Origin of the sequence: Salipiger bermudensis, from assembly GCF_020171625.1 — a bacterium.
Classification (GTDB): domain Bacteria; phylum Pseudomonadota; class Alphaproteobacteria; order Rhodobacterales; family Rhodobacteraceae; genus Salipiger; species Salipiger bermudensis_B.
This window is the reverse complement of sequence record NZ_JAIUZY010000012.1, coordinates 1-55,659: the sequence shown is the minus strand read 5'-3', so window position 1 is coordinate 55,659 and position 55,659 is coordinate 1. Positions and strand designations below refer to the sequence as shown.

The window sequence follows — 55,659 nt, the reverse complement described above, 5'->3', positions numbered from 1 at the left end:
CCCGCCACGCTTGAGATGGCAACGCTGGCCCTGATCCTCGCGACGCTGCTGGGGGTGCCCGCGGGGATCGTCGCGGCGGTGAAACGGGGCTCGCTGACCGACCAGATCATCCGCGTGGTCTGTATCGCGGGCCATTCCGTCCCTGTCTTTGTCCTGGCGCTGCTGGGACTACTGATCTTCTATGTCGGCCTTGACCTTGTGCCCGGTCCGGGACGTCAGGGCTTCATCTATGACGGGATGGTGCCGACGGTCACGGGAATCCTTCTGATCGACAGCTTGCTGGCGGGGGATATGGGGGCGTTCTGGGACGCGGCCCACCATCTGGCGCTGCCGGTGCTGATCCTGGCGTATTTCTCCATGGCCTACATCACCCGCATGACGCGGGCCTTCATGCTGGATGCGCTCAAGGGAGAATTCATCATCTCGGCGCGGGCCAAGGGGCTGTCCGGCTGGAAGGTCGTGATGGGCCATGCCTTTCCCAACGTGGCCGTGCAGTTGATCACCGTTCTGGCGTTGACCTATGCAGGTCTTCTGGAAGGCGCGGTCATCACCGAGACCGTCTTTGCCTGGCCGGGCCTGGGACAATACCTGACGACCGCGCTCATGAACGGCGACATGAACCCCGTCGTGGGCACCACGCTCGTCATCGGTGCGATCTATGTCGGACTGAACCTGCTGGCCGACATTCTCTACCGCGTGTTCGACCCACGCGTGAAATAAAGGCATCAACATGCTTGCAGACTTCCGAGCCTGGGCGCTCGACGATCTGGCGACCTCGCGGCGCCAGGCGGCCTGGGGCCGCCGCTATCGCATCTGGCTGGCCCTGAAGGCGAACCCGCTGGCGATGATCGGCATGATCATCATCGGGCTGTGCGTGATCCTGGCGCTTCTGGCGCCGCTCCTGGCCCCTCATGACCCGGCGATCCAGGACCTGGAGAACCGCCTGGCGCGCCCGACGGCCGAGCACCTTCTGGGCACCGACGAGCTGGGGCGCGATATCCTGTCCCGCCTTCTCTACGGGGGCCGTATCACCTTGGGCATCGTGGTGGCCGTGGTCATCATGGTCGCCCCCGTCGGCCTCGCGGTCGGAACGATTGCCGGCTATTTCGGTGGCTGGGTCGACAAGACGCTGATGCGGATTACGGACGTATTCCTGGCCTTCCCGCGTCTCATCCTCGCGCTGGCCTTCGTCGCCGCGCTCAGCCCCGGCGTGGAATCCGCCATCCTTGCAATCGCGCTGACCGCCTGGCCGCCCTATGCCCGCATCGCGCGGGCCGAGACCCTGACGGTGCGCAATTCCGAGTTCATCGAGGCCGTCGCCATGACCGGGGCGTCCTCCTGGCGGATCATCTTGCGCCACGTCGCTCCGCTCTGCGTTCCGTCTCTGGTCGTGCGGGTGACGCTCGACATGGCGTCGATCATCATCACCGCCGCAAGCCTGGGCTTCCTGGGCATGGGCGCACAGCCGCCCTCGCCGGAATGGGGCGCGATGATCGCAACCGCGAAGCGCTTCATCCTCGATCAATGGTGGGTCGCCCTGTCGCCCTGCATGGCCATTCTTCTGGTCTCGCTTGCGTTCAACTTCCTGGGCGACGGTCTGCGCGACGTGCTCGACCCGAAGCAGGACTGAGGGGTCTTCATGCTGGTAGATATCGAAAACCTGCGCATCGCCTTCGAAAGCAACGGCAAGCGTTTCGAGGCTGTGCGCGGCGTGTCCTTCAAGCTCGAGGCGCGCCAGAAACTGGGCATCGTGGGGGAATCCGGGTCGGGCAAGTCGATCACCGCGCGCGCGCTGATGCGGCTTCTGCCGCCTCAGGCGCAGGTCACCGCGGACCGGATGAGGTTCGACGGGATCGACATCCAGTCGCAGTCCGAACGCGAGATGCGAAAACTGCGCGGGGGGCGGGCCGGCTTCATCCTGCAGGATCCGAAGTATTCGCTGAACCCCGTGAAGACCATCGGCAACCAGATCGCCGAGGCCTGGCGTACCCACAACAAGGGCGGCAAGAAAGAGGCGCGCGAGGCCGCGCTCGACCTTCTTGAGCAGGTGATGATCCGTGACCCGAAGCGGGTGCTCGATGCCTATCCGCACGAGATTTCGGGCGGCATGGGTCAGCGCGCGATGATCGCCATGATGCTTGCGCCGAACCCCACGCTGCTGATCGCGGACGAGCCGACCTCTGCGCTGGATGCCTCGGTCGAGGCCGAGATCCTGCGTCTGATCGACGAGCTGGTCGACACCCGCAACATGGGGCTTTTGCTGATCAGTCACGATCTGCCGCTAGTCTCGCATTTCTGCGACAAGGTCAGCGTGATGTATATGGGCCAGGTCATGGAAGAGCTGGCGGCCGGTGAGCTGGCGCAGGCCAAGCATCCCTATACCCAGGGCCTGCTGAACTGTCTGCCGTCGCTCGATCACCCGCGCACGGATCTGCCGGTGCTGACCCGCGATCCCAGCTGGCTGGAGGAAAAGGCACAATGAGCGACAAGATGATCGACGTCCGCGACCTGCGGGTCTCCTTCGGGGCGAAGGAAGTCGTCAAGGGCGTCTCCCTCGCGGTGCAGCGCGGCGAGAGCTTCGGCGTGGTAGGGGAGTCGGGCTCGGGCAAGTCTACGGTGCTGCGCGCGCTGGCCGGGCTCAATCACCACTGGTCGGGCGAGATCGATTTCGACGGGGTGCCCGTCGGCGCCAAGCGGCCCCGCGCCTTCTTCCGCAAGGTGCAGATGGTTTTCCAGGATCCCTTCGGCAGCCTGCATCCGCGTCAGACGATCGACCGCATCTTGTCCGAGTTCCTTGCGGTTCACGGCATGGATGACATGGACGGACGGCTGAACCGGGCACTGGAGGCAGTGGCGCTGCCGCAATCGGTGCGCTTTCGCTTTCCGCACCAGCTCTCGGGCGGGCAGCGTCAGCGGGTCGCGATCGCACGCGCGCTGATCGCCGAACCCAAGGTGTTGCTGCTGGACGAGCCGACATCGGCGCTTGACGTGTCGGTGCAGGCCGAGGTGCTCAACCTGCTGGCCCACCTGCGCGAGAGCCGCGGGCTCACCTACGTCATGGTCAGCCACAACCTGTCGGTCGTGGCGCATCTTTGCAGCCGGCTTGGGGTGATGCAGCATGGCGAACTGGTCGAGCAGCTCAGTGTCGAGGATCTGCGCGCCCGCCGCGCCACCCATCCGCACACGCGCGAGCTGGTCGAACTGAGCCGATCGCTCGAAACCCCCGTCTAAGGCGGCACGAAGGACGGCGTAGCGTCTTTGGCAAGGCGCCCGGCACGACGAAAGGTAGGATGACATGGCAGACCTGAACTGGGACGCGGCGGCAGACTGCGCTGGCCGCCTGATGCGCGGCCCCGAGACCGGGCCGGGCGGGGCGCTCATCGGATTCGACCTCGAGGGGACGCATGTCACCCACGCCTTCGGGCGGGCGGACCTGGCCTCGGCCGCGCCTTTCACGGTCGATACGATTTGCCGCTATGCCTCTGTCACCAAGCATGTTTTCTGTGCCTTCGTGCTGGCGCATCCCGATGTGATCGGGCTGCAGGACACCTTGGGTCAGCATCTGCCGCAGTTGCAGCCGGCGCTTGGCGAGATCACCGTCGGCCAGGCGCTGTCGATGTCCGGCGGCGTGCCCGACACGCGGGAATGCCTGACGCTGATCGGCCATTCGGTCTTCACCCGGACCGAGGCGGCCGACCTGCTCGCGTTCCATGCGCAGATGAGCCGGCCGAGCTATGCGCCGGGCACCGAGGTGCATTATTCGAACGGCGGCTACCGGCTGGTTGAAGAAGCGATGCGGGCGCACGGCCTCGACTTCGACACCTTTCTGGCCGAGCAGCTGCGCGACGGCTTCGGGCTGTCGCTGCGCGCCAGCGAATACTGGACCGATCCGGTGCCTGGCTTGGCGCCGGGCTATTTCCCGGCCGAAGACGGCTGGAAGGCCGGTTTCCAGGGCATGCATCTTTCGGCAGCCGGGTCGCTGTCGGGCTCGGTGCGGGACCTTGCCCGTTGGGGGCAGATCCTTCTGACCGGGGAAGGGCGCTTTGAGGGGGTGTTGCCTGCCTTGTCCGAACCGGGTGTTCTGAAGGACGGCACGCGCACGGGTTATGGGCTCGGGCTGCGCCATCAGGATCTGGCGGGCCATGCACTGGTGGGGCACGGCGGCTCGCAGCCCGGCTACAAGACCTATCTGCTGCTCGACCCGGAACAGCGTGCCGGGGTGGCCGTGGTCGCCAACCGCGACGATCTCAACACCGCCGACATTGCCCAACAGGTCATGGCGGCCGCGCTGGACATCGCGGCCCTGCCGCGACCGGGCACGGCGCTTGTGCCCGGCCTCTACGTGGCGCCCGAGGGGGCTGACTGGCTGGAGATCGACGGCGCCTCGGCGCGCCGGCTGGACGATGACGTCACTCTCTATGACGTCGGAGGCGGTGAGAGCGACAGTTTCTCCCCGACCTCAAGACTGCGCTTGAGGATGGAGGGGCAGGCGATCCGGGGCACGGTCGGTCACGCGCCGGCCCGTTTCGTCCCCGTTGTGGAAGAGGCGGCGCCACCCCTTCATCTGGACGGGCTGTGGCACACTCCGGCCTTCGGTGCCCATGCCGAGATCCGCGACGGCGCGATCATCTTCGGGGCTGGGCCGACACGGCGGGCGATGCCGCTTCGCCCTCTGGGCGGGGGCCGTTACCTGTTTACCCTGAAAGACGGCCCCTCGACCCGCCGGATCTGTCTGGCGGAGACCGGAGAGGGGCGTTTCGATCTGGCGCTGTCGCGTGCGCGGACCATGGAGTGGCGGCGTCTGTCCGACTGAGCGCCTTGTGCCGGCCGCCACGTGTCAGGCGACAGCCGTGATCGAATAATGTTCTGTTCCATCCCAAACAAGATCCCAGGATGCGCCGGGCCGGACGTTCTGAATGGCGTGCGGCTCGAAGCACACCAGGCATTTCCCGCCGGGCGCCGGAGCGCGGACGGAAGGATAAATCAGTCCCTTGGAACCGCCCCGGCGCAGCTGCTGGGCCAGACATTGGCCCTCGGGGTACCCGATGGCTGGATCCGGATGTAACGCGGTATGACCTGTTTCATCGGAGAGATCGTCGAACACGCCGATGAAGTCTGCCAGCAATTCCACATAGCGGGCGCTGTCATGGAAGCTGCCGACAAAGCTGAGTTCGCGTGTGCGGTGCCAGGCCACTTCGCTAACGGAAACCATCACCTCCCATGCGCAGTACCAGGCACCTCGCTCCTCGGTGTTGAAGCGGTTTCCGCCCGCGCGGGTATAGGTGAAGGCGGCGTTGACGTGACTGTCCCCGTAGATGCGCATATCGCGGCTGCGGCGTTGCCACGCGAGTTCGCGCGGGTCGAGGTGCGGATTGCGCCCGCGCTCGGCCTGAAGACGTCCACTGGTCAGACCCTCGATCTCTGCCAAGATCTCCATCTCGTCATCGGTATCGACGAGTCCGCGCAGCGATGGTGGCTTGTGGTAGGTCGCGGGCAGGAGACGAACGAGACCGCGATCGGAAATCTCGGTCTTTTTCACGCCCCACCACGCAACGCATCAAGATAGGTCCGAACCGCGAGGATCTGAGGCAAGCCCCCGTCAATGGCCGCGTCGACCGGGCGGCTGCCCCCAAACAGCGGCCCGGTGTTTGGCCGGGTGAACCAGCTTCGCGCGAGAGGCTCCGAGAAGTAGAGTTCAAGGGACTTATAGATGCCGATCACCGCACTGAGACGCAGAACTTGGTCCTTGGTAAGCTCTCCGGCGAAATCCGGCTTCTTGGCGCGCTTCCACGTGCTCTCGGACATATCGGCAAGGCCAGCCGCCTCCTTGACGCTGAGACCCCAGGCATCCGCCACGCGAGCATAGGCTTTCAACGCGACGGCGTTGATCTGTGCGGGTTCCCGGATTTTCTCAGCAACGTACATGGTATCCTCCATGACCCTCGATATAGTCCATATGAACCTCTTGTAAAGTTCAAATGGTCTCACCTTGGCGCTGGTGTCATTTCTACGCTCCTGACGGTATGATCCCGGGTGGCCAATGGCGAGCGCGTTCATTCGGGGTCTCGACCGATCCATCTTGCCAAGGCGCCTGCGGGTCGCAGAACCATGCGGTGGTTCCGATCCCGGCCTCAAGCTTGCGCCAGTCGCGGAACTCGATGCCGCGGTCGAAGGTGATCGACTGTCGCGCAGGTTGGGGCAGGGGCTCCATCACCGCCATCAGTCCGCGCATGAGGTGGGTCGTGCTCCTGTCGTTGTTGCGGAACAGCACGGCGAAGCGGGTCTTGCGTTCAGCCAGTGTGTCGACGTTCATCTTGCCCGCGCCGCGCTCGAAGATCATCAGATCGCCCTCCCATTCTCCGAATGGTTTCTCGCGACTCAACGTAGTCAGGTCGCTGATGGATTGACCGCCCTGGCGGAAAGATCCATCCACGCGGCCTGCTCGCATGGCGTGGCTTTCTCTGTTTGCGGCGGCTGGGAAGATGCCGCGCGAGGTCATCGGCCCGGCTCTCGGGCCCATAGACCGAGGCGTAGATTGTCCTCCTCTCGGGATATCGCGTGCCGCGATACCCTGCCGGGCAGTGAGTGACTGATGCGCGCATCCTGGCCCTCGAACCCAAGGCGGCCTGCGATCTGCTCTGGTGACCACCCGCCCTTGAGCCGGTCAACAATAGCCAGCCGAAGGGCTTCAAACCTCAACAGCTTGCGCCGCCGAGCACGCCGATTGGCGGCTTTCTGATGCGCGGCGGCGCCGTAGTAGCCGTCATAGCCCGGCAGGCACTCATCGCTGAACCAGTTCCGCTTGATCTCGCGATAGATGGTGGCTTTCGAGCGCTGCAACACGCGCGCCATCTCCCGGACGGGGACCTTTGCCAGCTTCCAGCGTTCGATCTGGACACGTTCCTTGACGCTCAGTTGCGCGTATACCGCTCCCATGGCAGACTCTCTCCATTAGTTAACCAACTGTTTTCTAATGGGAATCGCACTTGAGGGTAGCGCGCACCAACCTCGTTTCGAAAATCGGAGAATATGAATTATGTATTAAGAAGGGCTGGATGCGCTCTTGCGAGGATACTCGTAGACCGGCTGTTGCGCGATTACGCGCATGGACTTGGTAGAGCCCTGCGACAAACGCATCGACAAACGCAGTATCCACCTTGTGAACCTTTAGGGCTGCCCTGGGGTCTTCAGCAAAAAGCAGGCCAGCGTTCGGCCAGCCTCCTGTAGTCCATCTTGGCGGCCGGAACCTTCTCCAGCATGGCATGGGAAATCGCCGAAAGGAAATGGCTGAAGGCACTGTCGTCGGCGACGGCATGGCTGGCCGCCGACTGCATATCCTCCCAATCCTCTCTCATCATATAGGCCATTGCCAGAAACTGATAGTACCGTGGCGCTGGGGCGAGCGAGCGCGCGATGGCGAACTCGAGGTAGGGCTGCGCTTCCGAAAGCCGTCCCTGAAAGCCAAGCATGACGCCGAGATTGCCGACGGTTTGCGGATCGTTCGGGTTCGTCTCAATGGCGCGCCGCGCATACTCGATCGACTGCTCGAAATCCCGGAGTAGTGCAGGATATGCGACATTGCCTTGAGGGCATCGGTATCCTTCGGACCGAGTGTCAGAGCTCGGGACGCGGCCTCGCGGGCTTGGGCGAATGCCTCTTGCTTGGTCAATTCAGTCTCGTAACCGAAGCGGGACCCGACATTGCGCAGGTAAGCGAGCATGGCCCAGCCGCGCGCAACTCTGGCTCCCTTCGCACAGTTTCTTCCAGACAAGTCCGCGTTTCCCAATCGTTTTCCTCGCGGATGGTGCGCCGATAATTTATCGCGCGTGAAACGCATGCGTAGCTAGGGTCAGGACTTCGGCAACGGGGGCGTCCCATTCAAGGGTTTTCGCGCATTCAAATGTCCCGCTTAACCGCGGACTTGTCCTTTGAGCCGTCGAACCGCTTCCCTATTCGGCGGCCTTCTTTTGAGATCGACCCGGGTACATGCTTCGGTCCGTGGTCGGCGCGGTGGCGGTGACGTCCATGGACGTCACCTTCCGAAATGGCTCGCGTGTACTGACCCAGCGGACTCTGCTCAGGTTAGGCCGCTAATCTGAATGCCTCGGCAGGCGCGCCCCGCCATCTCTGTAAAAGGGGAGCCTGCGGTCCTCGGTTTCTTCGCGCAACGTCTCCTCAAGCCCATCGAACGCAGAGGTCGAGCAGAAGACGAACATCGCTTCGTTTCCGGCGTTCAAAACATGAGCTGTTGACATATCAACTCAAATCGGACAGGCTGCCTGCAGTTGATGAATCAACTCTGGCGCTGAGGAGAGGGCCGGTCAGGAGGACCTTTACCCATTCGCGAAGGTGACGCCGACACGTGCTGTCGCCGCGCGCTGGCGCTCGGCCAGAGCCGCGACACGCGGCACCAGCATCCGCCTCGGAGGAGAGGCGATACGCGTCCGCAGGCGGCGCTTCAACCGGGAGGAAACCATGACTATCCGACACATCCTGACCGCCGTCTCGGCGGTCTGCGGCCTCGGCTTGGCTGCCGCAGCCGCCGATGAGATCAAGGTGGGCGTCATCGCGCCGTTCTCCGGCCCCTTCGCCCAGTACGGCATCCAGTACCAGCAGGCGATCGAGGCGTTCCAGTCGCAGCACGGCACCGTCGCCGGCGAGCACGAGATCAGCTTCATCTACAAGGATGTCGGCGGCGTGAACCCCGACCAATCGCGGGCGCTGGCGCAGGAGCTGCTGATCCGCGACCGGGTCGATTACCTCGCGGGCTTCACCTTCACCCCGAACGCGCTGGCGGTCGGCCCGGTGATCACCCAGTCGGAGACCCCCACGGTGATCTTCAATGCCGCCACCTCGACGATCAACAAGGAGAGCCCGTTCTACCTGCGCACCAGCTACACGCTGCCGCAGGTCTCCGCCCCGGCGGCGGAATGGGCCTACGATCAGGGCATCCGCACCGTCGTCACCACGGTGACCGATTACGGCCCCGGCATCGATGCCGAGACCGCCTTCAAGGCGGCCTTCGAGGCGAAGGGCGGCGAGGTCATCGAGAGCGTTCGGATGCCGCTGTCGACGACCGATTTCACCCCGATCCTGCAGCGCGTGAAGGACGAGGCGCCGGATGCGGTCTTCACCTTCCTGCCCGGCGGGCCGCCAACCTTCTCCTACACCAAGACATACAACGAGAACGGGCTGCGCGAGGCCGGGATCACCTTCCTAGGCACCGCCGAGACCGAGGAGATCAACTTGCAGGGTCTGGGCGAGATGGCGGAGGGGCTGCAGACCGTCTACCACTACTCCCCCGCCCATGACAGCGAAGCCAACCGCGCCTTTCTGACCGCGCTGAGCGAGCTGCATCCCGATGCGATCGCCAACTGGGCCTCGGTCGGCGCCTATGACGGCGTGCACCTGATCTACGAGATGGTCGAGGCGGCAGGCTCCGACGGGCCGAAGGCGGTCGAGGCGGCGCTTGGTCTCGAGTGGGAGAGTCCGCGCGGCCCGCTCGAGATGGATCCCGAGACCCGCACGGTGATCCAGAACGTCTATATCCGCGAGGTCGCGCGCAATGCCGAGACCGGACTGCTGGAGAATGTCGAGCAGGGCGTGATCGCCACCGTCGGCGATCTCGGCTGGACGAAGTGACCGTCAGGACGGGCCGGCAAGCGCTGGCCCGTCCCACCTGAACGCGAGACACATCATGAGCCTTCTTCTCAACATCGCGGTCGACGGCATCGCCTACGGCATGATCCTTTTCATGATCGCCGTCGGCCTGTCGGTGACCATGGGACTGATGCGGGTCGTCAACCTTGCCCATGGCGGATTCGCCCTGATCGGCGGCGCGCTGGCGCATTGGCTGGGCCGCGAGCTGGGCCTACCCTTCGTCGCCGCCGCGGCACTGGCCATCGCCGGCACCGTCGCGCTGGCCATCCCGCTCGAGCGGCTGGTCTACCGCCGGATCTACGGCTTTGGCGAGTTGCAGCAGGTGCTGGCCACGATCGGCCTGACCTTCCTGATGATCGCAACCGTCAACCTCTGGCTCGGCTCCTCACTGCTCGCGATCCCGCTGCCCGAGGCGCTGCAACGCTCGATCGACCTCGGTTTCCGCCAGCTCACGGCGCACCGGGTGACGGTGATCGTGGTGGGCCTCGCGGTGATCCTCGGCCTCTGGGCGCTGCTCGACCGCACCCGCTTCGGCATCCGCCTGCGCGCCGCGGTCGACAACCGCGACACCGCCTCGGCGCTCGGCATCGACACCGGGACGATCTACACGCTGACCTTCGCGCTCGGCGCGGGGCTCGCGGCGCTCGGCGGCATCCTCGGGGCGGAGTTGCTGCCCATCGATGCCTATTACCCGCTGCGCTACATGGTCCTGTTTCTCATCGTCGTCGCCATTGGCGGGCTGGGCTCGATCCTCGGTTCCTTTGCGGCGGCGCTGGCTATCGGGCTCGTCGAGACCGCGAGCCGCTACCTGCTGCCCGACTTCGCCACCATCGTCACCTTTGCGCTGGTGATCCTGTTCCTGGCGCTGCGCCCGCAGGGCCTTTTGGGGAGGGCCTCGTGATGACCCGTCCGTTCATTCCCGCGCTCGTCATGCTGATTGCAGCGGTCGCGGCCTTCTTCCTCTTTCCCTACAACCTCGCCTTCCTGACCCGCATCCTGATCATGATCGTGCTGGTGCTCTCGCTCGACCTGGTGCTGGGCTTTGCGGGCATCGCGACGCTGGGGCAGGCGGCGATGTATGGCGCCGGCGCCTATGCCGCCGGGCTCTTCGCGATCCATGTCTGGGCCGATCCGGTCGCGGGGCTGCTGATCGGCGCGCTCGCAGGGGGGGCGCTGGCGGCGCTGTCGGGCGCGGTGCTGATGCGCACGCAGGGCCTCACGTTGATCATGCTCACCATCGCCGTGGCGCAGATCTGCGCCGAGATCGCCAACCAGGCGCGCGAGGTCACCGGTGGCGCCGACGGGATGCGCGGCATCCGCCCCGGCAAGGTGCTCGGGCTATGGGAGTTCGATTTCATCGGCATCACCGGCTACTGGTACGCGCTCACTATCGCGGGGCTGGTCTTTGCCGCGCTCTTCGTCATCGGGCGCTCGCCCTTCGGGCTGTCGCTGCGCGGCATCCACGAAAGCCCCGCGCGCATGGAGGCGATCGGCGTCTCGGTCTATCGCCGCAGGCTCGCGGCCTACACGCTGGGCGGCGGCATCGCCGGCATCGCCGGTGCGCTCAGCGCCCAGATCACCCAACTCGTCAGCCTCGAGGCGTTTTCCTTCACGCTCTCGGCGGAGGCGCTGATCATGCTGATCCTCGGCGGCACCGGGCGGCTCTACGGCGCGGTGCTGGGCACGGTGATCTTCATGGCGGTGCACCACACCGCCGCCGCCAACGATCCTTTTAACTGGCTCTTCGTCATCGGCGCGCTGGTGCTGGCGGTGGTGTTCTTCCTGCCATCGGGCATCGCGGCGCTGCCCACCAGCCTCAAACGTCTCGCCAAGGGAGGTCGTCATGCAGGGTCTTGAGGTTCGCGGGCTCAGCAAGCATTTCGGCGGGCTGGTGGTGTCGGAGAGCATCGACTTCGACCTGAAGCCCGGGGCGCGCAAGGCGCTGATCGGCCCCAACGGGGCGGGCAAGAGCACCTTTGCAAACCTTGTGACCGGCATCCTCAGCCCCTCGGGCGGCGCCATCCGCTTCGATGGCGAGGACATCGCCGGGCTCGACGAGGCGCAGCGGGTCAAGCGCGGCATCGCCAAGACCTTCCAGATCACCACGCTGTTTCCGCGCCTCACGGTGCGCGAGAACCTGCGCCTGCCGGTGCTGGAGCGCGAGGGGCTGGGGCGGCGCATGTTCGCCCGTGCCGACAGCAACCGCGCCATCGAGGACGAGGTCGCGGCGCTGATCGACCAGTTCGACCTCGGCCCGCTGGCCGACCGCCCGGTGCTCGATCTGGCCTATGGTCAGCAGCGTCTGGTCGAGATGGCGCTGAGCCTGGCGCTGAAGCCGCGGGTGCTGATCCTCGACGAGCCCGCCGCCGGCGTGCCCTCGAGCGAAACCCACCTGATCATCGAAGCGATAGAGCGGCTGCCGCACGATCTCGCGGTGCTGGTGATCGAGCATGACATGGATCTCGTGTTCCGCGTCGCGACCTCGATCGTGGTGCTGGTGCAGGGGCGCATCCTCACCGAGGGCACGCCACAAGAGATCGCCACCAACGCGCAGGTGCGCGAGCTTTACCTGGGAGGGGCGCATGGCTGAGGCGCAGGCTGACACCACGCTGAAACTGAAAGACGTCACCGCAGGCTACGGTCCGACCCATGTCCTGCGCGGCATCGATCTCACCGTCGTGCCGGGTGAGCGGCTGGCGGTGATCGGGCGCAACGGGGCGGGCAAGACGACGCTCCTCAACACCATCATGGGCCTGACCCGGATGCATGGCGGCAGCGTCCAGTACAAGGGCCGCGCCATCGACCGGCTCGCCCCCTACAAGCGCAACGCGCTGGGGCTCGGGCTGGTGCCGCAGACCCGCGATATCTTCCCCTCGCTCACGGTCGAGGAAAACCTGCTGTCATGCCTGCGGGGCGACGCCACGCTCGACGAGGCCTACACCCTCTTCCCGCGCCTCAAGGAGCGCCGCCGCAACGGCGGCACCCAGCTCTCGGGCGGCGAGCAGCAGATGCTCTCCATCGCCCGCACCCTGATGACCCGGCCCGACGTGATCCTGCTCGACGAGCCGCTCGAGGGGCTCGCCCCGGTGATCTGCGAGCAGCTCATGGAGGTGTTCGAACAACTCGCCAGCGATGGCCGCCGCGCCGTGGTGCTGGTCGAGCAACACGCCGAGGCCGCGCTGGCCTTCGCCAACCGCGCCCTGCTTATGGCCAACGGCACCATCGTGCACGAAGGACCCGCCGAGGCGCTGCGACAGGATGCGGAGCTTCTGCACCGCCATGTCGGCGTCGCGCTGGCGGACTGAGCCGAGAAAGGACCTGCCATGACACTCATCGAAGGCCACAAGCCCATCATCCCCGCAGGCGGCGTCGCGGTCTGGGATGTCGATCCCTACCACACCGCGATCCTGCGCGACCCGCTCGACTATTATGCCGAACTGCGCGCACAGGGCGATCTGGCCTATATCCCGCGCTACAGCGTGCTCGCCGTGGGGCGCTACGAGATCACCCGCAAGGTATTCTCCGACCACGAAAACTTCGTCTCCTCGCGGGGCGTGGGCCTGAACGATTTCAAGCTCGAAGACCCGTGGCGCCCGCCCTCGATCATCCTCGAGGTCGACCAGCCCGATCACACCCGCACCCGCAAGGTGATGTCGCGGGCGCTCTCGCCCAAGGTGGTGAAAGGCTTTGCCGAGCTGTTCCACGAGACCGCCGACCGCCTCGTCGACGACTTGCTCGAAAGGGGCACGATCGAGGCGGTCACCGATTTTGCCGAGGCCTTCCCGACCACTGTCTTCCCCAAGGCGGTCGGCATGACCGACGTCAACCCGCGCCACCTCGTGGATTACGGCGCCATGGTGTTCAACGCCGTCGGCCCCGACAATGCGCTGCGCCGCGAGGCGATGCGCCACGCCGGCGAGATCGTGCCCTGGATCAACGCCGCCTGCGCCCGCGACCGGCTGAGCGGGGACGGGCTCGGCGCGATGGTCTACGCCTCCGCCCAAGATGGCACGCTGACCGAGGCCGAGGCCGGGATGCTGGTGCGCTCCTTTCTGTCGGCGGGCGTCGATACAACGGTGACCGGCATCGGCAACGCGCTCTGGTGCCTGTCGCAGAACCCCGGCCAGTGGGAGGCCCTGAAAGCCGACCCGACGCTCATCCGCCCGGCCTTCGAGGAGGTTCTGCGCTACACCTCGCCGGTACACACCTTCGGCCGCACCGCCGGGCGCGACACCGAGATCGCGGGCTTTCCGGTCGAGGAGGGCAGCAAGGTGCTCTGCGTGCTGGGCGCGGCCAACATGGACCCCGAGAAATGGGGCGACCCGGAGGTCTTCCGCGTCGACCGCAAGCCGGTGGGCCATGTGGCCTTCGGCGCTGGCATCCACGGCTGCGTCGGCCAGAACATCGCCCGCGGCGAGCTCGAGGCGGTGCTGGGCGCACTGATCCGCAAGGTCGATCGGATCGAACCCACCGGAGACGCTGTCTGGCGTCCCAACAACGCGATCCGGGCGCTCGACCGGCTGCCCATCACACTCATTCCGAACTGAAGAGGCATCTCATGGTCAAGGTAACCTACGTCGCCCATGACGGCACCCGCACCGAGCTCGAAGGCGATCCCGGCGACAGCGTCATGAGCCTCGCCATCGCCAACGGGCTCGACGGCATCGTCGGCGAGTGCGGCGGCTCGATGATGTGCGCCACCTGCCATTGCTATGTCGATGACGACTGGCAGGCGGCCACGGGCGCGCGCATGGATGGCGAGGAAGATATGCTCGAAAGCGCGGTCTGCGAGGTCACCGGGCGCTCGCGTCTGTCTTGCCAGATCACCCTGAGCGAGGCGCTCGACGGGCTGGTCGTGCACCTGCCGGAGGAGCAGGTGTGAGCGCGGGGCGCGTCGTCATCATCGGCGCGGGACAGGGCGGGCTGCAGGCCGCCATGTCGCTGCGGCAGGAGGGGCATTCCGGCCCGATCACGCTGATCGGCGGCGAGCCGGGGCTGCCCTACCAGCGTCCGGCGCTCTCCAAGGCCTTCCTCAAGACCGGCGAGGCCGACAAGCTGGCGCTGCGGCCGGAGAGCTTCTTTGCCACCAAGGACATCACCCTGCGGACGGGGGAGTGGGTCGACGCCATCGACCGCGAGGCAGGGGTGGTCCGCGTCGGCGCCGAGGCGCTGCCCTTCGATCACCTGATCCTGGCCACCGGCACGCGCAACCTGCGCCCGGCCATCCCGGGCATCGACCGCGCGCTCGATCTTCGCACGCTGGACGATGCCGCCGCGCTGCGCGCCGCGCTCGATCGCCCGCGCAAGGTTGCGGTGATCGGCGGCGGCTTCATCGGGCTCGAGTTCGCGGCGGTGGCGGCGGGACTGGGCCACGAGGTCAGCGTCGCCGAGGCCGCACCGCGGCTGATGGCGCGCGCGGTCTCGCCGGAGATGTCGCGCCGCTTCCGCGAGTTGCACGAGGCGCTCGGCACCGCGCTGCATCTCGCCAATGGCGTGACCGAGGTCACCGAGACCGGGCTGACCCTCGCCGACGGCACCGAGATCGCTGGTGATCTCGTCCTGCTCGCCGCCGGAGTGCGCCCCAACACCGAGCTGGCCGAGGCCGCCGGGCTCGAGATCGCCAACGGCATCGCGGTGGATGCAGAGCTGCGCACGCGCGATCCGCGCATCTTCGCGCTTGGCGATTGCGCCGCCTTCCCCGAGCCCGGCAGCGGACGCCGCATCCGGCTCGAGAGCGTGCAGGCCGCCACCGATCACGCCCGCGCCATCGCCAGGACCATCGGGACCGGCACGGCCACGCCCTACGCCGCGGTGCCGTGGTTCTGGTCGGACCAGTCCAATCTGAAGCTGCAGATCGCGGGGCTTGCCGATCCCACGGATGACAGCGTCACGCTCGAGGATGGCGCGGTGCTGCGCTTCCGCGACGGGCGCCTGACTGCCGTCGAAACCATCAATAACGCCAAGATCCACATGAAGGCACGGCGTTTGCTGGCCGCCGCCCCGGTGCCGACCCGTGACAGCCTGCTGCAAAGGAATTATGACCTGACAGCCGCATGACCGAACCTGGAGCTGCCGCGCCGTGACCGACAAACCGATGGACCGCCTCTTGAGCCCGACCCGAGACCGTGCCGGGATCCGAATCCTCGACATCGACCACTACGCGCCGTTCCTCCTAAACGCCGTAAGCAGCGCCTGGCAGCGACAGACCTCTGCGATCTACCGGCGCGATTTCGACCTCGGCATCGTCGACTGGCGGGTCATGGCGATGCTCAACATCGAGCCCGAGATCACCGCCAACCGCATCTGCGAGGTGATCCGGCTCGACAAGGCGGCGGCCAGCCGATCGCTTAAGCTGCTCGAAGCGCGCGGGCTCGCCAGCTACGCCGCCGCCGGCAGCGATCTGCGCCGGCGCAGCTGGTGGCTGACCGATGAGGGGCAAGAGGTCCATGCCGAGATCCTGGCCATCGCGCTTGAGTGCGAGGCCCGCATGCTGGCCGACATCCCGCCGCAGGATTACGAGACCTTCCTTGCCGTTATGCATAAGATGCTGGGTAATCTCGGCGCCTGACCGGGGCGTTCAACAGCCTCTGGACTGCCGCGCAGGACCCAGGATGAAGAGCGCGTCCGATGCGAAGCGCTGACACCCGCAGGGATCAACACGAGTCCCATTCTTCGGATGTTGTGGTGCGCTGCCGCCCCTGCCCTCGCAGGTCGTGGGAGTGGCGGTTCAAGTGGCGCGCGCACATACGAGCAGCCTAAGGCAGGACGTCAGCAAAGGCAGGGCGAATTGCCAGTTTACTGTGCCGCACTGAGGATGAAATCCGCGCCGCGCTCGGCCAGCATGAAGACCGCCGCCTGGGCATTGCCCGAGACCTGCGTCGGCATCACCGAAGCGTCGATCACCCGCAGCCCCTCGACCCCGCGCAGCCGCATCTGCGGATCGACCACCGCGCCCTCATCGCTTCCCATCCGGCAGGTGCCCGCCGCGTGGTAGATCGTCTGGCCGTTCTGCCGTGCAAAGGCCAGCCAGTCCTCACGGGTGCTGCACCCCGGCCCCGGTGACATCTCGTGATCGCGCCAGTCGTCCATCGGCGCGGCCTCGATGATCCGGCGCCCCTCGATCATGCCGTCGATCATCACCCGCCGGTCCTCTGCGGTGGCGAGGAAGTTCGGGCGGATCTCGGGCTGGTCCTCGATGCGCGGAGAGCCTGCGTGAATCGATCCCCGGCTTTCCGGCCGCAGCTGGGTGACCCCGAGCGTCATGCCGGGCGCGCGCTCGAGCTTGCGCTCGGCGGCGTTGGCATAACTTGCGTGCATGAAGAAGAACTGCACATCCGGCCCGGCAAGCCCCTCGCGGGTGCGGATGAAGCCGTGCGCAAGGCCAGTGCCGTAGGTCAGGATGCCGCGCCGGAACAGCAGGTAGCGCAGCACTTCGCGGGCGAGCTGCGGGCCGCGGCTGAGCTGGTTGAGCGTTTCGGGGCGGCGCACCCGCCAGTTCAGGCGGGTGCAGAAATGGTCCGAGTAGTTCTCGCCGACCTGCGGCGCCGCCACCCGGGTCTCGATTCCGAGGCGCGACAGCCGCTCCGGGTCGCCGATGCCCGACAGCTCGAGCAGATGCGGGCTCTGCACCGCGCCGGCGCTCAGGATCACCTCGCGACGGGCGGTCAGGACACGCTCGCCATCAGCGCCCTGCACGCGGACACCGCTGGCGCGACGCTCCGTGATCTCGATCTTCGTCACCCGCAGCCCGGTGCGGATCTCGAGGTTCGGGCGGGTGCGCACGGGCGCGAGATAGGCGGCATAGGCGCTCGCGCGGCGGCCGTTCTTCTGGTTCACCTGATACCAGCCGACCCCGTCCTGACGGCAGCCATTGTAATCGGGGTTGCGCGGATGACCCGACGCCTCGGCGGCGGACAGGAAGGCCTCGCCGATGGCCGGGCGCTCCTGCACCTCGCAGAGATCGAGCCGGCCCTCGCGGCCACGGGCGCCGTCGGTATCGGGGCCGGCATAGCGCTCGAGCCGGCGGAACACCGGCTCGACCGCATCCCAGCCCCAGCCGGTGCAGCCCGACTGGGCCCAGCCGTCGTAATCCTGCGGCTGGCCGCGGACGTAGATCATGCCGTTGATCAGCGTCGAGCCGCCAAGCCCCTTGCCGCGAGGAATGGCGATCTCGCGATTGCCGGTGGCAGGCTCGGGGGTCGACTGGAACCGCCAGTTGAACTTGGGGTTGGTGAGCAGCTTGTAAAAGCCGGCCGGGATCGGGATCCACGGGCTGAGCGGACGCGGCCCGGCCTCAATCAACAGCACGCGGTTGCGCGGATCCTCCGAGAGCCGGTTTGCCAGCACGCAGCCGGCGGTGCCGCCGCCGACGATGATGTAATCGAACGCCTCGCTCATCGCGCCGCCCCGGTCGCCGCGGCGGCGTTCAGCGCCTCGCCCGGGATGGCGCCCATGTGCCGGGCCATCAGTTCGATCTGGCAGCGCAGCATCGGCAGGCCCGGATGGCAGCGCGCGCCCCGCGCGGCGGCCTCGGCGAGGAGCGGCGTCACCTCTGGCTCCATGATCGCCTCGGCGACGATCTGGCCCGCGTGCAACCCCTCCGGGGAGAGCGGCAGCGGATCTCCCGCCCGCAGCCCCAGAGAGGTGGCGTTGGCGACGATGTCATAGCCGCCCGGATCGGCGATACTGCTGCACCCCTCGGCGCGGCAGCCCGGATAGGCCGCCGAGACCCTCTGCGCGAGATCGTCGGCCTTGGAGGCGGTGCGGTTGAGGATCGTCAGCGCCGCGGCCCCAGCCTCCGCCAGAGCAAAGGCGATGGCCGAGGCCGCGCCCCCTGCCCCGGCGAGCAGGACCCGCGCGCCGCCCGGATCGATCCCGGCCTGACGCAGCCCCTCGACAAAACCGATGCCGTCGAGCATCGCCCCGATCATGCGCCCGTCCTCGTCACGGCGCACGCAGTTCACCGCGCCGATGCGGGCGGCATCTCCCTCGACGGCGTCGCACAGATCCAGCATTGCGGGCTTGTGCGGCACCGTGGCGATGAACCCGCCGAAGTTGCGCATCGCCCGCAGCCCGTCGAGCGCCTGCGGCAGTTGCTCGGGGCTCACGTGCATCGGCACGAGGACGCCGTCGACCCCGTGGCGGGCAAAAACCTCGGCCATGACCTGCGGGGTTTTCACATGGGCAATCGGATCGGCGAGGATCCCGTAAAGGCGGGTATGACCGGTGATCTGGGTCATGGCAGCGTGCAGGCCGTCTTGATCGTGGTGTGGAACGCGCGCGCCGCGTCGCCCGGGCCTCTGCGGCCTGCGACCGGCTCGTGGTCATCGACGCCCGCGGCCGGGAGAAATACTCTCACCCGACCCGCCCCGGCATCGGCGCGGAACCGCGGGGCCTGCGTGCAGGTTCCCGCGGGCAGGCCGATCCCGGTGTTCTCCTCGCGCGCGTGGCCGGTCTGCGCGCCGCCGATGAAATTCATGAAGCTCATGCCGGTCCTTTCAGGTCATGGAGAGGCCGCCGGCGACGTCGATCGTCTGGCCGGTGACAAAGCTCGATTCCGGGGAGGTCAGCCAGAGCGCCGTGTCGGCCACCTCGGCGGGCTCGCCCAGCCGGCCGAGCGGCGTGCGGCGCACCTCGGCCTCGTTCAGCTCGGGCGCCACTCCCGCCACCATCGGCGTGGCGATCCGCCCCGGTGCCAGCGCGTTCACCCGGATGCCGTGCGGGCCGAGCTCGCCCGCGAGGTGCTTGGTGAAGCCGATGATCGCAGACTTGGTCGCGGCGTAGTGGCAGGCGACGATGGGAAAGTAGGTCTTGCCCGCCACCGAGGAGGTGTTGACGATCCACCCCCGCCCGGCCTCGACCATCGCAGGCGTCAGCGCACGGATGCAGTTGAACGAGCCGGTGAGGTTCACATCGACCACCCGGCGCCATTCCTCCGGGTCCATCTCCCAGACCTTGTGGGCCACGCCCGCGTGCTTGGGCGAAATCCCGGCATTGTTGATCAGTGTGTCGAAGGCGCCGCCGATCTCTGCCTCGGCCTGCGCGATGGCCCGCGACAGGCTGGCGTAATCGCTGACGTCTCCGGTCATCGCGATGCCGGTGCCGGGCAGGCCCGCGACTGCCGCCGCGACTTCGGTGGCGTCGATGTCGAGCACCCCCACGGTGGCGCCGCGCCGGGCAAAGGCCTCGGCCATGGCCAGCCCGATGCCCTTGGCCGCGCCTGTGACCAGTACCCTTCGTCCGGCATGGCTGTCCCGCGTCTCGTGATGCGCGGGGGTCGTCTCGCGGTGTGTCATCGTCATATTCCCAGATAGGCCTGTCGAACGTGGTCGTTCTGCAGCAGCGCATCGGCGTCGTCCGTCAGCACCATGCGCCCGTTCTCGAGCACGTAGCCGCGATCCGCAGCCTTGAGCGTGTGGAACACATTCTGCTCCACGATCAGCACCGTGGTGCCGGTGGCGGCCACCTGCGCGATGACCTCGAAGACCTGCGACACGATGATCGGCGCGAGCCCCAGCGAGGGCTCGTCGAACATCAGGATCTTGGGCCGCGCCATCATTCCACGCGCGATCGCCACCATCTGCTGCTCGCCGCCCGAGAGCGACGAGGCGTGCTGGTCAAGCCGCTCGCGCAGTCGCGGGAACAGTTCGAGCACCTCGTGCAGCGTGTCGTCCTGATAATCGCGTGCGTGGCGGCAATAGGCCCCCATCAACAGGTTGTCGCGCACCGTCATGTCCGGAAAAAGCTGCCGGCCCTCGGGGATCAGGGTGATGCCCCGATCCACGGTGTCATGCGCCTCGAGCTTGGTGATGTCCTTGCCCTCGAAGGTGATCGCGCCGGTGCGCGGCTTCACCAGCCCCGAGATGGTGCGCAGAAGCGTGGTCTTGCCGGCGCCGTTGGCGCCCACGATGGTGACCACCTCGCCCGGCTCGACATGCAGCGAGATGTCCTGCAGGATCACCGTCGAGCCGTAGCCCGCATCGACATTCTTGACCTCAAGCATGGGTGAACTCCTTCCCGAGATAGGCCTCGATCACCTGCGGGTCCCGCACCACCTTCTGCGGGTCGCCCTGGGCGATGATCTGGCCGGAGTTGATGACGATCACGCGATCCGAGAGCGACATCACCGCCTGCATCACGTGCTCGATGGCGATGATGCTGACGCCGGTGTCGCGGATCGACAGCATCAGGTCCACGGCGCGGCGCACGTCGGTCTGGTTGATGCCCGCCATGACCTCATCAAGCAGCAGGATGCGCGGCTCCATTGCCATGACCCGCGCCACCTCGAGCCGCTTCAGGCCGCCGATGGTCAGGCTTGCGGCCTCGGCGTTGAGATATGGACCAAGGCCCATCCGGTGCGCCGTCTCGCGCGCCGCCTCGCGGGCGTCGCCCACATGCGGGTGGCGATGGAAGGCGCCGACCATGATGTTTTCCTCGACCGTCATCGCCGCGAAGGGCTGAACGATCTGGAACGTCCGCCCGACCCCAAGCGTGGCGAAATCCGCCGGCGTCGCCGGCTCCTGCCACTCCCCCGAGGGCGAGAGCACCGACACCCGGCCCTGATCGGGCTTGAGGAAGCCCGAGAGCATGTTGAACACCGTGGTCTTGCCGGCGCCGTTCGGCCCGATCACCCCGAGGATCTCGCCCTCGCGCAGGGTGAAGCCCACGTCGTTGGTCACGTGAAGGCCGCCGAAATGCTTCTGCAGCCCCTCGACCCGCATCACCTCGCGGCCCGGCTCATGCGGCACCGCCGAGCGCGGCGCGGCGGCGACCGGTGCGGCCTGCTCGCCCTCGGTCTTCTCCGAGCTCGAGGTGAAGCGATGCACCACGCCCATGATGCCGTTGGGCAGGAACAGCACCACCAGCATCAGCACCACGCCGTAGACAAAGCCGTGCAGGCCGATCGCCTCTGAGCCGAGCGCGCCGCGTGCGAACTCGGTGATCGGCACCAGAAGAACGGCGCCAAGCAGCGGCCCCCAGACGGTGCCGATGCCGCCGATCAGGGCGAACATGGCGATCTGGATCGAGAACTGCAGCGAGAACATCGACTCCGGCTCGATGAAGGTCAGGTACATCGCGTGGAACGTGCCCACCATCGCGGACAGCGCCGCCGAGACACTCACCGCCATCAGCCGGACCTTGACGGTGCCGACGCCCGCCGCCTTGGCCGCGCTCTCGCGCTCGCGGGTGGCCACGAGGTAGAAGCCAAGCCGGTGCGAGCGGATCGCCCAGGCCACGGCGAGGCAGACCAGCAGCATCCCGAAGGCGATCAGCAGCGCCGGGAAGCGCTCGCGGAAGACCATCCACTCCCAGCCGATATTGAGCTGGATCATCAGCCCCGTTGCGCCGCCTGTCAGGTCGCGGAAATGCAGGGCGAGGACGCGGAACACTTCGAGGAAGGCGATGGTGGCGAGGGCAAAGAACGGCCCGTGCAGGCGGAAGCAGGGCCACGACACCACGATCGCCGCGACCACCGCCACGGCGGCGCCTGCGAACATGCCGAACCACGGCGAGATGCCGAAATTGACGAGGATCACACCGGCATAGCCGCCGATGCCGTAAAAGATCGCGTGCCCGAGCGAGAGCTGGCCGGCATAGCCGCCGACGATGTTCCACGCGGTCGACAGGGCAGCGAAGATGCAGATGGTGATGAAGATGTGGTAGACGAACTCGTCTCCCACCGCGACGGGCACCGCGATCAGGCCGGCCAGCAGCACGGCCACCGCGATCAGGCCCAGTTTCTGGGCGGAGAGGCCTCCGCCGGAGGCTTGGGTCATGGAGGTCGTCTCGGTCATGGCGATACGTGGCTCTGGGTCATGCGGGTCCCGAACAGGCCCGACGGTTTCAGGATGAGGATCAGCAGGAAGATGGTGAACACCACCGCCTCGCGCAGGTCGGAACCGATGTAGAAGCCCGACAGTGCATCCACGAGGCCGATCACCAGCGCTCCGAAGAAGGCGCCCGGGATCGAGCCCAGCCCGCCCAGCACCACGCACACGAAGGCGATCAGCACGAAGTAGGTGCCGATGGTCGGCGAGGTCGGGTAGAGCGGCGCGATCAGCGACGAGCCGAGGCCCACGCAGGCGGCGCCGAGGCCGAATGTCAGGACGTAGATGAACTTGTCGTTGATCCCCATCAGCCGGGCCGCGGCGCGGTTCTGCGCCGTGGCGCGGATGGCGCGGCCGGTGCGGGTCTTCTTCATGAAGAGCTGCAGGGCGATGACGAGCAGGATTGCCGCGCCGAACACCCAGAGCTGCCCGGTCAGGATGCGCACCTCGCCCAGCATCACCTGGCTGCGCACTCCGTGCGCCGGGGTGTTGGCGATATCGGCGCCGAACACCAGCAGCGCGAGGTTCATCAGTGCCGTCGACAGGCCCACCGTGGCGAAGATCTGGACGTGCTCGTCGCGCGCCGACATCAGCGGCTGGATCAGCAGACGCTGGGTCAGCGCCCCCAGCACGAACAGCGCCGGCGCCACCGCCGCCGCGGTCAGGTAGGGGTGCACGTCCAGGCCCGTGCTCAGCAGGAAGGTCAGGTACATCCCGACCATGAGGAACTCGCCGTGGGCGAAGTTGATCACCTTGACGATGCCGAAGATCAGGGTGAGCCCCACCGCCACGATGGCGAAGAGCCCGCCGAGCATCAGCCCGTTGGCGACAATCTGAAGAAAGGTGTCCATGTCTCGCGCGTCTCCGGAAAAAGGTCATGCCGGGCCGCGACGCGAAACGCGCGCGGCCCGGCCCGGTGGCGTCAGTCGCCGATCTGGAACTCGGCCACGGCAGCGTCGCGCGGGTAGACGGTGACGAGCTTGCCGCCCTGCCACTGCATCCCCATCATCATCGCGCGGTCATTCTGGTTCTGCTCGCCGAAATGCACGCCGTAGCCCGCCGCGGTCTCGCCCGACGGGATGTCGATGGCCTTCACCGCCGCGACGATCTGGTCGGGCTCGAACCCCTCCCCCGCATCGATGCCCTCGAGCACCGCCATCGCGCCCACGTAGTTGTTCAGCGAATGGCCCGAGCGCGGATCCTCGCCGTACTTGTCCTGATAGGCGGCGAGGAACGCCTCAAGGCCCGGGGTGAACTCGGTATTCACCGCGTACTGGGTGAAATCGACATCCAGAACGCCCTCCATCAGCTCGCCCACCGCCTCTTCGGTTGCGGTCAGCGAGTAGCCGCCACCGCCGCCGATGATGGCATCGGGTTCGAACCCGGCCTCGGCCGACTGGTTCAGGAACAGCACGGAATCGTTCTGGTACGAGGTCTGCAGCACGATGTTCACGCCGCGATCCTTCAGATCGAGCACCAGCGAGGACATGTCCACGGTCGAGCTGGGATAGCCCTGCACGGTGACGATGTTCAGGCCCTTCTCGGCACCGTACTCTTCCTGATGGCCAGCCACCGAGGTGCCGTAGGCGCTGTCCTCGTGGATCACGCCGATCACCAGGTCAGAGGCCTCGACACCAAGTCCCGGCGCGATCTCGTCGAGGATCATGTCGATGCTCATGATGCCCATGGTCTCGGCGGTCGGGTTGGTGCGGAAGAGGTACTGCAGATTGCGCCCCGTCACCTCGTCGGCCACCGCGCCAAGCTCGAAATACGGGATCCCCGAAAGCTCGGCCACCTGGCTCGCCGCGATCGAGCGGGACGAGGAATAGGTGCCGAGGATCGCCTTCACGCCCTCGCGGCTGATCAGCCGGCGGGCCTCGCCGATGGCCTGGTTGTTGTCGACCGCGTCGCCGCGCACCAGCTCGATCTGCTCGCCCTGGATGCCGCCGGCGGCGTTGATCTCCTCGACCGCCAGTTCGACGCCGCGGAAACTCTCTTCGCCCAGCAGCGCGAGGCCTCCCGAGAACGGGTAGAGCGCGCCGAACTTCACATCGGCCTGCGCCGCACCGGCGAGCAGCGCCGAAACCGCGGTGGCGGTAAGCAATGTCTTCAGTGTCATGGTCTTCCTCCCTGATGTCGGGCCCTCCAGCCCGGTTCGGACGCTCAGTAGTCGAGCGCCTCCTTGCCTTGAAAAACGGTAATCGGCGGGTGCGCCTTCTCGTCGGTGATCACGTCGATCACGGTGACCTCCGCCTTGCCGAGCGCCTCCTCCAGCGCCGGCAGGAACTGCTCGGGCGTCTCCACCCGGATGCCTTCGCAGCCCACGGCGCGGGCGATCGCGGCATGATCGACAGCGGTGAAATGCACCACGTCGGTGTAATCCCCGAAGAGGCTCAGCTCGGCGTGCTTCTGGTAGCCGAGGATCTGATTGTTGAGCACGATCACCACCACCGGCAGCTTCATGCGCCGCGCAGTCTCGAGCTCGCCCCAGACGTGACCGAAGCCGCCATCGCCGGTGAGGCACACCACCGGGGCCTCGGGTCGTGCCGCCTTGGCGCCGAGCGCGAAGGGCAACCCCCAGCCCAGCCCCGCCAGACCGCGCGGGGTCAGGAAGCGCTGGCCGGCGCGGCGGGCGGTCAGACCGTTGGCAATCCAGATCGACGAATAGCTCGCATCGGCCACCGTCACCGCGTCATCGGGCAGCACCGTGTCGAGATCGCGCATCAGCCGCTCGGGCCGGATCGGGGCCGCGTCCCAGTCGATCAGGCTGTCGATCTCGCGCTCATGCGCCGCGCGGCCCTCCGCGATGCGGGTCTCGAGGCCCGGCCGCCGGGTGAGGATCGCCGAGAGGTCCTGCGCCTCGAGCGCGTCGCAGAGCTGGGTCAGCACCAGCCGCGCGTCGCCCTTGAGCCGCAGCGCCTCGTAGTTGCGCCCGATCTCGCCGCCATCGATGTCGATATGGATATAGCGCGCGCCCTCGGGATAGAGCGACCAGCTGTCGGTGCCGTTCTGGTTGGTGCGATTGCCGATCAGCAGCACCACGTCGGCCTCCGCGACCAGTTCGCGCTGATGCGCGGCGCGGGCGCCCGGTGCCATGAAGTAGCCGACCACGCCGAGCGACAGCGGATGCGTCTCGGCCACCGTGCCCTTGCCCATCACCGTGGTCGCCACCGGCAGACCCAGCTCCTGCAGGCGTCCCAGCGCCTCGACGGCCTGCGAGCCGTGCACGCCGCCGCCGGCGATCACCACCGGGCGCTTTGCGCCGGCGAGCAGCGTCGCCGCCTCGCTCACACGGGCCGGGTCGGCCCCCATCCGGTCGAGCGGCCAGTGCCCGAGATCGGCCTGCCGGCGCGGCGCGTCGGGGGCCAGCTCCGGACGCTCGTCGAGCACGTCGAGCGGTACCAGCAGCACCGCCGGACCGGGCCGACCGGAGGCGGCGGCGGTGAAGGCCATGTCGATATAGTCGTCGATGCGCTCGACATCCGCGACCCGGCGCACCCATTTCGAGACCCCGCCGAACAGCGCCACATGGTCCATCTCCTGAAAGGCGTTCTTGTCGGTGAACTTGCGATGCACGTCCTGCACGATGGCGACGACCGGCACCGATGCCTTGAGCGCCTCCGCCAGCCCCGGCACCAGCAGCGTTGCCGCCGGACCGTTTTGTGCCGTCACCACCGGCACCCGGCCCGACACCCGCGCATAGGCATCTGCCATCGCGGCACCGCCGTTCTCGGTGCGATAGCCGACCTGGCGGATGCCGTAATGCGGCGCGGCCAGGATCAGGGCCGACGGCAGCGACTGCCCGAAGATCTCGGTCACGCCGTGCCGTGAGAGGGCGGCGGCCATGACGTGCGCGCCGGTGAGATTGGCTGTGGGATGGTCCATGACGGTCATGGCTCAGGCCTCCGGTTTCATGAGAAGAACGATCTTTCCGACATGCGCACTGCTATCCATGCGGGCATGGGCCTTGGCGACATCGGCGAGGGGAAAGGTGGAATCGACCGGCGGGCGGACCGCGCCGCTGGCCAGAAGCGGCACCACGTGCTCGGTCAGCGCGCGGGCGAGCCGCGCCTTCATCTCGACCGGACGGGCGCGCAGCGTAGAGGCGGTGAGGGTGCCGCGCTTCATCAGAAGCGGCAGCAGGTCGAGCTCGGCCTTGCTTCCCTGCTGGAAGGCGATCTGTGCGATCCGGCCATCCGCGGCGAGCAACTCGATATTGCGCTGCATGTAGGGGCCGCCCACCATGTCGAGGATCACGTCCGGCCCCCGGCCATCGGTCAGCGCCCGCGTCTCGGCAACGAAGTCCTGCGTGCGGTAGTTGATCGCGTGATCGGCGCCGAGCGCCTGCGCGGCGGCGCATTTCTCGTCGCTGCCGGCGGTGACGATGACGGTCGAGCCAAGCGCCTTGGCCAGCAGGATCGCCGTGGTGCCGATGCCCGAGGTGCCGCCATGGATCAGCAGCGTCTCGCCGGGCTGAAGCGCCGCGCGTTCGAAGACGTTGGACCAGACCGTGAAGAAGGTCTCGGGCACCGCCCCGGCCTCGGCCATGCTCATGCCGTCGGGGACCGGGATCGCGATCGGCGCATCTAGCAGCGCCCAGTCGGCATAGGCGCCGGAATGCACCAGCCCCATCACCCGGTCGCCGATGGCAAAGCCCTCGACGCCCTCGCCAATCCCCGCCACCACGCCGGCAAGTTCGAGCCCGAAGACATCCGTAGCCCCCGGCGGCGGCGGGTAATTGCCCTGCCGCTGCATCACGTCGGGCCGGTTGATACCCGCGGCGTGAACCTCGATCAGCAGCTGGCCGGGGCCGGGCACGGGGCGCGGGATCTCGGTCACCCGCAGGACCTCGGGGCCGCCTGCCCCGTCGGCGATCACGGCGCGCGTCGTTTCGGTCATGTGGTCTGTCCTTCCAAGGGTTCCGGGTGCAACAGCACCTTCATCGCCGCGCCGTCCCGGGCGAGGGCGAAGGCCTCTTCGCCCCGGCTGAGCGGCAGGGTGTGGGTGATGAGATGCGCCAGCGCATCGCCGCGCCGCTCGAGCAGCGCGACCGCTTCGGCAAAGGCGCGGGGCGTGGTGTCATGGGCACCGCGCAACTGTTTTTTCTCGCGCACGAGGCGCGACAGATCGATCTCGCAGGGGGTGGCATGGATCCCTGCTGCCACGAAGATGCCTTCCGGGCGCAGCGCCCGAAGCCCCTGCCCCACCGAGGCCGCGACACCGGTGGCCTCGATCACCCGGTCGCAGCGGCCCTCGAAGGCGGCCTCTAGCGCCACATCCAGAGGCGTTTCGGCCAGATCCACCACCGCCTCGAGGCCCATCTGACGCGCAATTCCCAGCCGCGCCGCGTCGTGCAGGCCCGCCAGCAGCACCCGCGCACCGCGCTCCTGCGCCACGAATGCACAGGCCAGCCCGATCGGACCCGGCCCGAGCACCAACACGCGATCGCCTGCCGAAACCTCAGCCACGTCGACCGCGTTCACCGCGATCGAAAGCGGCTCGGCCAGCGCGGCGCGCTCGAAGCCGATGCCCTCGGGCAGCCGGTGCAGCACGGTTTCGGGCACCCGCACGCGCTCGGCGAAGCCGCCGTCGCGATGCAGCCCGACGATCTGCCGCGCCTCGCAGGCCGATGGGCGGCCCTGCCGGCAGCCCTCGCACCGGCCGCAGGTCAGGGTCGGCGAACACACCACCCGGTCCCCGACGGCGATCCGGCTCACGTCGTCACCGCAGGCGGTGACCGTCCCGGCAAACTCGTGACCGAGGGTCAGCGGCAGCAGGGGCTCCATGAAGCCATAGCTCGGGTCCCAGGCGACCGCGTGCAGGTCGCTGCCGCAGATCCCTGCGGCCTGCACCGCCACCTCGACCTCGCCGCGACCCGGACGCGGGCCGCAGAAGCTGGTCGAGACGAGGCTCACACCTGTCCCGGCACGTGTCTTGCGCAACGCAAGCATCGGTTATGATCTCCTCCAGATGTCCCGTATTCTCCCGATACGGGCGGCCGGAAACTATGTCTGGCCAACGACTCGGTTATATTTTATTTGTTATAACAGTAAAGCCGAAAAATCTCATCGGCACTCGGACGGCGCAGGCAGAGGGCGGAATATGTCAGATTTATCAAACGATTGGGCCAAACCTATCGAACGCGAGAACCTGAGTGACCGCGCCTATACGACGATTCGAAACGCCCTGATGCGCGGGCAACTGGCACCCGGCGAGCGGCTAAGGCTGCGGCCGCTGTCGCAACGGTTCGGCATCTCGCTCACACCGATGCGCGAGGCGCTGCTGCGGCTGGTCTTCGAGCGCGCCATGGCCTTTGACGAGCGCGGCACCGTCTACGTGCCCTCGCTCAGCCTCGAGCAGTTGCTGGAAATCCGCAGCATTCGGATGGACCTTGAAGGAAAATCGGCCGCTGCCGCGGCCCGCCGCATCAGCGCCGCCGAGATTCAGGAACTGGAAGACATCCAGTCGGGAATCTCGGACTGCCACGCGCGCCAATCCTTCGCGGACGCGGTGCACCTGAACACCGAGTTCCACCTCACGCTCTGCCGCGCCGGGCACCTGCCGATCACCTATGACCTGGTCGAGAACCTGTGGGTGCGCTGCGGCCCGATCCTGTCGCATCTCTATGACGCAGGCGTGCCCGCCGACTGGCAGCCGCATCCGCATGAACGCATCATCGAAGCCCTGAAAGGCGGCGATGCCGAGGCGGCAGAAGCGGGAATCCGGTTCGATATCGAGATGGGCGGGCAGGGTCTGCTGGAGCACGTTTCGAGGAACGACTGAGCCGCATCACCCGTCCGGAGCCTCGCCGCGCGGGCCGACTTCGCAGACTGCCTGCGATGCGCGCGCAAGAGAGACTGCGCGCGCCGCGTGATCCACGGGCAGCGCGCGCAGGTGTTGTCGACGGGGTCAGAGACCCGCGAAGTGGAAGGCCTTGGTCTCGAGGTACTCCTCGATGCCCTCCTGAGCGCCCTCGCGCCCGAGGCCCGAGGATTTCACCCCTCCGAAGGGCGCCTCGGCATGGCTCACCAGGCCGGTGTTGAGCCCCACCAGCCCGGCCTCGAGCGCCTCGCCGAAGCGGAAGGCGCGGGCCATGTCGGTGGTGTAGAAATAGGCCGCGAGTCCGAACGGCGTGCCGTTGGCGACCTTCAGCGCCTCTTCCTCGGTGTCGAACCGGAAGATCGGCGCCACCGGGCCGAAGGTTTCTTCGCTGGCCAGCCGCATCTCGAGCGTCGCACCGGTCAGCACCACCGGGTCGGCGAACTGTGCGGGCAGATCGCGGGCGGCGGTGGCGCGCGTCGCGCCCTTGGCCAGCGCATCCTCGACATGGGCCGAGATCTTCTCGATCGCGGCGGCATTGATCATCGGCCCGATCTGGGCCCCGGCCTCGGTGCCGACCGCGACCTTGAGCGCATCGACCCGCGCCGCCAGCGCGGCGACGAAGGCATCATGGATGCCCGACTGGACGAGGATGCGGTTGGCGCAGACGCAGGTCTGGCCGCCATTGCGGAACTTGGAGGCCATCGCGCCCTCGACCGCGGCGTCGAGATCGGCGTCGTCGAAGACGATGAAGGGCGCGTTGCCGCCGAGTTCGAGGCTCATCCTCTTCAGCGTCGGCGCGCATTGCTCGGCCAGCAGCGCCCCCACCCGGGTCGAGCCGGTGAAGCTCAGCTTGCGCACCACCGGCGACGCGGTCAGCGTTGCGCCGATCTCTTCCGGGCGGCCCGTGAGCATGTTGAGCACGCCCTTGGGAATGCCCGCCCGCTCGGCCAGCACGCAGAGTGCCAGCGCCGAGTAAGGCGTGAAGTCCGAGGGTTTGATCACCATGGTGCAGCCCGCGGCCAGCCCTGGGGCCACCTTGCGGGTGATCATCGCGATCGGGAAGTTCCACGGCGTGATGATGGCGCAGACGCCCACCGGCTCCTTCATCGCGAAGATCTTCTTGCCCGGCACCGGGCTCGGGATGATGTGGCCGTTGATGCGGCGGGCCTCCTCGGCGAACCAGCGCACGAAGGAGGCGCCGTAGGAGATCTCGCCCTTGGCCTCGGCCACCGGCTTGCCCTGCTCGGCGGTGAGGATCAGCGCAAGGTCGTCGGCGTGATCGAGCATGAGCTGGTACCACGCCATCAGCAGGTCGGCGCGCTCGGCGTGGGTCTTCTTCTTCCAGTCGACCATCGCGGCCTCAGCCGCGGCGATGGCCTGCGTTGTCTCCTCGGCGGTGCAGTCGGGCATGTGGCCCAGAACGCCGCCGGTCGCGGGGTTGGAGACCGCCATGTCGGCCCGGTCGATCCACGCGCCGTCGATCAGGGCGGCTTCGCGGAACAGGTCGGGATCGGACAGGCTGTCGCGGATGTCGGTGGCGAATGTGCTGTGCAGGGTCATGTCTCAGGCCTCCAGAGCGGCGATGACGGCCGCGGTGATCTCTTGCGTGCTGCTCGCGCCCGGACGGCTGCCGATGCCCGTCGCGGTCGCCGCCTCGATGGCGGCCAGAACCTCGGCTGCGGCCTCGGCCTCGCCCAGATGTTCGAGCATCTGGGCCACCGACCAGATCGCGGCGATCGGGTTGGCGATGTTCTTCCCTGCGATGTCTGGGGCCGAGCCGTGCACCGGCTCGAACATCGACGGCGCCGAGCGGTCGGGGTTGATGTTGGCCGAGGCGGCAAAGCCCAGCCCGCCCTGAATGGCGGCCCCGAGATCGGTGAGGATGTCGCCGAAGAGGTTCGACGCCACGACCACGTCAAGATCCTGCGGCGCCATAACCATCTTGGCGGCCATGGCATCGATATGCATGTGGCTGACGGTCACGTCGGGATACTCGGCAGCCAGTTCGCGGGTCACCTCGTCCCAGAACACCATCGAGTATTTCTGCGCGTTCGATTTGGTCACGCTGGTCAGGTGCTTGCGGCGGGCTCGGGCCTGCTCGAAGCCGAAGCGCAGGATGCGCTCGACACCCGCGCGGGTGAAGACCGAGGTCTCGACCGCCACCTCGTTGTCCTTGCCCTCGTGCACCCGACCGCCGGCGCCGGAATACTCGCCTTCGGTGTTCTCGCGGATGCACAGGATGTCGAACCCCTCGGCCTTGAGCGGGCCTTCGACCCCGGCCAGCAGGCGGTGCGGGCGGATATTGGCATATTGGTTGAACGCCTTGCGGATCGGCAGCAGCAGCCCGTGCAGCGACACCGAGTCCGGCACCGTTTCGGGCCAGCCGACCGCGCCGAGATAGATCGCATCGAAGCCGCGCAGGGTCTCGATGCCGTCGGCGGGCATCATCGTGCCGTGCTCGAGATAGTACTCGCACGACCACGGGAAGCGCGTGGTCTCGACGTCGAAGCGGCCCTTTGCGACAGCGGCCAGCACCTCCATGGCGGCATCGGTCACGTCGGTACCGATCCCGTCGCCGGGGATCAGGGCAAGAGTGTAGGTGGTCATCGGTCAGTCCCGGTTCAGAGGTCGATCAGCACGGACTTGGTCCGGCGGTTGGCGAGAAAGGCCTCGCGGCCCAGATCCTTGCCCAGCCCCGAGGCCTTCCAGCCCCCGGTCGGCAGGATGTGGTCGCGCGTGCGACCGTAGCGATTGACCCAGACGGTGCCGGCCTCGAGCCGCCGCGTCAGGCGAAGCGCGCGGCTGAGATCGCGGGTGAAGAGCCCGGCGGCAAGGCCGTAGGTCTGGTGCGCGGCAAGCGCCATCGCCTCGTCCTCGTCCCCGTCCTTGAAGGTCTGGAAGGTGGCGACCGGGCCGAAGATCTCCTGCGTCACGGCGGGGCTGTCCTGCGTGACGTTGGTGATCAGCGTCGGCTGGTAGAAGCTGCCCTCTCGATCGAAGGCCGCGCCGCCGCAGAGCAGCTCGGCGCCCTGCCCCACCGCCGCCTGCACGATGCCGTCGATGCGCTGCAGCTGCCCGGCGGAGATGATCGGCGAGAACCCGGCCTCGGGGGCCAGCGTGTCCTCGGGGCGGTACTTGGCAAAGCGCGCGGCAAGACGCTCGGCCAGCGGCCCGGCGATGCTCTCCTCGACGAGGATGCGCGAGCCGGCGACGCAGAACTGCCCGGCATTGGGCATGATGCCCCGGTCCAGACACTCCGCCGCGAGATCGAGATCGGCATCGGCGAACACCACCATCGGGCTCTTGCCGCCAAGCTCGAGCGTCATCGGCTTGATGCCGGTGCGGGCGATGTTCTCCATGATCGCGGCCCCGGCGCGGGTCGAGCCGGTGAACGAGACCTTGTCGATCTGCGGGTGACCGGTGATCGCGGTGCCGGTGGTGGGGCCGTCGCCCAGCACGATGTTGATCAGGCCGGCGGGAATGCCCGCGCGCACCGACAGCTCCGCCATGTAGAGCGTGCTGTAGGGGGTCATCTCCGAGGGCTTGAGCACCACCGCGTTGCCCGCTGCCAGCGCCGGCCCGAGCTTCCAGCCCGCCATCGACATCGGGAAGTTCCACGGCGTGATCGCGCCGATGACGCCGTAGGGTTCGTCGGCGATGAAGCCGAAGGCGCTGTCGGCGGTCGGCACGAGATCACCGCCTTCCTTGTCGGCGAACTCGGCAAAGAAGCGGATCTGCTCGGCGGTGACCATGACGTCGCCGGTTTTGGCCTGCGCCAGCGGACGCGACGAGCAGATCGCCTCGAGATAGGCGAGATGATCGGCCTCGGCTTCGATCAGGTCGGCCCAGGCGTGCATGGCCCGGACCCGCTCGCGCGGAGCGATGCCGCCCCAGTTCGACGCCTCCCGCGCCGCGCGCGCCGCCTGCACCGCCTCATCGACCAGCGCCGCATCGGCGCGGGGGATCGCCCCGATCCGCTGCCCGGTGGAGGGCGAGAAGACGTCGATCTCGGCGGGGGCGGTCACGGTGCGACCCGCGATGAAATGTCCCGCCGGAAGCGGGGCGTCGAAGCCGGGCATGGGCTACTCCTGTCGTTGCTTGCAATCACCTTCGGACAAGGCACCCGGACAAAGCTGCCGAATGCCGCGCGGCAGCAGAATTCTCTGCGGGATGCGCGTGGCTGGCAGTTTAATCTGCCTCACCCGCGCATTGTCCAGTCGCCTCGCTCAGCCACGCCCCGATGGGGGCCGGACGCGCCGGCGCCTGCGCCCTGAGCCGCCCGACCTCGGAGGGCGGGCGCCCCGATGCCGCGGCGATGATCTCGGCCCCGGCAAGCTGGCAGTAGCGCCCCTGACAGCGCCCCATGCCGACCCGACCCAGCGATTTCGCCCGGTTGGCCTCGGGTCCCGAGAGCGGCAGCGTGGCGCGCAGCTCACCGGCCCGCACGCCTTCGCAGCGGCAGACCACGGTGTCATCGGGCAGCGCCCCGACCGCCTCGGCGGGCCACGGAAAGGCGCGCGCCATGGCCTCGGCAAAGCGGCGCATCCGCGCCAGCCGGCGCAACAGGGGCGCGGGGTCGGGATGCGGCAGGCGCAGATCCTGAAGGCAGGCAATGGCGGCGACCTGACCGGCAAGCTCGGCACCATCCGCCCCGAGAATGCGCAGCCCGTCCCCGGCGAGATAGAGCCCCTCCCCGGCGCGCCCCAGCGTGTCCGCCCGCGGCAGCCACTGGTGAAACGCCCGGTCCCAGTCAAAGCGGGCGCCCGCGATGTCGGCCAGCGTGCCATCGGCGCGCAGGTGCCAACCGAGCCCGACCATGTCGCAGCGCGTCTCGTGGCTGCGCCCTCGGGCGTCGCGCCAGAGGATCGCGGTGGGGCCGCTGTCGTCGGTCTCGATGCGCTCGAGCGTCACACCGGCATGATAGACCCGGCCCAGCCCCGCGCGCAGGCGAAGCCCGCGCAACGTCACCAGCGGGCGCGCCAGCGCCATGCCGACGCCGCCGGCGAGCTGCCCGCGCCACGGCGCGGTGTCGAGCACCGCCGCCACCTGCGCGCCCGCGGCCTGAAGCTGCGAAGCCAGCAGGGTGAGCAGCGGGCCAGTCCCGGCCAGCACGATGCGCCGGCCAAGCGCCACGCCCTGCGTCTTGAGCGCGATCTGCGCCGCTCCGAGCGAATAGACGCCGCCCGCCTGCCAGCCCGGCACGGGGGCCAGCCGGTCGGTCGCGCCGGTGGCGAGGATCAGCCGGTCATGGCGGATCTGCTCCCGCGCCTCGCCCAGCACATGCGCAACCCCGTCGCGCAGCGCGAGAACCGAGCGTCCGGGAAGGTGGGTGATGCGGCCCGCGGCCACCAGCGCATCGAAGGTGCCATGCAGGGCGCGGGCCTTGGCCGCCTCGGAGCCGTAGAGCGTCTCCGGCGGACGTGTGAAGCCCTCCGGCGGGCGGCGGTAGATCTGGCCACCGGCCCGCGCGGCCTCGTCCACAACGACCGGGTGCAGGCCGGCCCCGGCGAGGGTCTCTGCGGCACGGATGCCCGCCGGCCCTGCGCCCACGATCAGAACCCGGCTCATGCCAGGCTCTCCGGCCACGACGCGGGAGCGGCGCTCAGCAGTCGCATTCCTTGGGCAAGCGGGGTCGAGCAGGCCCGCAGGCGCGGCCCCTCTTCCTGCCAGAGCCAACAGTCCTGGCAGGCCCCCATCAGGCAGAACCCGGACCGCGCCTCGGGGCCGAACTCGGCCGTGCGCAGGGCGCCGCGCGACAACAGGATCGCGGTCAGCACCGTGTCGCCCTCGAGCCCGGTCAGCGCCTCCCCGTCGAAGGTGAACCCGACCGGCGCGCGGGCGGTCTCGGCCAGCCGGACAAGCCGGCCCGTGGGCATCCCGGCTGAACTCATTCCGCCGCCTCGGCGAAGGCCTGCGGGCGCGGCAATTCGGGGAAGCGCGCGCAGGTCGCCTCGAAGGCGGCCTCGACCGCCGCCGCACCGGTGCCATCGAGCCTGCGGAAGATCTCGGTCTTGGTGAAGAACCGCCAGTGGATCGGCAGGCCGGCAAGGATCTCGGTGAGCCGGTCATAGGCCTCGTCGGTCCAGCGCGCCTCGTAGCCCTCGCGCTCGGGGCCATAGTGGAAGAACGCCTCCGAGGGCGCCGGCATCGCCGCGCGCGCGGCCTTGGTCGCGGCCTCGTCGACCGCGCCGTCCTTGAGGATCACGCCGTAATCGCGCTCTGCCGCCTCCGCCGACACATAGCCCCGCGCCACATCGCGGGCGACCCGCCACGGCTCGCGCTCGGCCGGATTGCCGCGCCCGCCACCGCCGGCGGAGCGCACCTCGAGCACGTCGCCGGGCTGCAGGATGGCGGTGTCCTTCGAGCCCATGCGGCGCTCGTCGGGGGTGCCGGGATTGACCACCATGTCCGCGAGCCCCGCCGCCCGGCCGCCATCGGTGCCCCAGGGCCGGAAGAAGCTGCGGTCGCGGTTGCGCGCGGTGATGCGGCTGTCGGGGGTGAAGACGCGGAATGCCATCTCGGTGGCCAGACCGCCGCGCCAGCGCCCGGCGCCGCCGGTGTCCCGGGCCAGCCCGTATTTCACGAACTCCACCGGCACCTCGGTCTCGGTGATCTCGATCGGCGTGTTCTTGAGATAGGCCGCATCGGCGCCCGAGCCGTTGGTGCCGTCGCGATGAGGCATCCCGCCGCCGCCACCCACCACCGGGTTGACCGCTGCGATCACCGTGCGCTGCGAGCGCTCGTCGCGGGTCATCACGTTGACGATGCAGTTGTTGCCGGCGGGGGCGGCGGGCATCCGGTCGGGCACAGCCTGCACGAAGGCCCCGAAGATCACCGAGCGCAGCCGCGCGCAGGTCAGCGAGCGCATCCCCACCGCTGCCGGGGCGACCGGGTTCAGCACCGTGCCTTCCGGCGCGATGCAGGTGAACGGCTGCGTCAGCCCGGTGTTGAGCAGGATGCGGGGGTTGAGCGTGTAGAGCACGTAATACACCCCCACCAGCAGGATGGTGTGGCGCGGATCGCCGCCCGAGGGGACGTTCAGGGAGGAGGCGAGCTGCGGGTCCGACCCGGTGAAATCGAGGATCGCCTCGTCGCCGCGGATCTTCAGCGTGAGCTTCAGCCGGCACGGGTTGGCCTCGTCGCTGTCCTCGTCGGCATAGTCGGCAAACACGTAGTCGCCGTCGGGGATCTCCGACAGGATGGCGCGCGCCTGCGCCTCGGCCTGCGCCTTCAGTGCGGCCACGCCGCTGACGAAGCCCTGCTTACCGAAGCGCTCGATCATCGCGTGCACCTTGCGCTCGCCGGTGTTGAGTGCACCGACCAGCGCCTTGATGTCGCCGATGTTGAGGGCGGGCTTGCGCACGTTGGTCGACATGATCTGCATGATCTGCTCGTCGAACACGCCCTCGCGCACCAGCTTCATCGGCGGAAAGCGAAGGCCCTCCTGGTGGATCTCGGTCAGCGAGCGCGACAGCGAGGCGGGCACGGCGCCGCCCATGTCGGTGTTGTGGATGTGCCCGCCGGTCCACGCGACGATCTCGTCATCGGCGAAGACCGGCTTCCACAGGTGGGTGTCGGGGGCGTGGGTGGCCACGTGGCCCGAATAGGGATCGTTGGTGAAGGCCACGTCGCCGGGACGGTAGTCGTCGACCATGTCGATCGCCCGGCCATAGGTCAGCCCGGGATACCATGTCGCGCCCAGCTCCATCGGCACGGCGAAGGTGTCGCCGGTGCGGTCCATCAGCATGACCGTGAAGTCCTGGGTTTCCTTCACGAAGGCGGAATGCGCGGTGCGGTGCAGGGTGTGGGCCATGTTCTCGGCCGCCGCGCGGGCGTGGTTGGCGAGCACCTGGAGGGTCATCTTGTCGAACATGGATCAGTCCTCGAACTGCAGGTGGATGTTGAGATGGCCGTCGACCCGGGCGCTGGTGCCCGCGGGGATGGCGAAGGTGGTGTCTTCCTGTGCAACGATCGCCGGCCCGTCGAAGACCGCCCCCGCCGCCAGCGCGGCGCGCGGATAGAGTGGCACCGGACGCCAGCCGCCGATATGGACCTGCACCTCGCGGCTGTCGCCAGCCTCGACACGGGCCAGCTCGGCGAGGTCGGGCTTGGGCCCGGCCCCCACCGCCGAGAGCCGCAGGTTGACCACCTCGATCCGGCCCTCGGCATCGTGGAAATCGTAGATCCGGCGATGGGTCTCGTGGAACGCATCCGTCAGCCGGTCGAGATCCGAAAGCCACTCGGGCTCGAGCGCCACCTCGATCTCGTAGCTCTGTCCGGCATAGCGCATGTCGCCGGAGAGCCGCAGCTCGATGGCGCCGTCATGGCCCTGCGCCGAGAGCCAGTCGCGGCCCTCGTCCGCCAGCGCCTTGAAATGCTCCCGCAGCACCGGCAGGCGGGCGGCATCGAGATCGGCAAACACCGTGCGGATGAAGTCGCCCTTCAGATCCGCCACCAGCCCGCCGAGCGCCGAGACCACACCCGGGCGGCGCGGCGCCACGACCCGCGGCATCCCGAGCTCGCGGGCGAGGAAGGCGCCCAGCATCGGGCCGCCGCCGCCGAAGGGCATCAGCGCGAAGTCGCGCAGGTCCACCCCGGCCCGCGAGGACAGCTTCTCGACCTCGACGAACATCTCCGAGATCGCGATGTCGAGGATCGCCTGCGCGGTCTCCTCGACGCCGCGACCCAGTTGGGCCGCGAGGTCGCCCACCGCCTCGCGGGCGCGGTCGACGTTCATGTCGAGCTGGCCATAAGCCATTTCCGAATGTCCCAGCCAGCCGCAGACCGCCATCGCGTCGGTGACGGTGGCGCGGGTGCCGCCGCGCCCGTAGCAGGCCGGTCCGGGCACCGAGCCCGCGCTTTCGGGACCCACGCGCAGCACGCCGTGCTCGTCCACCGAGGCGATCGAGCCGCCGCCGATGCCGATCGAGCTGACCGAGACCGAGGGGATGTGCAGCGGGAACTCTCCCACCAGCTCGTCCGAGCCGAACTGCACCTCGCCGTCGATGATCAGCGCGAAATCCGCCGATGTGCCGCCGATGTCGAGCGTGAGGAGGCGGCCCTCGCCCGCCTGCCGCGCCAGCCATGCCGCGCCGATGACCCCCGAGGCGGTGCCCGAGAGCAGCATCGAGACGCAGTCGCGGCGCCCCTCGCCGGCTGTCATCACGCCGCCGTTCGACTTGGTCAGCATCGCCCGCGCCGGCACACCCTGCGCCGTCAGCCGCGCCTCGAGCGCCTCGAGATAGCCGGCGACGCGGGGATGCACGTAGCCATTGAGGATCGCGGTCGAGCTGCGCTCGTATTCGCGGATCACCGGCCAGACTTCGGAGGAGGTGAAGACGAAGAGGTCCGGCGCCAGCGCCTCGATCTCCTCGCGCACCGCGATCTCCTGCGCCGGATCGCGCCACGCGTGCAGCAGCGAAACGATCACACCTTCGGCCCCGGCGGCCCGCGCCTGCGCCACGGCCTTGGCGACGGCGCCCTCGGGCGCATCGCTGCGGCGCCCGTCGGCGCGCATCCGCATCGGCAGGCCGAAGATCATGTCGCGCGGCACCAGCGGATCGGGGCGATGACAGAACAGCGAGTACATGTCGGGCATACGCAGCCGGGCCAGTTCGATCACGTCCTCGAAGCCCGCGTTGGTGAACATCGCAAGCCGTGCGCCCTTGCGCTGGATGATGGTGTTGATGCCCACGGTGGTGCCATGCACGAAGCGGCTCACCGCCGCCGCGTCCAGACCCTCGCGCTCGGCCAGCAGGTCGAGCCCGGTGCGCAGCTCGGCGCCCGGATCATCCGGCGTGGTCAGCACCTTGAGCGAGGCGATGCGGCCCGAGTTGGCCTCCAGCGCGCAGAAATCCATGAAGGTGCCGCCGATATCGACACCGATCTTCCAGTCTTCGCCCTGAGGGTCCCTGCCGGGGAGTTGGCCGTCCATGGGTCATCGCCTTTCGTTCCGTTTGCCCCAATCGAGCAGAGCCCGGCCCGGGGGTCCAAGTCGGATGCGGCGCAAACCCATAAGTCCGGCCTATGGCGGCGCGAGTCCCGCCGGCAACAACGCCCGGATCTGGCCGCGCATCAGCTCCTCGGCCCGCGACAGCACCCGCCCTCGCAGCGTCAGCAGCGACAGCGGCAAGGCGGGCGAGCCGGCGAGCGGACGCACCTCGATGCCGTCGAACTGCTCCCAAGGCAGCAGCGAGTCGACCACCGCGATGCCGAGCCCCGCCTGCACGAACCCCACCGCCGAGATCGAAGTGTCGATCTCGAGCCGTGGCTCGAAGCGGCCGCCCTCGCGGCGCGCCGCCCTGTCGAGCTCATCATAAGGACGGGTGGCGTTGCGGTAGGAGATCACGAAGACATCGCTTAGCTGCTCCAGCCCGACGCTCTCCTGCCGGGCCAGCGGATGGTTTGCGGGCAACAGGCAGCAGAAGCCCGTGCGGCCCAGCACCTCGACCTCGATCTCCTGCGGCATCTGGTCGGTCAGCGCCAGTGCCATCGCCGCATCGCCCTCGCGCAGCATGGCGTACAGAGACTGAAGCGGCGCCACGTTGCAGCGCAGCGCGATGTCGGGATGACGGGCGCGGAAGGCGGCCATCACCTCCGGCAGCAGCGACATGGCGGGCGGGGTCGAGCAGCCGATGCGCACCAGCCCGGCCCGCCCGAGCCGGAGATCGGCGGTCTTGCGCCGCAGCCCCTCCAGCTCTCCGAAGAGGCGCTCGGCCTCGGGATAGAGCTCCTGCGCCTCCGGGGTCGGCTTCAGCCGCCCCTTCTCGCGCGTGAAGAGCGCAAAGCCCAGATCGTCCTCGGTGTGGCGCAGCACCTGGCTCAGCGCCGGTTGCGAGATGTTGAGCAGCCGCGCCGCTTCGGTGACCGTTCCCGCCCGCATCACCGCGGTGAAGACCTCAAGCTGTCGTGCCCGCATGTCGCGCTCCATAGGTTCGACTTATGACCATGCCCGTTTCCCGTCTTTGACCCAAGGCCCCCTGCGGGGTTTTCTTGGCACCAGACGCAAAGGAGCTTTCATGCAGGTCATCGTACTCGGCGGCGGACTGATGGGCACGGCCACGGCCTTCTTCCTGGCCCGGCGCGGCCTCCGCGTGCGCCTGATCGAGCGCGGCCCGATCGGGGCCGGCGCCACGGTGGCCTCGTTCGGCAACATCCGCCGCAGCGGGCGCGCGCTCGAACAGATGCCGCTGGCCAACCGCTCTCTGGCACTCTGGACCCGGTCCGAGGCACTGCTTGGCCGCGACGTCGAGTTTCGCGCCACCGGCCATCTGCGCCTGATCTTCGACGAGGCCTCGCGCGCCGACATGCACCGTTTCGCCGCTGCGGCCCAGCCGCTGGGCCTCGCGCTCGAAGAGCTGGCGCCTGCCGAGATCGCCCGCCGCTTTCCCGGCCTCGGCCCGACGGCCATCGCCGCAAGCTTCTCGCCACAGGATGGCAGCGCCAACCCGCGGCTGGTCGGGCCGGCCTTTGCCGATGCCGCGGCTCGTGCCGGTGCCGAGATCGTCGCTGAGGCCGGCGTGCCCGAGATCGGCCGCACCGAGAGCGGCTTCGAGCTCAGCACCAGGCAGGGCGTCTTTGGGGCCGATGTGCTGGTGAATTGCGCCGGGGCCTGGGGCGCGGAGGTGGCGCGCCGCTTCGGCGAGGACGTGTCGCTGGGGATGCACGGCCCGCAGATGGGCGTGACCGAGCCCCTGCCCCACCGCATCCTGCCGGTGGTCGGCGTCTGGTCGCAGGACAGCGGCGCCTACCTCCGCCAGGTCGAGCGCGGCAACATCGTCTTCGGAGGGGGCGTGAAGCGGCTGCCGGTGGACGAGAGCGGCTTTGGCCGCTTCGACCCGTCCGGCCTGACACAGCAGCTCGGAAAGCTGGTGCGGATGTGCCCGGCGCTGCGTGACGTGGCGATCATCCGGCACTGGTCGGGCTGCGAGGGCTATGTCGAGGACGGGCTTCCGGTGATGGGGGCCTCGGCCGCGACGCCCGGCCTGTTCCACGCCTTCGGCTTCTGCGGCCACGGCTTCCAGCTTGGCCCCGGCGTCGGAGACGCCATGGCCGAGCTGGTGGCGACCGGGGCCTGCGAGACCCCGATCGAGGCCATGTCGATCGCCAGGTTCGCCGCGTGAGCCTAGAATTTCGCCACCTTCCCCCATTGCGAGCCGTCGAAGCGGTTCAGCTTGTACTGCTCGGTCGCGGTGATCGGCGCACGCCCGGTGAGCATGTCCGCCACCAGATGACCAACCCCCGGCCCGATGCCGAAGCCGTGGCCCGAGAGCCCCGCCGCCAGCGTCAGACCCGGAATGCCGATATCGGAGTCGATGACCGGCACGCCGTCCGGGGTGCTGTCGATATATCCGGCCCACTTGGCCTGAACCGTCGCGCCCTCGAGCGCCGGCAGCAGGCGCCGGGCGTTGCTCAGGGTCTCGTTCACGAGCCGCTCGGAGGGCTTGGGATCGAGGATCCGCACGCGCTCCATCGGGGTCTCGCGGTCGAGCGCCCAGTGCTTGCGGGTCTCGAACCCGGCCTGCCAGGCCTGCGGCCCGCCCGGCGCGAGCGCGCGCCAGCGCTTGGCGAACATCGGCAGGAAGTGCTTGGCCCCGCGCAGCGCGCCGGGGGTTGGATCGAGGTGGCTGCGCCCGGAGATCGCCAGCGTGTGCCCGCCGTCGCCGCGCCGGGTGACCGAGACGGCGGCGGTGTGCAGCGCCGGCGGCAGACCGTCGATGCCCGGCGCCAGCGACAGGATCGAGCTGCGCACCGAGGCCTGCGGAAAGAAGATGCCCGACTGGTGCAGGAAGCTGCCCGCCCACGCGCCGCCGGAGAGCACGACCTGTTTCGTGCGGATGCGACCCTTCTCGGTCACCACCCCCGAAACCGCACCGGCCTCGGTCTCGATGCCGCGCGCGGCGCAGCTCTGGATCACCTGCCCGCCATGCTTGAGGATGCCCTTGGCGATCAGCGGCGCGGCGCGAGACGGGTCGGCCACGCCGTCGCTTGGCGACCACACGCCGCCCGCCCAGCTCTGGTGGGTGGAGGCGCCGCGCTCGGTGGCCTCTTCGGCGCTCAGCATCCGCGTGTCGACGCCTTCGCCCCGGGCGAAACGCCCCCAGCGCGCCCAGCCCTCAAGCTCGGCCGGGTCGTTGGAGAGGTAGAGCAGCCCGCAGCGCCGGAACCCGAGGTCCTCGCCGATGTCGCGCGTCATCTCTTCCCACAGCTCGAGGCTGCGGGTCGAGAGAGGCAGTTCGCGGGAGTCTCGGTTCTGCTGCCGGCACCAGCCCCAGTTGCGGCTCGACTGCTCGGCGCCCACGCGGCCCTTCTCGAGCAGGACCACCTTCAGCCCCGCCCGCGCCAGCCAGTAGGCGGCGGAAGTGCCGACGATGCCCGCCCCGATCACCACGCAATCGGCGGTCTCGGGCAGCTCGGTCTGGGTGTCGATATGCAGCAAGGGGGCAGTCATGATAGTCTCCTGTAGTCGCACCATTTTCTACGCCGACCCGCCCAGTTTCATCTGCCGGATCACTCCCCCGCCACGGCATTTCCTGTCGAATGCTGTTGACTCGCGGACGGCCCTGCCCTTGAGAAGATCGAACCGGCGCGCAGACCCCGAAGGAAAGACAAGATGAGCCCCAGCTACAAGCTCGACCGGATCGACCTGAAGATTCTCGCCGAGTTGCAGCGCAACGGTCGCATCACCAATGTCGAGCTGGCCGATCTTGTGAACCTGTCGCCCTCGCCCTGCCTGATGCGGGTGAAGAAGCTGCAGAAGGCCGGCTACATCACCGGCTACGCGGCCCAGGTCGACATGGCCAAGCTTGGCGAGACGCTCACCGTGTTCACCGAGTTCACCCTGCGCAACCATCGCCAGATCGATTTCGCCCGCTTTCAGGAGGCGCTGGAGCAGGTCGAATGCTGCGTCGAGTGTCATCTGGTGTCGGGCGGCTACGACTATCTGGCGAAGTTCGTCACCGCCTCGATCTCGGACTACCAGACGATCGTCGAGGAGCTGATCGACCGCAATGTCGGGATCGACAAGTATTTCAGCTTCGTGGTGATGAAGACCCCGTTCTCCAAGACCCGGATGCCGCTCACGCATCTCTTCGCCGACAAGGTCTGAGACCGGGGCCGCGCAATCACATCACGGCCCCGGCGGGTCTCTGGTTCAGCGGTTGGCGAATTGCGCCACCAGCTCGGGGTCCTGCTCGAGCCCGGCCAGCCATCCGGTGTCGAGCTGCGGCACCGAGGAGATCAGCAGCCGCGAATAGGGGTGCGTGGCCTTGCTCGACATCGTCGCCGCGGGCAGCGCCTCGACCACCTCGCCCTTGTACATCACCAGCACGTCGTCGCAGATCGCCTCGACGGTCGAGAGATCGTGGCTGATGAACATGTAGCTCAGGCCCAGCTCGCTTTGCAGTTCCTTGAGCAGCTCGAGGATCGCCGCGGCCACCACCGTGTCGAGCGCCGAGGTGATCTCGTCGCAGAGAATGAGCTCGGGGCTCGCCGCCAGTGCGCGGGCGAGGTTCACCCGCTGCTTCTGGCCGCCCGATAGCTCGCCCGGCAGGCGGTGCCGCAGGCTGGTGGGCAGATGCACCATATCGAGAAGCTCGGTCACGCGTGCCTCGCGTGCCTTGCCGCGCAGGCCCTCGTAGAAGGTCAGAGGCCGCGCGAGGATGGCGCCGATGGAATGCGCCGGGTTGAGCGCTGTATCGGCCAGCTGGAAGACCATCTGCATCCGCCGCAGCTCGGCCTTGGAGCGGTCCTTGAGATCGGGCTTCATCTCCATGCCGTCGACCATGACGCCACCGCGATAGGCGGGCAGGATGCCGGCCACGGCGCGGGCCAGCGTCGACTTGCCCGACCCGGACTCGCCGATCACGCCGAGGTTTCGCCCGCGCTCGATCTTGAAGCTCACATCCTTGAGGATCTTTGCCGTCGGCTCGCCGTTGCGGATGGTCCCGTAGCCGGCGCAGAGATCGAAGACCTCGAGCACCGGCTTGGGCTTGGCGGACTGCGCCGGCTGGGCCTGCGGCTGGTGCGGCACCGGCTCGAAGGCCGCGAGAAGCTGCTTGGTATAGGCGTTGCGCGGGGCATGAAGGATCTGCTCTGCGCCGCCGACCTCCTGGATCTCGCCGCCCTTGAGCACGATGATCCGGTCGGCGATCTGCGCCACGACGGCAAGGTCGTGGCTGACATAGACGCCCGAGATCCCGCCCGCGCGCATCACCGACTTGAAGGCCCGCAGCACCTCGATCTGGGTGGTCACGTCGAGCGCGGTGGTGGGCTCGTCGAAGATCACCAGCTTTGGATCGCCGATCAGCGCCATCGCCGCCGACAGGCGCTGAAGCTGCCCGCCCGAAACCTGGTGCGGGTAGCGCTGGCCGATGCTGTCGGCCTCCGGCAGCGCCAGCGCGCGGAACAGCTCCACCGCCTTCTTCTCGGCCTCGGCGCGTGGCATCAGGTCGTGGATCGCGGCGATCTCGATGACCTGGTCCATGATCCGCTTCGACGGGTTGAACGCCGCCGCCGCCGATTGCGGCACGTAGGACACCTCGGTGCCGCGCAGCGCGGCGCGGCCGCGGTTCGACAGGGCGGTCATCTCGGAGGCGCCGATGCGGATCGTGCCGCCCTCGATCTCGCAGCCGGGCCGGGTATGGCCCATCAGCGACAGCGCGATGGTGGTCTTGCCCGAGCCGCTCTCGCCGATCAGAGAGACGATCTCGCCCGGTGCGATCTCGAAATCGACGCCCTTGATGATCTCGACCTTGCGGCCCGAGTCGGTGGTCGCGCCGATGCGCAGCTTCTCGACGGTGACGAGGGGGTCGGTCATCATTCGCTCCTGTCGCGGATTTTCGTGGGCAGGTTGTCGATGAACATGTTCACCGAGATGGTCAGCGAGGCGATGGCGATCGACGGGAAAATCACCGCCGGCGCACCAAGGCTCAGCCCCTCGATGTTCTCGCGCACTAGCGCGCCCCAGTCGGCATTGGGCGGCTGCACCCCCAGCCCGAGGAAGGACAGCCCCGAGAGCACCAGCACGATGAACACGAAGCGCAGGCCGAGGTCGGCCAGCACGGGCCCGAGGATGTTGGGAAAGATCTCCTGCAGGATCAGGTAGCGCGTGCTCTCGCCACGGGCGCGGGCCACGGTGACGAAATCCATGGTGTTCACGTTGACCGCGAGCGCGCGAGCAAAGCGGTAGGAGCCGGGCATGTAGATCGCGGTGAGCGTCAGGATCAGCACCGGGATCGACGAGCCCACAGCGGCCACGACGACAAGGCCGAAGAGCAGCGAGGGGATACCGTTGAAGGCATCGAGCAGACGCGACAGGATCATGTCGAACCAGCCGCCCGCGACCGCCGCGATCATGCCGAGGATGACGCCCAGCGTGCAGGCCAGCGTCACCGCGGCCAGCGCGATGCCCACGGTGTAGCGCGCGCCCATCAGGATGCGCGAGAAGATGTCGCGCCCGAGATAGTCGGTTCCAAGCCAGAACTCGCCGCTGACCGGGCTGAAATAGTCCCAGTCGACGATCTCGCCCGGCGGGTGCGGCGCCAGCCACGGGCCGGCAAGGGCCACGAGCCCCCAGAACAGCATGATCGCAAGGCCGATCCGCCCGACCCAGTTGAAGCTCCAGCCAGAGCCCTTCTTCTTGGGCGGATCCGTTGCGGTGGTGGTGGTCTGATACTCTGCCATCATCGACGCAGCCTCGGGTTGGACAGGATTGCAATAAGGTCGGCGAGCGTGATCAGCAGCAGGTAGCTGACGCAGAAGATCATCGCGCAGGACTGGATCAGCGGCAGGTCGCGGGTGCTCACCGCGTCGACCATGAGCTTGGCCACGCCGGGATAGTTGAAGATCGTCTCGACGATGATCACGCCGCCCACGAGATAGCTCAGCGACAGCGCCACCGCGTTGGCGATCGGCCCGAGCGCGTTCGGCAGCGCGTGCACCAGCACCATGCGCTTGCGCGAGGCGCCCTTGAGCAGCGCCATCTCGACATAGGGGGTGTTGATCGTCTCGATCACCGCGGCGCGGGTCATCCGGATCATCTGCGCCGAGATCACGAAGGACAGCGTGATCACCGGCATCGCGTAGGCCTTCAGCATCGCGCCGAGCGAGCTCGTGTCGACGCCGTAGCTCAGCGCCGGCAGCCAATCGAGCCAGACCGCGAAGATCAGCACTGCCAGCGTCGCGACCATGAATTCCGGCACCGAGATCACCGAGATCGTCAGCACCGTGACCACCCGGTCGAATAGCGAGCCGCGCCACATGGCGGCCCCGATGCCGAGGCTCAGCGCGACCGGCACAGAGACCAGCGTCGTCACACCGGCGAGCCGCAGCGAATTCGACAGCCGGCCCGACAGCAGATCCACCACCTCCGTATTGTTGACGTAGGAGGTGCCGAGATCTCCGCCCGCCAGCCCGACAAGCCAGCCGATGAAGCGGCTGAACGCCGGCTCATCGAGGCCCATCGCGGACCGCAGGCCGGCCACGGCCTCGGGCGTGGCGGCTTGGCCGAGCAGGATTTCGGCAACGTCGCCGGGCAACAGCTCGGTGGCGAAGAAGACGGCAAAGGAGACGATGATCAACGTGAGCAGGGCAATGCCGAGCCTCTGTATCACAAGGAACCATGGCAGAAGCGATTGGGGCAAGCGGGGCACCTCTTTCAGCCGGTGAGAAGGTCAGGCGAAGGGCCCGCACGCGCGGTGCGGACCCCGATCTTGCGCGTGGATCAGTCGTTGAGCCAAACGTATTCGGCGAAGGCGTAGCCCATCATGCCGCCAAGCGGGTTCGGCTTGAGGCCGCCAAGCTTGCTGGTGAAGGCGTCCATGTTGGAGATCCAGACCGGAATGCCGGTGCCCGCCTCGTTCGAGATCATCTCCTGCATGTCCCAGTAGATCTCCTTGCGGCGCTCTTCGTCGAGCGCGCCGCGCGCCTCGACCAGCATCGAGTCGAACTTCTCGGACTTGTACTGGCTCTCGTTCCACGGCGCGTCCGAGGCGTAGAGCAGCGAGAACAGGATGTCCGGCGTGGGACGCGGGTTGATGTTGCCGTAGTGGACCGGCGCCTTGAGCCAGTAGTTCGACCAGTAGCCGTCGGAGGGCACGCGGTCGACCTTGAGGTTCATGCCGATCTGGCTGCCGGCCTGCTGCAGGATGGTGGCCATGTCGACCGAGGCGGTGGCCGCTTCGGAGGCCACGACCGGGATCTCGACGCCGAGAAGGCCGGCCTTGTCAAACAGCGACTTGGCACGCTCGGGATCGAACTCGCGCGCCGGCAGGTTCGGATTGAAGTAGCGGTTCGACGGCGACACCGGCTGGTCGTTGGCGATCTCGGCGAGGCCGCGGAAGGCGGACTTCTGGATCGCCTCGCGGTTCATCAGGTACTTCATGCCCTCGACGAAGCCGGCCTTTTCGCCCGGGTTCATGTCGAGACGCATGTTGAGGTTGGTGTAGTTGCCCGAGGTGCTGACCAGCGTGGACACCGAGTCGTTGCTGTCGAGCAGACGCGCCGAGCGCGGGTTGACCGATGCGGCGTACTGGATATCGCCGGACATCAGCGCGTTGATGCGGGCGTTGTTGTCGGGGATCGCGAAGAACTCGAAGCTGTCGAGATACGGGCCCTCGGCCTTGAAGTAGTTCGGGTTCTTCACACCGACCGAGCGCACGCCCGGCTCGAAGCTCTCGCAGATGAAGGCGCCGGTGCCGTTGGCGGTGGAGAAATCCGTGGTGCCTTCGGCGATGATCATGAAGTGGTGCAGCGCAAGGATGGTCGGAAGGTCCGCGTTCGGCGCGTCGAGCACGATCTTCACGGTCAGGTCGTCGACCTTGGAGATCTCGGTCATCTGCTTGGCGATCGAGTTGACCTTGGAGCCGACCGACTCGTCGAGGTGACGCTTCAGCGAGTAGATCACGTCCTCGGCGACGAGGGCCTTTCCGTCGTGGAAGGTCACGCCGGGCTTCAGCTTCACCTCCCAGGTCTGGGCGTCGTCGGAGGACACGCTCTCGGCCAGCTCCATGTTCACCTCGCCCGCCTCGTCGAGGAAGGTCAGGCGGTTGTAGAAGGCGCAGCAGCGGGCATAGTCGGTCGAGAGCGATGCCTTGGCCGGATCGAGCGTGTCGGCGGTCGAGGAGGACCAGCCGGCGGCGCGGAGCGTGCCGCCGGTGACCGGGGTCGCGGCAACCGCGGCCGAGGCGCGCATCAACAGCGAGCCGCCGGCGGCGGCGGCCACGCCGGAGGACATCAGCATCTTCAGCAGATCCCGGCGCGAGGCGCCCCGGCGGATCATGTGCTCGACCATCGCGTCATCGCGGCCGGTCCAGTTGGTGGGGGTCTTGGTCATGTCTTTGCTTCCCTGTTGTGATGCGTGGGGGCTGCCGCGGTCTTGTCGCCGCATTCAGCCGGATTGGGTCAGGAGGACTGCGCGTCGAACGCCGCGTCGGCGGCGCGGGCCAGCTCGATCAGCGCGTGAAAGTGGTAGTCGGGCTCGGTGAACTCCTTGGGCTCGATGGTGCCGCCATAGCCCTGCTGCGCGTGCCGGCGCTGGATCCAGGCGTTCGTCATGCCAAGCGCGCGCGAGATGCCGATATCGTGGTACTGGCTCTGCGCCGTGTGCAGGATCGCGTCCTTGCTGCCGCCATCGCGGCCCACATGCGCGAAGACCTGCTCGAAATAGGCGGGATCGGGCTTTTCGCAGCCGGTGTCGTCGGTGGTGAAGCCGGCCCAGAACGGCTGGCCGAGCTTCTCGGCGTATTTCTCGAAGGCCCAGCGGCGGGCGTTGGTCATCGCGATCAGCTTGTAGCGGCGCTTGAGCCGCGCCATTGCCTCGACGCTGTCCGCGAACGGTTTGGCATCGCCCACCGTGTCGATCATCAGCTGGCGATACTCCTCGGTGTCGGGCAGGCCGAAGGCCGCGGCGATGCGGGAATAGCAGCGCCCGAGATCATCGGGAAACAGGCCCGCGCCCGGCTCGTAGCGGGCATCGCGATAGACCGAGAGCGCGGCTTCGCCGTCGATGTCGATGCCCTCGCGCCCGGCGATGGTGGCCAGCCCGTCCTTGATGGCGCCCTCGAAGTCGATCAGCGTGCCGACCACGTCGAAGGTCACGTATCCGAAGCGGGTCAGCGGTGTCACAGCGGTGGTGGTTGCCATCTCGTCTGTCCTTCCTGCGATGCGTCGGCGCGGGAGAGTGCGCCTTGATCCGTGTCGGGGGGCCCGGGCTTCGCAGCATCTTGTGCCGTGGCTGCGAAGCGGGCCGTCTGTCCCGGTCTGCGTTGGTTTCGCCGGGTTTGCGGCGAACCCCGGGGCGGTCTGTCGCCAGGTCCGCGCGCCGTTAACCGAGAGCTTGTCCCAAATCGGCACTCCGGAATCTCCGAAAGCAGCGGCGGGCGCGGCATATTGTTCTGTATTGCCGCACCCCGCGGCATTTCCGCGCCCCCTGTCGAAGCGCGCCTCAGTAGCCCCGCGCCTGATCCACGAGACCGGGCAGCGGCTGCCCCGCGCGGTCGGCGCCAATCACCGCCAGCGCGTGCTGGATGCCCTCGCGGGCATCGGTCTGGCCAGCGATATGCGGCGTGACGATGACCCGTTCGTGGGTCCACGCCCAGTGATCCGCCGGCAGCGGCTCGGGTTCGGTGACGTCGAGCATGGCCGAGCCGAGCTGCCCGCTGTCGAGCGCCCGGCGCAGCGCGTCGAGCGACAGCTGCGCGCCCCGTCCGGCCTGCACCAGCCGCGCGCCCTCGGGCAGCTTGGCGAGGAAGGCGTCATCCATCAGGCCCTGCGTGGCGGGCGTCAGCGGCAGCAGGCAGATCAGGGTCTCGGCCTCGGACAGGAAGCGATCCATGCCGTCCGCGTCGAACATCCGCACGCCCTCCGGCCCGCGCCCCGAGCGCGACCAGCCCAGCACGTCGAAGCCCATGCCGCCCAGCGTCTCGGCGGCGAGCGAGCCGATACGGCCCATGCCCATGATGCCGACCTTCGCGCCGCGCGAGAGCGGGATCGCCCCGGCCTGCCACAGACCGTCGCGCGCCTGCGCGAGGTAGCCCGGCATATCGCGGTGCAGCATCAGGGACGCCATCACGACCCAGTCGCGCACCATCTCGTCGACGCTGGCCGCGTGGGTGCGCACCAGCGCCACCCCCTCCGGCATCATCGGCATCTGGTCGACACCGGCGCCGACGCAGATCACCACCCGCAGGTTGGGATAGACCGAGAGGTCCTCGGGCGGCACCCAGCAGGCGAGATGCGTGACCTCCTCGGCCGGCGCGCTCTCGTGGTAGAACACCTCGCCCGCCTCGGCGCAGACCTCCGACCAGACAGCGGCCCGCGCGGCCGGTCCCAGCAGCAGCAGCGCCATCAGCGCAGCACCGCGCGGATCTCGGGGTCCTCGAGCGTCAGGTCCAGCACCTTGCGGGTGCGCTCGACGATGGCGTCGATCTCGGCGTCGGTGCAGCACAGCGGCGGCGCGTAGCCGAAGATGCCCTGCGGGAAGCTGCGCACGATCAGGCCCTGTTCCCACGCGCGGTCGAAGAGCCGGGTGGCGGGCTGCACGCTGGCGGGCAGCGGGGTCTTCTTGTCCTTGTCGGTGACCAGCTCGACCGCGGCCAGCATGCCGCGACCGCGCACGTCGCCCACGAGCGGGTGATCGCGCAGGCTCTCGAGCCCTGCCATCAGCCGCGCGCCGGCCTTGCGGCCATTCTCGAGCAGGCCGTTCTCGTAGAGATACAGCACCTCGAGCGCCACCGCCGCCGAGACCGGATGCGCCGAGTAGGTGAAGCCGTGACCGACCGCCTTGGCGCCGGCGCCGTCGGCGATGGTCTCGTAGACGTGGTCGCGCATGAAGACCGCGCCCATCGGCACATAGCCCGAGGTCAGGCCCTTGGCGGTGGTCATCAGGTCGGGCACGATGCCCTCGTCCTCGCAGGCAAACAGCGGACCGGTGCGGCCGAAGGCGGTGATCACCTCGTCGGCGACGAAGAGGATCTCGAGCTCGGCGCAGACGTCGCGCATCGCCTTCATCCAGCCCATCGGCGGCACCAGCACGCCGCCCGAGCCCTGGATCGGCTCGACGTAGAACGCGGCGACCTTGTCCTCGCCGATCTCGGCCACCTTGGCGCGCAGCTCGGCCACCGAGGCGTCGATGATCTCCTGTGCGCTTTGCGCCGGGTTGCGGTAGACGTAGTGCGACGAAATCTTGTGCTGCCACTGGTAGGGGATGCCAAAGCCCTCGTGAAAGCCGGGCAGCGCGGTGAGACCCGCGCCCATGCTGGTCGAGCCGTGATAGCCCTGCTCGACCGAGATGAACTGGTCGCGCTGCGGCTGGCCCTTGGCGTGCCAGTAGTAGCGGATGAAGCGGATCGTGCTGTCGACCGCGTCCGACCCGCCAAGGCTGAAATAGATGTGGTTGAGATCGCCCGGGCTGCGCTCGGCAAGCTCGGCGGCAAGCCGGATCGGCGCCTCGGCGCCGAGGTCGAAATAGCCGGTGGCATAGGGCAGCTTGCGCATCTGGTCGGCGGCGGCCTCGACGATGCTCTCGTGACCATAGCCCGCGTTGACGCACCACAGGCCTGCGAAGCCGTCGATCAGTTCGCGCCCTTCGGCATCGGTGACGGTCGCGCCCTTGGCCGAGCGCAGCACGCGCACGCCGCGCGCCTCATGGCCGCGGAAGGACGAGACCGGGTGAACGAGGTGCTGGCGGTCCAGCTCGACAAGGGAGTTCGTCAGCATGAGGTGCTCCGTGGATCAGCCAAGGGCCTGCGAGGCCAGGGCGTAGGTTGTGTATTCCGAGGTCGCGGCGGGGGCCGCGCCCTTCATCATCGCCGTGCCGCCGCCGACATGGGCGAGGCCGAGGCGTGTGGCGTGCTCGGCAAGCGCCGGATCGGCGAGATCGACGCGCAGGAAGCTGCCCTCTGCGCGCGTGGCCGCGCCAGACAGCAGCGCCCGCGCGGTGGCCGCGTCGCGGGCCACGATCGGCCCCAGCACTTGCCCCCGTCCGAAATCGCGCAGCAACGCGAAGCCGCCCTCGGCGCGCAGCACCGTGCCGCGCTCGGCGATGTGCGTCAGAAGCGCCGCGCGATCGCTGCCGCCGGCGGCGAGGTCCATCGCGGCGATGCCCTGCGCATCGCCCTCGACGACCGGCAGCTCGGGGTCGTCGGACAGGGCGATGCCCTGATGCTGCAGGATCTCTCCGGTGACCTCGAAGCCAAGCTTCTCGTAGAGCGGCCGCCCGTCCGTGGTCGCGGTGAGGCGCAGCTCGCGCGTGCCGGCCAGCTCGAGGACCGCCTGCATCAGTTTGCGGCCCAGTCCCTGCCCGCGCATCCGCGCATCGACGATGATCATGTTGATCAACGCCACATCGCCGAAGATCGAACACAGCGCCGTGCCGACGATCTCGCCGTCGTGCAGCGCCACGACCCCCTGCGACACCGACAGCGTCAGCGCCCAGTCCTCGGCGCGGTGCGGCCAGCCCGCCTCTTGCGACAGGCGCATCGCGCCCGGAATGTGCTCGGGGGCAAAGGCTCTGAGGACGAGGTCCGGCAAGGCGGTCGCGATGGGGGAAACTGCGGTCATGGGCATCTCTGATCTTGGATCGTGTCTTGCGCTCAGCTTAGGGGCGCGCGGGCGGCAGGTTTCGCCTGATCTTTCGCCCGCGCGGCAGGTTTGCGCTGCAGCGGCGCCGGGCCGCCGCAGGATATGCCGCGCTCAGATCAGCCGCCGGCCAAGCGCCAGCACCATCTCGACGGCGCCTGAAAGTTCGGCCTCGGTGAGGTATTCCTCGGGCTTGTGGGCGCGCCCGATGTCGCCGGGACCACAGATCACCGAAGCCACACCGGCCTGCTGGAACAGCCCCGCCTCGGTGCCGTAGGACACCGCCTGCAGCGGCGCGTGCCCGGAGATCGCGGCGCTCAGTGCTGCCAGCGGATGGTCGGCATCGAGCGCCAGCGCCGGATAGCTCGCCAGCCAGTCCGCCGTGATGCCCGGAATCTCGAGCAGCGGCGACAGGATCTCCCGCGGATCGACCCCGGCGATGGCGCGTGCCTCGATCCGCGCCTCGGCCTGCTCGGGGATGATGTTGATGGCCTGCCCGCCGGAGACGGTACCCACCTGCAGCGAGGAATAGGGCGGCTCGAACCGCAGATCCTGCGGCCCCTGCTTAAGTGCCCCGGCCAGCGCCACCGCCTCGGACAGCGCCGGGATCAGCGCGTGGATGGCGTTGCTGCCGAGATCCGGGCGCGAGGAATGCCCCGCGACGCCCGCAGCGCTCAACCGCAGCGCCGCCTTGCCCTTGTGCGCCAGCACCGGCACCAGCCCGGACGGCTCGCCGACGATGCAACCCAGCGGCGCGGCGCAGAGGTCGGGCAGCTTCTCCAGAAGATGCGGCACACCACGGCACCCGGCCTCTTCATCATAGGAGAGGGCAATATGAATCGGTGCCCCGAGCGGCATCTGCGACAGTTCCGGCACCGCGGCGAGCACCGCGGCGACAAAGCCCTTCATGTCGCAGGAGCCCCGCCCGATCAGCCGCTCGCCGCTCTGGCGCAGCACGAAGGGATCGCCAAGCCAGTCCGGCTCGCCCGCGGGGACCACATCGACATGGCCCGACAGGATATAGCCGGGCCGCGACGGATCTCCGAGCGTCGCGAAGAGGTTCTCGCGATCCCCCTCCGGCCCCATCAGCCGCGTCACCTTGGCGCCATGCCCGCCGAGATAGTCCGCGACCCAGTCGATCAGCGCCCCGTTCGGGCCGCCCACCACGGTGGGAAACCCGACCAGCCGCTCGAGGATCTCCGCCGCCTGCATCAGGACGCGATCACGAAGATCTTTTTCACCGTCTCGAGCGTGTTCCAGCTGCCGGTGAAGCCGGGCTTCATCACGAAGCTGTCGCCCGCGCCGAAGACATGGGTCTCGCCGCCGTCCTCGCTGATCTCGCAGCGGCCCGAGAGGATGTGGCAGAATTCGAAGGTCTCGCCCTTGATCGAGATGGTCTTGCCGGCGGTCGCCTCCCAGATCCCGGTGCGGATCTTGCCCCACTTAGCGGCCTCGGCCAGCGCGGTGTCGAGCTCCCATGTCTTGAAGGCGGGCGTGCCCTCGAGCAGGCGCTCGGGGGCGGCGGTGGCCTCTTTGGGTGCAAAATCGGGGGTCGGGTCGAGCGGAACGAGCAGGCTCATCGGGGTCTCCGGGTTGGGAATGTCGGTCTGCGGGCAGAATGCCCCCTGCCCCGCCGCCGCAGTCACCGAATGCCCGGCCCACGCGGCAGACCGTGCCGCGCCTTCCGCGACAAACGGAATTTCATGCGCTGAAAGCGGGAAACGCGGCAGGCGCTGTCGCGGGGGTCGGGTCAAGATACCGACATCCAAGGACCCCCGGAGACTGACATGACCTTCCGCCCCAAATTCATCACCTTCGACTGCCACGGCACGATGATCTATTTCGACATGGCCGGTGCCGCGCGCGATTTCTACGGCGAGCAGCTCGGCGCCGAGAAGATCGAGGTCTTCATCCGCGATTTCTCGGCCTACCGTCTCGACGAGGTTCTGGGGGCATGGAAGCCCTATGCCGAGGTCGTGCACAACGCGCTCGAGCGCACCTGCAAGCGCAACGGCGTCGCCTTCGACCCCGAGATCGCCGCCAAGATCTATGACCGCGTGCCGACATGGGGGCCCAACCCCGACGTGCCCGCGGGCCTCGCCAAGATCGCGCCGCACATTCCGCTGGTGGCGCTCACCAACTCGATGAACAGCCAGATCCCGCACAACATCGAGAAGCTCGGCTCGCCGATCGCGCATGTGTTCACCGCCGAGAGCGCGCAGGCCTACAAACCGCAGATGCGCGCCTTCGAGTACATGTTCGACATGCTCGGCTGCGGACCGGAAGACGTGCTGCACGTGTCGTCGTCGTTCCGCTATGACCTGATGACCGCGCATGATCTTGGCATCAAGAACAAGGTCTGGGTCAACCGCGGCCACGAGCCCGCGAACCCGTATTACGGCTATACCGAGATCAAGGACGTTTCGGGCCTGCCGGGCGTCGTCGGCCTTTGAGAGGAGCCAACAGGATGAAGTTCCAGTCCTACTGGCACGACACTGCCCCCGCCTTCGCATCGGCCCAGAGCGGGCCGGTCGAGGGCAAGGTCGACGTCGTGGTGATCGGCGCGGGCTTCACCGGCCTCAACGCCGCCCGCAAGCTCGCCCGCGAAGGGGTGAGCGTTGCGGTGCTCGAAACCCGGCATGTGGGCTTCGGCGGCTCGGGCCGCAATGGCGGGCACCTCAACAATGGCATGGCCCACGGCTATGGCGAAGCGAAGGCGCATCTCGGCGCGGACCGCGCCAAGGCGTTGTGGCAGGCGTATGACCGCTCGATC

Annotated in this window: 54 protein-coding genes (1 of these 54 only partly in view); 19 read left to right on the top strand and 35 right to left on the bottom strand. The window is 68.1% G+C overall.

Annotated features, from left to right (window positions below; all coding sequences use genetic code 11):
- The 5 genes from LCM15_RS17955 to LCM15_RS17935 all read left to right on the top strand — a co-directional run.
- Nucleotides 1–720 carry the 3' portion of an ABC transporter permease gene (locus tag LCM15_RS17955; RefSeq protein WP_224858841.1) on the top strand. It extends 294 nt beyond the left edge of the window, so the window shows 720 of its 1,014 coding nt (coding positions 295–1,014); its start codon lies beyond the left edge, outside the window; the stop codon is at nt 718–720.
- A gap of 10 nt (nt 721–730) precedes the next feature.
- Nucleotides 731–1,630, top strand: coding sequence for an ABC transporter permease (locus LCM15_RS17950; protein ID WP_224858839.1), 900 nt, complete (start codon nt 731–733; stop codon nt 1,628–1,630).
- Between the two features lie 9 nt (nt 1,631–1,639).
- A complete protein-coding gene (locus LCM15_RS17945; RefSeq protein ID WP_224858837.1) occupies nt 1,640–2,482 on the top strand; it encodes an ABC transporter ATP-binding protein in 843 nt (280 codons plus the stop codon).
- Complete coding sequence (locus tag LCM15_RS17940) at nt 2,479–3,231, top strand: ABC transporter ATP-binding protein (protein ID WP_224858835.1); 753 nt, start codon at nt 2,479–2,481, stop codon at nt 3,229–3,231. The genes LCM15_RS17945 and LCM15_RS17940 overlap by 4 nt, the downstream gene beginning before the upstream one ends.
- A 112-nt stretch (nt 3,232–3,343) precedes the next feature.
- Nucleotides 3,344–4,813: a serine hydrolase domain-containing protein gene (locus LCM15_RS17935; RefSeq protein WP_224858833.1), complete on the top strand. Its 1,470-nt coding sequence runs from the start codon at nt 3,344–3,346 to the stop codon at nt 4,811–4,813.
- Between the two features lie 24 nt (nt 4,814–4,837).
- On the opposite strand, the gene LCM15_RS17930 is transcribed toward LCM15_RS17935, so the two are convergent.
- The 5 genes from LCM15_RS17930 to LCM15_RS17910 all read right to left on the bottom strand — a co-directional run bounded on the left by LCM15_RS17930 (nt 4,838) and on the right by LCM15_RS17910 (nt 7,469).
- Complete coding sequence (locus LCM15_RS17930) at nt 4,838–5,539, bottom strand: RES family NAD+ phosphorylase (RefSeq protein WP_224858831.1); 702 nt, start codon at nt 5,537–5,539, stop codon at nt 4,838–4,840.
- Nucleotides 5,536–5,937, bottom strand: coding sequence for an MbcA/ParS/Xre antitoxin family protein (locus tag LCM15_RS17925; RefSeq protein WP_224858829.1), 402 nt, complete (start codon nt 5,935–5,937; stop codon nt 5,536–5,538). The genes LCM15_RS17930 and LCM15_RS17925 overlap by 4 nt, the downstream gene beginning before the upstream one ends.
- Nucleotides 5,938–6,007: 70 nt before the next feature.
- Nucleotides 6,008–6,499 carry an IS30 family transposase gene (locus LCM15_RS17920; protein WP_224858827.1) on the bottom strand — a complete coding sequence of 164 codons (492 nt, stop codon included), beginning with the start codon at nt 6,497–6,499 and terminating at the stop codon, nt 6,008–6,010.
- Nucleotides 6,496–6,936 carry a helix-turn-helix domain-containing protein gene (locus LCM15_RS17915; RefSeq protein WP_224858826.1) on the bottom strand — a complete coding sequence of 147 codons (441 nt, stop codon included), beginning with the start codon at nt 6,934–6,936 and terminating at the stop codon, nt 6,496–6,498. The genes LCM15_RS17920 and LCM15_RS17915 overlap by 4 nt, the downstream gene beginning before the upstream one ends.
- A 251-nt stretch (nt 6,937–7,187) precedes the next feature.
- Nucleotides 7,188–7,469, bottom strand: coding sequence for a hypothetical protein (locus LCM15_RS17910; protein ID WP_224858824.1), 282 nt, complete (start codon nt 7,467–7,469; stop codon nt 7,188–7,190).
- 1,006 nt (nt 7,470–8,475) lie between these two features.
- On the opposite strand from LCM15_RS17910, the gene LCM15_RS17905 reads away from it, so the two are divergent.
- Genes LCM15_RS17905 through LCM15_RS17865 form a run of 9 tightly spaced genes read left to right on the top strand, consistent with a single transcriptional unit; the run spans nt 8,476 to nt 16,228 of the window.
- Entirely contained in the window at nt 8,476–9,642 is a 1,167-nt protein-coding gene (locus tag LCM15_RS17905; RefSeq protein ID WP_224858822.1) for an ABC transporter substrate-binding protein, read from the top strand.
- A 55-nt stretch (nt 9,643–9,697) separates the two neighbouring features.
- Nucleotides 9,698–10,561 carry a branched-chain amino acid ABC transporter permease gene (locus LCM15_RS17900; protein ID WP_224858820.1) on the top strand — a complete coding sequence of 288 codons (864 nt, stop codon included), beginning with the start codon at nt 9,698–9,700 and terminating at the stop codon, nt 10,559–10,561.
- Nucleotides 10,561–11,517, top strand: coding sequence for a branched-chain amino acid ABC transporter permease (locus LCM15_RS17895; protein ID WP_224858818.1), 957 nt, complete (start codon nt 10,561–10,563; stop codon nt 11,515–11,517). Before LCM15_RS17900 ends, LCM15_RS17895 begins: the two co-directional genes overlap by 1 nt.
- Nucleotides 11,504–12,250, top strand: a complete 747-nt coding sequence (locus tag LCM15_RS17890) for an ABC transporter ATP-binding protein (protein ID WP_224858816.1) — start codon at nt 11,504–11,506, stop codon at nt 12,248–12,250. Before LCM15_RS17895 ends, LCM15_RS17890 begins: the two co-directional genes overlap by 14 nt.
- Nucleotides 12,243–12,965, top strand: coding sequence for an ABC transporter ATP-binding protein (locus tag LCM15_RS17885; RefSeq protein WP_224858814.1), 723 nt, complete (start codon nt 12,243–12,245; stop codon nt 12,963–12,965). Before LCM15_RS17890 ends, LCM15_RS17885 begins: the two co-directional genes overlap by 8 nt.
- A gap of 18 nt (nt 12,966–12,983) precedes the next feature.
- Nucleotides 12,984–14,207, top strand: a complete 1,224-nt coding sequence (locus LCM15_RS17880; RefSeq protein WP_224858812.1) for a cytochrome P450 — start codon at nt 12,984–12,986, stop codon at nt 14,205–14,207.
- 11 nt (nt 14,208–14,218) lie between these two features.
- Nucleotides 14,219–14,542 (top strand): 2Fe-2S iron-sulfur cluster-binding protein, encoded by a 324-nt coding sequence (locus LCM15_RS17875; RefSeq protein WP_224858810.1) that lies wholly within the window; start codon nt 14,219–14,221, stop codon nt 14,540–14,542.
- Nucleotides 14,539–15,717: an NAD(P)/FAD-dependent oxidoreductase gene (locus LCM15_RS17870; protein ID WP_224858808.1), complete on the top strand. Its 1,179-nt coding sequence runs from the start codon at nt 14,539–14,541 to the stop codon at nt 15,715–15,717. The genes LCM15_RS17875 and LCM15_RS17870 overlap by 4 nt, the downstream gene beginning before the upstream one ends.
- Before the next feature lie 49 nt (nt 15,718–15,766).
- A complete protein-coding gene (locus LCM15_RS17865; RefSeq protein WP_224858807.1) occupies nt 15,767–16,228 on the top strand; it encodes a MarR family winged helix-turn-helix transcriptional regulator in 462 nt (153 codons plus the stop codon).
- 227 nt (nt 16,229–16,455) lie between these two features.
- On the opposite strand, the gene LCM15_RS17860 is transcribed toward LCM15_RS17865, so the two are convergent.
- The 11 genes from LCM15_RS17860 to LCM15_RS17810 form a co-directional block, all read right to left on the bottom strand.
- Complete coding sequence (locus LCM15_RS17860; protein WP_224858805.1) at nt 16,456–18,057, bottom strand: GMC family oxidoreductase; 1,602 nt, start codon at nt 18,055–18,057, stop codon at nt 16,456–16,458.
- Nucleotides 18,054–18,899 (bottom strand): shikimate dehydrogenase family protein, encoded by an 846-nt coding sequence (locus tag LCM15_RS17855; protein WP_224858803.1) that lies wholly within the window; start codon nt 18,897–18,899, stop codon nt 18,054–18,056. The genes LCM15_RS17860 and LCM15_RS17855 overlap by 4 nt, the downstream gene beginning before the upstream one ends.
- On the bottom strand, nt 18,896–19,147 hold the full coding sequence (locus tag LCM15_RS17850; RefSeq protein WP_224858801.1) for a hypothetical protein: 252 nt from the start codon (nt 19,145–19,147) through the stop codon (nt 18,896–18,898). The genes LCM15_RS17855 and LCM15_RS17850 overlap by 4 nt, the downstream gene beginning before the upstream one ends.
- A 10-nt stretch (nt 19,148–19,157) precedes the next feature.
- Entirely contained in the window at nt 19,158–19,955 is a 798-nt protein-coding gene (gene fabG / locus LCM15_RS17845) for a 3-oxoacyl-ACP reductase FabG (protein ID WP_224858799.1), read from the bottom strand.
- Nucleotides 19,956–19,957: 2 nt separating this feature from the next.
- Entirely contained in the window at nt 19,958–20,662 is a 705-nt protein-coding gene (locus tag LCM15_RS17840; RefSeq protein ID WP_224858797.1) for an ABC transporter ATP-binding protein, read from the bottom strand.
- Entirely contained in the window at nt 20,655–22,454 is a 1,800-nt protein-coding gene (locus LCM15_RS17835; RefSeq protein WP_224858795.1) for an ABC transporter permease subunit, read from the bottom strand. The genes LCM15_RS17840 and LCM15_RS17835 overlap by 8 nt, the downstream gene beginning before the upstream one ends.
- The gene (locus LCM15_RS17830) at nt 22,451–23,338 is read right to left on the bottom strand and encodes a branched-chain amino acid ABC transporter permease (protein WP_224858793.1); all 888 of its coding nucleotides are present in this window, start codon (nt 23,336–23,338) and stop codon (nt 22,451–22,453) included. The genes LCM15_RS17835 and LCM15_RS17830 overlap by 4 nt, the downstream gene beginning before the upstream one ends.
- A gap of 71 nt (nt 23,339–23,409) precedes the next feature.
- Nucleotides 23,410–24,606 carry an ABC transporter substrate-binding protein gene (locus tag LCM15_RS17825; RefSeq protein WP_224858791.1) on the bottom strand — a complete coding sequence of 399 codons (1,197 nt, stop codon included), beginning with the start codon at nt 24,604–24,606 and terminating at the stop codon, nt 23,410–23,412.
- 44 nt (nt 24,607–24,650) lie between these two features.
- Entirely contained in the window at nt 24,651–26,381 is a 1,731-nt protein-coding gene (locus LCM15_RS17820; RefSeq protein ID WP_224858789.1) for an acetolactate synthase catalytic subunit, read from the bottom strand.
- Nucleotides 26,382–26,384: 3 nt separating this feature from the next.
- A complete protein-coding gene (locus LCM15_RS17815; protein WP_224858787.1) occupies nt 26,385–27,386 on the bottom strand; it encodes an NAD(P)H-quinone oxidoreductase in 1,002 nt (333 codons plus the stop codon).
- A complete protein-coding gene (locus tag LCM15_RS17810) occupies nt 27,383–28,438 on the bottom strand; it encodes a zinc-dependent alcohol dehydrogenase (RefSeq protein WP_224858785.1) in 1,056 nt (351 codons plus the stop codon). Before LCM15_RS17810 ends, LCM15_RS17815 begins: the two co-directional genes overlap by 4 nt.
- Nucleotides 28,439–28,457: 19 nt before the next feature.
- Between LCM15_RS17810 and LCM15_RS17805 the strand changes: the two genes are divergently transcribed.
- A complete protein-coding gene (locus LCM15_RS17805; RefSeq protein WP_224858783.1) occupies nt 28,458–29,270 on the top strand; it encodes a GntR family transcriptional regulator in 813 nt (270 codons plus the stop codon).
- A gap of 126 nt (nt 29,271–29,396) precedes the next feature.
- Here LCM15_RS17805 and LCM15_RS17800 read toward each other — a convergent pair whose 3' ends face one another.
- From LCM15_RS17800 to LCM15_RS17765, 8 genes are all read right to left on the bottom strand, one after another.
- Nucleotides 29,397–30,869, bottom strand: coding sequence for an NAD-dependent succinate-semialdehyde dehydrogenase (locus LCM15_RS17800; RefSeq protein ID WP_224858782.1), 1,473 nt, complete (start codon nt 30,867–30,869; stop codon nt 29,397–29,399).
- 3 nt (nt 30,870–30,872) lie between these two features.
- Nucleotides 30,873–31,916 carry a tartrate dehydrogenase gene (locus LCM15_RS17795; protein WP_224858781.1) on the bottom strand — a complete coding sequence of 348 codons (1,044 nt, stop codon included), beginning with the start codon at nt 31,914–31,916 and terminating at the stop codon, nt 30,873–30,875.
- Between the two features lie 14 nt (nt 31,917–31,930).
- Entirely contained in the window at nt 31,931–33,388 is a 1,458-nt protein-coding gene (locus tag LCM15_RS17790) for an aldehyde dehydrogenase family protein (RefSeq protein ID WP_224858780.1), read from the bottom strand.
- Between the two features lie 109 nt (nt 33,389–33,497).
- Complete coding sequence (locus LCM15_RS17785; protein ID WP_224858779.1) at nt 33,498–34,877, bottom strand: NAD(P)/FAD-dependent oxidoreductase; 1,380 nt, start codon at nt 34,875–34,877, stop codon at nt 33,498–33,500.
- Entirely contained in the window at nt 34,874–35,200 is a 327-nt protein-coding gene (locus LCM15_RS17780; protein WP_224858778.1) for a (2Fe-2S)-binding protein, read from the bottom strand. Before LCM15_RS17780 ends, LCM15_RS17785 begins: the two co-directional genes overlap by 4 nt.
- Complete coding sequence (locus LCM15_RS17775; RefSeq protein WP_224858777.1) at nt 35,197–37,182, bottom strand: hydantoinase B/oxoprolinase family protein; 1,986 nt, start codon at nt 37,180–37,182, stop codon at nt 35,197–35,199. Before LCM15_RS17775 ends, LCM15_RS17780 begins: the two co-directional genes overlap by 4 nt.
- 3 nt (nt 37,183–37,185) lie before the next feature.
- Nucleotides 37,186–39,243 carry a hydantoinase/oxoprolinase family protein gene (locus LCM15_RS17770; RefSeq protein WP_224858776.1) on the bottom strand — a complete coding sequence of 686 codons (2,058 nt, stop codon included), beginning with the start codon at nt 39,241–39,243 and terminating at the stop codon, nt 37,186–37,188.
- A gap of 90 nt (nt 39,244–39,333) precedes the next feature.
- Nucleotides 39,334–40,227 (bottom strand): LysR family transcriptional regulator, encoded by an 894-nt coding sequence (locus tag LCM15_RS17765; protein WP_224858775.1) that lies wholly within the window; start codon nt 40,225–40,227, stop codon nt 39,334–39,336.
- 100 nt (nt 40,228–40,327) lie between these two features.
- On the opposite strand from LCM15_RS17765, the gene LCM15_RS17760 reads away from it, so the two are divergent.
- Nucleotides 40,328–41,431, top strand: coding sequence for an NAD(P)/FAD-dependent oxidoreductase (locus LCM15_RS17760; protein WP_224858773.1), 1,104 nt, complete (start codon nt 40,328–40,330; stop codon nt 41,429–41,431).
- Between the two features lie 2 nt (nt 41,432–41,433).
- Here the strand turns inward: LCM15_RS17760 and LCM15_RS17755 are convergent, their stop codons facing one another.
- Complete coding sequence (locus tag LCM15_RS17755; RefSeq protein WP_224858771.1) at nt 41,434–42,759, bottom strand: NAD(P)/FAD-dependent oxidoreductase; 1,326 nt, start codon at nt 42,757–42,759, stop codon at nt 41,434–41,436.
- 162 nt (nt 42,760–42,921) lie between these two features.
- On the opposite strand from LCM15_RS17755, the gene LCM15_RS17750 reads away from it, so the two are divergent.
- Nucleotides 42,922–43,416: an Lrp/AsnC family transcriptional regulator gene (locus tag LCM15_RS17750; protein ID WP_224858769.1), complete on the top strand. Its 495-nt coding sequence runs from the start codon at nt 42,922–42,924 to the stop codon at nt 43,414–43,416.
- A gap of 45 nt (nt 43,417–43,461) precedes the next feature.
- Here LCM15_RS17750 and LCM15_RS17745 read toward each other — a convergent pair whose 3' ends face one another.
- The 10 genes from LCM15_RS17745 to LCM15_RS17700 form a co-directional block, all read right to left on the bottom strand.
- Nucleotides 43,462–45,126, bottom strand: coding sequence for an ABC transporter ATP-binding protein (locus LCM15_RS17745; protein WP_224858767.1), 1,665 nt, complete (start codon nt 45,124–45,126; stop codon nt 43,462–43,464).
- Entirely contained in the window at nt 45,126–45,995 is an 870-nt protein-coding gene (locus LCM15_RS17740; RefSeq protein ID WP_224858766.1) for an ABC transporter permease, read from the bottom strand. Before LCM15_RS17740 ends, LCM15_RS17745 begins: the two co-directional genes overlap by 1 nt.
- Nucleotides 45,992–46,960: an ABC transporter permease gene (locus LCM15_RS17735; protein WP_224858764.1), complete on the bottom strand. Its 969-nt coding sequence runs from the start codon at nt 46,958–46,960 to the stop codon at nt 45,992–45,994. The genes LCM15_RS17740 and LCM15_RS17735 overlap by 4 nt, the downstream gene beginning before the upstream one ends.
- Before the next feature lie 71 nt (nt 46,961–47,031).
- The gene (locus tag LCM15_RS17730) at nt 47,032–48,642 is read right to left on the bottom strand and encodes an ABC transporter substrate-binding protein (RefSeq protein ID WP_224858762.1); all 1,611 of its coding nucleotides are present in this window, start codon (nt 48,640–48,642) and stop codon (nt 47,032–47,034) included.
- A 68-nt stretch (nt 48,643–48,710) separates the two neighbouring features.
- A complete protein-coding gene (locus tag LCM15_RS17725) occupies nt 48,711–49,451 on the bottom strand; it encodes an HAD-IA family hydrolase (RefSeq protein WP_224858760.1) in 741 nt (246 codons plus the stop codon).
- Nucleotides 49,452–49,752: 301 nt separating this feature from the next.
- Entirely contained in the window at nt 49,753–50,655 is a 903-nt protein-coding gene (locus LCM15_RS17720) for a 2-hydroxyacid dehydrogenase (protein WP_224858758.1), read from the bottom strand.
- The gene (locus LCM15_RS17715) at nt 50,655–52,025 is read right to left on the bottom strand and encodes an aspartate aminotransferase family protein (RefSeq protein WP_224858756.1); all 1,371 of its coding nucleotides are present in this window, start codon (nt 52,023–52,025) and stop codon (nt 50,655–50,657) included. The genes LCM15_RS17720 and LCM15_RS17715 overlap by 1 nt, the downstream gene beginning before the upstream one ends.
- A 15-nt stretch (nt 52,026–52,040) precedes the next feature.
- A complete protein-coding gene (locus LCM15_RS17710) occupies nt 52,041–52,868 on the bottom strand; it encodes a GNAT family N-acetyltransferase (protein ID WP_224858754.1) in 828 nt (275 codons plus the stop codon).
- 132 nt (nt 52,869–53,000) lie between these two features.
- The gene (gene argE, locus LCM15_RS17705; RefSeq protein WP_224858752.1) at nt 53,001–54,098 is read right to left on the bottom strand and encodes an acetylornithine deacetylase; all 1,098 of its coding nucleotides are present in this window, start codon (nt 54,096–54,098) and stop codon (nt 53,001–53,003) included.
- Nucleotides 54,098–54,466: a cupin domain-containing protein gene (locus tag LCM15_RS17700; RefSeq protein WP_224858750.1), complete on the bottom strand. Its 369-nt coding sequence runs from the start codon at nt 54,464–54,466 to the stop codon at nt 54,098–54,100. Before LCM15_RS17700 ends, argE begins: the two co-directional genes overlap by 1 nt.
- A gap of 207 nt (nt 54,467–54,673) precedes the next feature.
- Between LCM15_RS17700 and LCM15_RS17695 the strand changes: the two genes are divergently transcribed.
- Nucleotides 54,674–55,339: a haloacid dehalogenase type II gene (locus LCM15_RS17695; RefSeq protein WP_224858748.1), complete on the top strand. Its 666-nt coding sequence runs from the start codon at nt 54,674–54,676 to the stop codon at nt 55,337–55,339.
- Nucleotides 55,340–55,353: 14 nt separating this feature from the next.
- On the top strand, nt 55,354–55,659 hold a 306-nt coding region (locus tag LCM15_RS17690), incomplete at its 3' end, for an FAD-dependent oxidoreductase (protein ID WP_224858747.1).

What these genes read in the sequence shown, in the direction of transcription:
- LCM15_RS17840 (WP_224858797.1), bottom strand. Translation starts at nt 20,662, where the DNA reads ATGCTTGAGGTCAAGAATGTCGATGCGGGCTACGGCTCGACGGTGATC.
- LCM15_RS17715 (WP_224858756.1), bottom strand. Translation starts at nt 52,025, where the DNA reads ATGCTGACGAACTCCCTTGTCGAGCTGGACCGCCAGCACCTCGTTCAC.
- LCM15_RS17805 (WP_224858783.1), top strand. Translation starts at nt 28,458, where the DNA reads ATGTCCCGTATTCTCCCGATACGGGCGGCCGGAAACTATGTCTGGCCA.
- LCM15_RS17820 (WP_224858789.1), bottom strand. Translation starts at nt 26,381, where the DNA reads ATGACCGTCATGGACCATCCCACAGCCAATCTCACCGGCGCGCACGTC.
- fabG (WP_224858799.1), bottom strand. Translation starts at nt 19,955, where the DNA reads ATGACACACCGCGAGACGACCCCCGCGCATCACGAGACGCGGGACAGC.
- LCM15_RS17695 (WP_224858748.1), top strand. Translation starts at nt 54,674, where the DNA reads ATGACCTTCCGCCCCAAATTCATCACCTTCGACTGCCACGGCACGATG.
- LCM15_RS17800 (WP_224858782.1), bottom strand. Translation starts at nt 30,869, where the DNA reads ATGACCCTGCACAGCACATTCGCCACCGACATCCGCGACAGCCTGTCC.
- LCM15_RS17775 (WP_224858777.1), bottom strand. Translation starts at nt 37,182, where the DNA reads ATGTTCGACAAGATGACCCTCCAGGTGCTCGCCAACCACGCCCGCGCG.
- LCM15_RS17725 (WP_224858760.1), bottom strand. Translation starts at nt 49,451, where the DNA reads ATGGCAACCACCACCGCTGTGACACCGCTGACCCGCTTCGGATACGTG.
- LCM15_RS17875 (WP_224858810.1), top strand. Translation starts at nt 14,219, where the DNA reads ATGGTCAAGGTAACCTACGTCGCCCATGACGGCACCCGCACCGAGCTC.
- LCM15_RS17780 (WP_224858778.1), bottom strand. Translation starts at nt 35,200, where the DNA reads ATGAGTTCAGCCGGGATGCCCACGGGCCGGCTTGTCCGGCTGGCCGAG.
- LCM15_RS17915 (WP_224858826.1), bottom strand. Translation starts at nt 6,936, where the DNA reads ATGGGAGCGGTATACGCGCAACTGAGCGTCAAGGAACGTGTCCAGATC.
- LCM15_RS17795 (WP_224858781.1), bottom strand. Translation starts at nt 31,916, where the DNA reads ATGACCACCTACACTCTTGCCCTGATCCCCGGCGACGGGATCGGTACC.
- LCM15_RS17950 (WP_224858839.1), top strand. Translation starts at nt 731, where the DNA reads ATGCTTGCAGACTTCCGAGCCTGGGCGCTCGACGATCTGGCGACCTCG.
- LCM15_RS17760 (WP_224858773.1), top strand. Translation starts at nt 40,328, where the DNA reads ATGCAGGTCATCGTACTCGGCGGCGGACTGATGGGCACGGCCACGGCC.
- LCM15_RS17885 (WP_224858814.1), top strand. Translation starts at nt 12,243, where the DNA reads ATGGCTGAGGCGCAGGCTGACACCACGCTGAAACTGAAAGACGTCACC.
- LCM15_RS17765 (WP_224858775.1), bottom strand. Translation starts at nt 40,227, where the DNA reads ATGCGGGCACGACAGCTTGAGGTCTTCACCGCGGTGATGCGGGCGGGA.
- LCM15_RS17730 (WP_224858762.1), bottom strand. Translation starts at nt 48,642, where the DNA reads ATGACCAAGACCCCCACCAACTGGACCGGCCGCGATGACGCGATGGTC.
- LCM15_RS17860 (WP_224858805.1), bottom strand. Translation starts at nt 18,057, where the DNA reads ATGAGCGAGGCGTTCGATTACATCATCGTCGGCGGCGGCACCGCCGGC.
- LCM15_RS17710 (WP_224858754.1), bottom strand. Translation starts at nt 52,868, where the DNA reads ATGACCGCAGTTTCCCCCATCGCGACCGCCTTGCCGGACCTCGTCCTC.
- argE (WP_224858752.1), bottom strand. Translation starts at nt 54,098, where the DNA reads ATGCAGGCGGCGGAGATCCTCGAGCGGCTGGTCGGGTTTCCCACCGTG.
- LCM15_RS17855 (WP_224858803.1), bottom strand. Translation starts at nt 18,899, where the DNA reads ATGACCCAGATCACCGGTCATACCCGCCTTTACGGGATCCTCGCCGAT.
- LCM15_RS17895 (WP_224858818.1), top strand. Translation starts at nt 10,561, where the DNA reads ATGACCCGTCCGTTCATTCCCGCGCTCGTCATGCTGATTGCAGCGGTC.
- LCM15_RS17925 (WP_224858829.1), bottom strand. Translation starts at nt 5,937, where the DNA reads ATGGAGGATACCATGTACGTTGCTGAGAAAATCCGGGAACCCGCACAG.
- LCM15_RS17740 (WP_224858766.1), bottom strand. Translation starts at nt 45,995, where the DNA reads ATGATGGCAGAGTATCAGACCACCACCACCGCAACGGATCCGCCCAAG.
- LCM15_RS17890 (WP_224858816.1), top strand. Translation starts at nt 11,504, where the DNA reads ATGCAGGGTCTTGAGGTTCGCGGGCTCAGCAAGCATTTCGGCGGGCTG.
- LCM15_RS17900 (WP_224858820.1), top strand. Translation starts at nt 9,698, where the DNA reads ATGAGCCTTCTTCTCAACATCGCGGTCGACGGCATCGCCTACGGCATG.
- LCM15_RS17700 (WP_224858750.1), bottom strand. Translation starts at nt 54,466, where the DNA reads ATGAGCCTGCTCGTTCCGCTCGACCCGACCCCCGATTTTGCACCCAAA.
- LCM15_RS17790 (WP_224858780.1), bottom strand. Translation starts at nt 33,388, where the DNA reads ATGCCCGGCTTCGACGCCCCGCTTCCGGCGGGACATTTCATCGCGGGT.
- LCM15_RS17745 (WP_224858767.1), bottom strand. Translation starts at nt 45,126, where the DNA reads ATGACCGACCCCCTCGTCACCGTCGAGAAGCTGCGCATCGGCGCGACC.
- LCM15_RS17720 (WP_224858758.1), bottom strand. Translation starts at nt 50,655, where the DNA reads ATGGCGCTGCTGCTGCTGGGACCGGCCGCGCGGGCCGCTGTCTGGTCG.
- LCM15_RS17770 (WP_224858776.1), bottom strand. Translation starts at nt 39,243, where the DNA reads ATGGACGGCCAACTCCCCGGCAGGGACCCTCAGGGCGAAGACTGGAAG.
- LCM15_RS17750 (WP_224858769.1), top strand. Translation starts at nt 42,922, where the DNA reads ATGAGCCCCAGCTACAAGCTCGACCGGATCGACCTGAAGATTCTCGCC.
- LCM15_RS17880 (WP_224858812.1), top strand. Translation starts at nt 12,984, where the DNA reads ATGACACTCATCGAAGGCCACAAGCCCATCATCCCCGCAGGCGGCGTC.
- LCM15_RS17905 (WP_224858822.1), top strand. Translation starts at nt 8,476, where the DNA reads ATGACTATCCGACACATCCTGACCGCCGTCTCGGCGGTCTGCGGCCTC.
- LCM15_RS17935 (WP_224858833.1), top strand. Translation starts at nt 3,344, where the DNA reads ATGCGCGGCCCCGAGACCGGGCCGGGCGGGGCGCTCATCGGATTCGAC.
- LCM15_RS17940 (WP_224858835.1), top strand. Translation starts at nt 2,479, where the DNA reads ATGAGCGACAAGATGATCGACGTCCGCGACCTGCGGGTCTCCTTCGGG.
- LCM15_RS17785 (WP_224858779.1), bottom strand. Translation starts at nt 34,877, where the DNA reads ATGAGCCGGGTTCTGATCGTGGGCGCAGGGCCGGCGGGCATCCGTGCC.
- LCM15_RS17910 (WP_224858824.1), bottom strand. Translation starts at nt 7,469, where the DNA reads ATGCTTGGCTTTCAGGGACGGCTTTCGGAAGCGCAGCCCTACCTCGAG.
- LCM15_RS17850 (WP_224858801.1), bottom strand. Translation starts at nt 19,147, where the DNA reads ATGAGCTTCATGAATTTCATCGGCGGCGCGCAGACCGGCCACGCGCGC.
- LCM15_RS17815 (WP_224858787.1), bottom strand. Translation starts at nt 27,386, where the DNA reads ATGACCGAAACGACGCGCGCCGTGATCGCCGACGGGGCAGGCGGCCCC.
- LCM15_RS17810 (WP_224858785.1), bottom strand. Translation starts at nt 28,438, where the DNA reads ATGCTTGCGTTGCGCAAGACACGTGCCGGGACAGGTGTGAGCCTCGTC.
- LCM15_RS17755 (WP_224858771.1), bottom strand. Translation starts at nt 42,759, where the DNA reads ATGACTGCCCCCTTGCTGCATATCGACACCCAGACCGAGCTGCCCGAG.
- LCM15_RS17835 (WP_224858795.1), bottom strand. Translation starts at nt 22,454, where the DNA reads ATGACCGAGACGACCTCCATGACCCAAGCCTCCGGCGGAGGCCTCTCC.
- LCM15_RS17830 (WP_224858793.1), bottom strand. Translation starts at nt 23,338, where the DNA reads ATGGACACCTTTCTTCAGATTGTCGCCAACGGGCTGATGCTCGGCGGG.
- LCM15_RS17945 (WP_224858837.1), top strand. Translation starts at nt 1,640, where the DNA reads ATGCTGGTAGATATCGAAAACCTGCGCATCGCCTTCGAAAGCAACGGC.
- LCM15_RS17920 (WP_224858827.1), bottom strand. Translation starts at nt 6,499, where the DNA reads ATGACCTCGCGCGGCATCTTCCCAGCCGCCGCAAACAGAGAAAGCCAC.
- LCM15_RS17825 (WP_224858791.1), bottom strand. Translation starts at nt 24,606, where the DNA reads ATGACACTGAAGACATTGCTTACCGCCACCGCGGTTTCGGCGCTGCTC.